The 57671-nt window shown below is 65.0% G+C and carries 54 protein-coding genes, 4 tRNA genes and 1 pseudogene (2 of these 59 cut by a window edge); 20 read left to right on the forward strand and 39 right to left on the reverse strand.

Annotation, left to right across the window (positions count from 1 at the left end; translation table 11 throughout):
- Positions 1–426, reverse strand: partial view of a TetR/AcrR family transcriptional regulator gene (locus AWC31_RS01165; RefSeq protein ID WP_067851311.1) — the 5' portion only. 165 nt of this gene lie to the left of the window's left edge; only the first 426 of its 591 coding nucleotides appear in the window; its start codon is at positions 424–426; its stop codon lies off the left edge, out of view.
- Between the two features lie 66 nt (positions 427–492).
- Between AWC31_RS01165 and AWC31_RS01170 the strand changes: the two genes are divergently transcribed.
- The 4 genes from AWC31_RS01170 (at position 493) to AWC31_RS37050 (ending at position 5475) form a co-directional block, all read left to right on the forward strand.
- Positions 493–1911, forward strand: a complete 1419-nt coding sequence (locus AWC31_RS01170) for an ABC1 kinase family protein (RefSeq protein ID WP_085142000.1) — start codon at positions 493–495, stop codon at positions 1909–1911.
- Entirely contained in the window at positions 1898–3079 is a 1182-nt protein-coding gene (locus AWC31_RS01175) for a cytochrome P450 (protein WP_085142002.1), read from the forward strand. Before AWC31_RS01170 ends, AWC31_RS01175 begins: the two co-directional genes overlap by 14 nt.
- A 483-nt stretch (positions 3080–3562) precedes the next feature.
- Positions 3563–4975 (forward strand): hypothetical protein, encoded by a 1413-nt coding sequence (locus AWC31_RS37710; protein ID WP_234816670.1) that lies wholly within the window; start codon positions 3563–3565, stop codon positions 4973–4975.
- Positions 4972–5475: a hypothetical protein gene (locus AWC31_RS37050; RefSeq protein ID WP_133060057.1), complete on the forward strand. Its 504-nt coding sequence runs from the start codon at positions 4972–4974 to the stop codon at positions 5473–5475. The genes AWC31_RS37710 and AWC31_RS37050 overlap by 4 nt, the downstream gene beginning before the upstream one ends.
- A 540-nt stretch (positions 5476–6015) precedes the next feature.
- Here the strand turns inward: AWC31_RS37050 and AWC31_RS37590 are convergent.
- Both AWC31_RS37590 and AWC31_RS37595 read right to left on the reverse strand, forming a co-directional pair.
- Complete coding sequence (locus tag AWC31_RS37590; RefSeq protein WP_207626269.1) at positions 6016–6750, reverse strand: hypothetical protein; 735 nt, start codon at positions 6748–6750, stop codon at positions 6016–6018.
- Positions 6751–6840: 90 nt separating this feature from the next.
- Complete coding sequence (locus AWC31_RS37595) at positions 6841–7236, reverse strand: type I restriction endonuclease (protein ID WP_207626270.1); 396 nt, start codon at positions 7234–7236, stop codon at positions 6841–6843.
- Positions 7237–7555: 319 nt separating this feature from the next.
- Between AWC31_RS37595 and AWC31_RS38100 the strand changes: the two genes are divergently transcribed.
- On the forward strand, positions 7556–7690 hold the full coding sequence (locus AWC31_RS38100; RefSeq protein WP_264051989.1) for a hypothetical protein: 135 nt from the start codon (positions 7556–7558) through the stop codon (positions 7688–7690).
- 236 nt (positions 7691–7926) lie between these two features.
- On the opposite strand, the gene AWC31_RS01200 is transcribed toward AWC31_RS38100, so the two are convergent.
- Complete coding sequence (locus AWC31_RS01200; RefSeq protein WP_085142008.1) at positions 7927–8331, reverse strand: hypothetical protein; 405 nt, start codon at positions 8329–8331, stop codon at positions 7927–7929.
- A complete protein-coding gene (locus tag AWC31_RS37055; protein ID WP_133060058.1) occupies positions 8328–8678 on the reverse strand; it encodes a hypothetical protein in 351 nt (116 codons plus the stop codon). The genes AWC31_RS01200 and AWC31_RS37055 overlap by 4 nt, the downstream gene beginning before the upstream one ends.
- An 80-nt stretch (positions 8679–8758) precedes the next feature.
- On the opposite strand from AWC31_RS37055, the gene AWC31_RS01205 reads away from it, so the two are divergent.
- The gene (locus AWC31_RS01205) at positions 8759–9628 is read left to right on the forward strand and encodes a hypothetical protein (protein WP_085142010.1); all 870 of its coding nucleotides are present in this window, start codon (positions 8759–8761) and stop codon (positions 9626–9628) included.
- Positions 9629–10535: 907 nt separating this feature from the next.
- On the forward strand, positions 10536–10730 hold the full coding sequence (locus AWC31_RS01210) for a hypothetical protein (protein WP_085142012.1): 195 nt from the start codon (positions 10536–10538) through the stop codon (positions 10728–10730).
- Positions 10731–10747: 17 nt separating this feature from the next.
- On the opposite strand, the gene AWC31_RS01215 is transcribed toward AWC31_RS01210, so the two are convergent.
- Positions 10748–11785, reverse strand: a complete 1038-nt coding sequence (locus AWC31_RS01215) for a hypothetical protein (RefSeq protein ID WP_133060059.1) — start codon at positions 11783–11785, stop codon at positions 10748–10750.
- 44 nt (positions 11786–11829) lie between these two features.
- On the opposite strand from AWC31_RS01215, the pseudogene AWC31_RS37715 reads away from it, so the two are divergent.
- Positions 11830–12052, forward strand: a pseudogene (locus AWC31_RS37715) (tyrosine-type recombinase/integrase); the annotation flags it as partial.
- Between the two features lie 84 nt (positions 12053–12136).
- On the opposite strand, the gene AWC31_RS01220 reads toward AWC31_RS37715, so the two are convergent.
- The 3 genes from AWC31_RS01220 to AWC31_RS01230 form a co-directional block, all read right to left on the reverse strand.
- Positions 12137–12211: transfer RNA gene (locus AWC31_RS01220), tRNA-Val, on the reverse strand.
- A 13-nt stretch (positions 12212–12224) separates the two neighbouring features.
- Positions 12225–12298 (reverse strand) — tRNA-Cys (locus tag AWC31_RS01225).
- 28 nt (positions 12299–12326) lie between these two features.
- Positions 12327–12399 (reverse strand) — tRNA-Gly (locus AWC31_RS01230).
- A gap of 555 nt (positions 12400–12954) precedes the next feature.
- Here AWC31_RS01230 and AWC31_RS01240 point away from each other — a divergent pair.
- Both AWC31_RS01240 and AWC31_RS01245 read left to right on the forward strand, forming a co-directional pair.
- Positions 12955–13026, forward strand: a tRNA-Val gene (locus AWC31_RS01240).
- 194 nt (positions 13027–13220) lie between these two features.
- The gene (locus AWC31_RS01245; protein WP_085142018.1) at positions 13221–15599 is read left to right on the forward strand and encodes a Tex family protein; all 2379 of its coding nucleotides are present in this window, start codon (positions 13221–13223) and stop codon (positions 15597–15599) included.
- A gap of 3 nt (positions 15600–15602) precedes the next feature.
- Here the strand turns inward: AWC31_RS01245 and AWC31_RS01250 are convergent, their stop codons facing one another.
- The 4 genes from AWC31_RS01250 to AWC31_RS01265 form a co-directional block, all read right to left on the reverse strand.
- Positions 15603–16307, reverse strand: a complete 705-nt coding sequence (locus AWC31_RS01250; RefSeq protein WP_085142020.1) for a TVP38/TMEM64 family protein — start codon at positions 16305–16307, stop codon at positions 15603–15605.
- A 31-nt stretch (positions 16308–16338) separates the two neighbouring features.
- Positions 16339–17685: an NtaA/DmoA family FMN-dependent monooxygenase gene (locus AWC31_RS01255; RefSeq protein WP_085142022.1), complete on the reverse strand. Its 1347-nt coding sequence runs from the start codon at positions 17683–17685 to the stop codon at positions 16339–16341.
- A gap of 8 nt (positions 17686–17693) precedes the next feature.
- Entirely contained in the window at positions 17694–18857 is a 1164-nt protein-coding gene (locus tag AWC31_RS01260) for an LLM class flavin-dependent oxidoreductase (RefSeq protein WP_085142024.1), read from the reverse strand.
- A 130-nt stretch (positions 18858–18987) separates the two neighbouring features.
- Complete coding sequence (locus AWC31_RS01265) at positions 18988–19362, reverse strand: MerR family transcriptional regulator (protein ID WP_067851338.1); 375 nt, start codon at positions 19360–19362, stop codon at positions 18988–18990.
- A gap of 59 nt (positions 19363–19421) precedes the next feature.
- Between AWC31_RS01265 and AWC31_RS01270 the strand changes: the two genes are divergently transcribed.
- Positions 19422–20282 (forward strand): polysaccharide deacetylase family protein, encoded by an 861-nt coding sequence (locus tag AWC31_RS01270; RefSeq protein ID WP_085142026.1) that lies wholly within the window; start codon positions 19422–19424, stop codon positions 20280–20282.
- Here AWC31_RS01270 and AWC31_RS01275 read toward each other — a convergent pair.
- The 8 genes from AWC31_RS01275 to AWC31_RS01310 all read right to left on the reverse strand — a co-directional run bounded on the left by AWC31_RS01275 (position 20266) and on the right by AWC31_RS01310 (position 30836).
- Complete coding sequence (locus AWC31_RS01275) at positions 20266–21669, reverse strand: LLM class flavin-dependent oxidoreductase (protein ID WP_085142217.1); 1404 nt, start codon at positions 21667–21669, stop codon at positions 20266–20268. The genes AWC31_RS01270 and AWC31_RS01275 overlap by 17 nt on opposite strands.
- 65 nt (positions 21670–21734) lie before the next feature.
- Positions 21735–22964 (reverse strand): acyl-CoA dehydrogenase family protein, encoded by a 1230-nt coding sequence (locus AWC31_RS01280; RefSeq protein WP_110774863.1) that lies wholly within the window; start codon positions 22962–22964, stop codon positions 21735–21737.
- 28 nt (positions 22965–22992) lie between these two features.
- On the reverse strand, positions 22993–24324 hold the full coding sequence (locus AWC31_RS01285; RefSeq protein ID WP_085142031.1) for an NtaA/DmoA family FMN-dependent monooxygenase: 1332 nt from the start codon (positions 24322–24324) through the stop codon (positions 22993–22995).
- On the reverse strand, positions 24321–26009 hold the full coding sequence (locus AWC31_RS01290; RefSeq protein WP_085142219.1) for a dipeptide ABC transporter ATP-binding protein: 1689 nt from the start codon (positions 26007–26009) through the stop codon (positions 24321–24323). Before AWC31_RS01290 ends, AWC31_RS01285 begins: the two co-directional genes overlap by 4 nt.
- A gap of 13 nt (positions 26010–26022) precedes the next feature.
- Positions 26023–26874 (reverse strand): ABC transporter permease, encoded by an 852-nt coding sequence (locus AWC31_RS01295; protein ID WP_085142033.1) that lies wholly within the window; start codon positions 26872–26874, stop codon positions 26023–26025.
- Positions 26871–27902 carry an ABC transporter permease gene (locus tag AWC31_RS01300; RefSeq protein ID WP_085142036.1) on the reverse strand — a complete coding sequence of 344 codons (1032 nt, stop codon included), beginning with the start codon at positions 27900–27902 and terminating at the stop codon, positions 26871–26873. The genes AWC31_RS01295 and AWC31_RS01300 overlap by 4 nt, the downstream gene beginning before the upstream one ends.
- Complete coding sequence (locus AWC31_RS01305; RefSeq protein WP_085142038.1) at positions 27899–29533, reverse strand: ABC transporter substrate-binding protein; 1635 nt, start codon at positions 29531–29533, stop codon at positions 27899–27901. The genes AWC31_RS01300 and AWC31_RS01305 overlap by 4 nt, the downstream gene beginning before the upstream one ends.
- 193 nt (positions 29534–29726) lie before the next feature.
- Entirely contained in the window at positions 29727–30836 is a 1110-nt protein-coding gene (locus tag AWC31_RS01310) for an acyl-CoA dehydrogenase family protein (protein WP_085142040.1), read from the reverse strand.
- Positions 30837–31152: 316 nt separating this feature from the next.
- Here AWC31_RS01310 and AWC31_RS01315 point away from each other — a divergent pair, with 316 nt between their 5' ends.
- The 5 genes from AWC31_RS01315 to AWC31_RS01335 all read left to right on the forward strand — a co-directional run bounded on the left by AWC31_RS01315 (position 31153) and on the right by AWC31_RS01335 (position 35304).
- On the forward strand, positions 31153–32184 hold the full coding sequence (locus AWC31_RS01315) for an aldo/keto reductase (RefSeq protein ID WP_085142041.1): 1032 nt from the start codon (positions 31153–31155) through the stop codon (positions 32182–32184).
- A gap of 2 nt (positions 32185–32186) precedes the next feature.
- Positions 32187–32408, forward strand: a complete 222-nt coding sequence (locus AWC31_RS01320) for a hypothetical protein (protein WP_133060060.1) — start codon at positions 32187–32189, stop codon at positions 32406–32408.
- Positions 32409–32490: 82 nt separating this feature from the next.
- Positions 32491–33567, forward strand: a complete 1077-nt coding sequence (locus AWC31_RS01325) for an ABC transporter substrate-binding protein (protein WP_207626271.1) — start codon at positions 32491–32493, stop codon at positions 33565–33567.
- Positions 33564–34430 (forward strand): ABC transporter ATP-binding protein, encoded by an 867-nt coding sequence (locus AWC31_RS01330; RefSeq protein WP_234816671.1) that lies wholly within the window; start codon positions 33564–33566, stop codon positions 34428–34430. Before AWC31_RS01325 ends, AWC31_RS01330 begins: the two co-directional genes overlap by 4 nt.
- A 37-nt stretch (positions 34431–34467) precedes the next feature.
- Entirely contained in the window at positions 34468–35304 is an 837-nt protein-coding gene (locus AWC31_RS01335) for an ABC transporter permease (protein ID WP_207626272.1), read from the forward strand.
- 17 nt (positions 35305–35321) lie between these two features.
- On the opposite strand, the gene AWC31_RS01340 is transcribed toward AWC31_RS01335, so the two are convergent.
- The 8 genes from AWC31_RS01340 to AWC31_RS01375 form a co-directional block, all read right to left on the reverse strand.
- A complete protein-coding gene (locus AWC31_RS01340) occupies positions 35322–36251 on the reverse strand; it encodes a 2-hydroxyacid dehydrogenase (RefSeq protein ID WP_207626273.1) in 930 nt (309 codons plus the stop codon).
- A gap of 20 nt (positions 36252–36271) precedes the next feature.
- On the reverse strand, positions 36272–36787 hold the full coding sequence (locus tag AWC31_RS01345) for a nitroreductase family protein (protein ID WP_085142049.1): 516 nt from the start codon (positions 36785–36787) through the stop codon (positions 36272–36274).
- Between the two features lie 21 nt (positions 36788–36808).
- On the reverse strand, positions 36809–37561 hold the full coding sequence (locus AWC31_RS01350; RefSeq protein WP_085142051.1) for a DUF1684 domain-containing protein: 753 nt from the start codon (positions 37559–37561) through the stop codon (positions 36809–36811).
- Positions 37558–38634, reverse strand: a complete 1077-nt coding sequence (locus tag AWC31_RS01355) for an LLM class flavin-dependent oxidoreductase (RefSeq protein WP_085142053.1) — start codon at positions 38632–38634, stop codon at positions 37558–37560. Before AWC31_RS01355 ends, AWC31_RS01350 begins: the two co-directional genes overlap by 4 nt.
- Before the next feature lie 104 nt (positions 38635–38738).
- A complete protein-coding gene (locus AWC31_RS01360; protein ID WP_234816672.1) occupies positions 38739–39578 on the reverse strand; it encodes an ABC transporter permease in 840 nt (279 codons plus the stop codon).
- On the reverse strand, positions 39562–40422 hold the full coding sequence (locus AWC31_RS01365; RefSeq protein WP_085142057.1) for an ABC transporter ATP-binding protein: 861 nt from the start codon (positions 40420–40422) through the stop codon (positions 39562–39564). Before AWC31_RS01365 ends, AWC31_RS01360 begins: the two co-directional genes overlap by 17 nt.
- Positions 40423–40446: 24 nt before the next feature.
- Positions 40447–41565 (reverse strand): ABC transporter substrate-binding protein, encoded by a 1119-nt coding sequence (locus tag AWC31_RS01370; RefSeq protein ID WP_234816673.1) that lies wholly within the window; start codon positions 41563–41565, stop codon positions 40447–40449.
- A gap of 147 nt (positions 41566–41712) precedes the next feature.
- Positions 41713–42435 carry a TetR/AcrR family transcriptional regulator gene (locus AWC31_RS01375; RefSeq protein ID WP_234816674.1) on the reverse strand — a complete coding sequence of 241 codons (723 nt, stop codon included), beginning with the start codon at positions 42433–42435 and terminating at the stop codon, positions 41713–41715.
- Between the two features lie 83 nt (positions 42436–42518).
- Here AWC31_RS01375 and AWC31_RS01380 point away from each other — a divergent pair, with 83 nt between their 5' ends.
- A complete protein-coding gene (locus AWC31_RS01380) occupies positions 42519–42938 on the forward strand; it encodes a Dabb family protein (protein WP_085142061.1) in 420 nt (139 codons plus the stop codon).
- Positions 42938–43234 carry a DUF1330 domain-containing protein gene (locus tag AWC31_RS01385; RefSeq protein WP_085142063.1) on the forward strand — a complete coding sequence of 99 codons (297 nt, stop codon included), beginning with the start codon at positions 42938–42940 and terminating at the stop codon, positions 43232–43234. Before AWC31_RS01380 ends, AWC31_RS01385 begins: the two co-directional genes overlap by 1 nt.
- 33 nt (positions 43235–43267) lie before the next feature.
- Here AWC31_RS01385 and AWC31_RS01390 read toward each other — a convergent pair whose 3' ends face one another.
- From AWC31_RS01390 to AWC31_RS01420, 7 genes are all read right to left on the reverse strand, one after another.
- Entirely contained in the window at positions 43268–44065 is a 798-nt protein-coding gene (locus AWC31_RS01390) for an SDR family NAD(P)-dependent oxidoreductase (protein ID WP_085142065.1), read from the reverse strand.
- Between the two features lie 53 nt (positions 44066–44118).
- Positions 44119–45036, reverse strand: a complete 918-nt coding sequence (locus tag AWC31_RS01395) for a MetQ/NlpA family ABC transporter substrate-binding protein (protein ID WP_085142226.1) — start codon at positions 45034–45036, stop codon at positions 44119–44121.
- Positions 45037–45048: 12 nt separating this feature from the next.
- A complete protein-coding gene (locus AWC31_RS01400; RefSeq protein WP_234816675.1) occupies positions 45049–46620 on the reverse strand; it encodes a copper resistance CopC/CopD family protein in 1572 nt (523 codons plus the stop codon).
- A 4-nt stretch (positions 46621–46624) separates the two neighbouring features.
- The gene (locus AWC31_RS01405; RefSeq protein WP_234816676.1) at positions 46625–47371 is read right to left on the reverse strand and encodes a YcnI family copper-binding membrane protein; all 747 of its coding nucleotides are present in this window, start codon (positions 47369–47371) and stop codon (positions 46625–46627) included.
- 19 nt (positions 47372–47390) lie between these two features.
- Entirely contained in the window at positions 47391–48482 is a 1092-nt protein-coding gene (locus tag AWC31_RS01410; protein ID WP_085142071.1) for an LLM class flavin-dependent oxidoreductase, read from the reverse strand.
- Positions 48482–49843, reverse strand: a complete 1362-nt coding sequence (locus AWC31_RS01415; RefSeq protein ID WP_085142073.1) for an NAD(P)-binding domain-containing protein — start codon at positions 49841–49843, stop codon at positions 48482–48484. Before AWC31_RS01415 ends, AWC31_RS01410 begins: the two co-directional genes overlap by 1 nt.
- A 302-nt stretch (positions 49844–50145) precedes the next feature.
- Entirely contained in the window at positions 50146–51078 is a 933-nt protein-coding gene (locus AWC31_RS01420) for a LysR family transcriptional regulator (protein ID WP_085142075.1), read from the reverse strand.
- Between the two features lie 528 nt (positions 51079–51606).
- Here AWC31_RS01420 and AWC31_RS01425 point away from each other — a divergent pair.
- Entirely contained in the window at positions 51607–52560 is a 954-nt protein-coding gene (locus AWC31_RS01425) for a TauD/TfdA dioxygenase family protein (protein ID WP_085142077.1), read from the forward strand.
- Between the two features lie 33 nt (positions 52561–52593).
- Positions 52594–53607 carry an aldo/keto reductase gene (locus tag AWC31_RS01430; protein WP_085142079.1) on the forward strand — a complete coding sequence of 338 codons (1014 nt, stop codon included), beginning with the start codon at positions 52594–52596 and terminating at the stop codon, positions 53605–53607.
- Between the two features lie 77 nt (positions 53608–53684).
- On the opposite strand, the gene AWC31_RS01435 is transcribed toward AWC31_RS01430, so the two are convergent.
- The 3 genes in view from AWC31_RS01435 to AWC31_RS01445 are tightly spaced (at most 3 nt apart) and all read right to left on the reverse strand, a layout consistent with a single transcriptional unit that may run on beyond the window.
- On the reverse strand, positions 53685–54845 hold the full coding sequence (locus AWC31_RS01435; RefSeq protein WP_085142080.1) for an acyl-CoA dehydrogenase family protein: 1161 nt from the start codon (positions 54843–54845) through the stop codon (positions 53685–53687).
- A 3-nt stretch (positions 54846–54848) separates the two neighbouring features.
- Positions 54849–56495, reverse strand: coding sequence for an ABC transporter substrate-binding protein (locus AWC31_RS01440; RefSeq protein ID WP_085142083.1), 1647 nt, complete (start codon positions 56493–56495; stop codon positions 54849–54851).
- Positions 56492–57671 carry the 3' portion of a dipeptide ABC transporter ATP-binding protein gene (locus tag AWC31_RS01445; RefSeq protein ID WP_085142085.1) on the reverse strand. The gene runs 422 nt beyond the window's last position, so only the last 1180 of its 1602 coding nucleotides appear in the window; its start codon lies off the right edge, out of view; the stop codon is at positions 56492–56494. Before AWC31_RS01445 ends, AWC31_RS01440 begins: the two co-directional genes overlap by 4 nt.

Genomic DNA, 57671 nt, shown 5'->3' on the forward strand with positions numbered 1-57671 from the left:
GGCGACCCACCCGTGGATCCAGTCGTCGAGTTCGGTGTAGAGCCCGTCGACGAGCGCGGCGTAGGCATCGTTGAGGCGCGACGAGCGATCCGACGGTGTGCGCGCGGCGATTTGCAGGAGCTGGCTCTCCTCGTCGATGACATTCAGCAGGTATCTGCCGAGCAGGGTCAGCTCGGTGCGCAGATCGCCGAGTCCGGCGAACATCGCCCGGATGTCATGCATCGCTCGCCTGCGGTCCAGCTGGCGGTCGATGCCCGCCTCAAGAAGGGATTCCTTGGATTTGAAGTGGTGGTAGAGCGCGCCCGACCCCGCCGCCAGGCCGGCGGCCGCTTCGATCTGCGCGACGCTGGTCGCCCGGTAACCCTGCTCGCTGAACAGCCGCATCGCCTCGGTCACCAGGCGGTCGCGGGTCGTCGTCTCCGTCATTGACCGCTCCAAAGTGTTCACTTAGTATCGTCAAGTAAACACTTTAGCAGGGTGAGGGAGGGCTCGATGGCGGATCCAGACCGCGCGGTTCCCCGGGGTAGGGTCCGTCGCACGATGCCGCTGGCGGGCTTCACCGCCCGCGCTGCCGGAGGGCGTGTGGTGGCGGCGCTGCGCAAGCAGGCCGGCGATGCCGGTGCCGTCGACCGCTTCCACGAACGCACGGCCGAGCGGTACGCCGAGTTGCTCGGGCATTCCAAGGGCGTCCTGATGAAGGCCGGTCAGATGGTGTCGATGGTCGACGCGACCGCGGTGGGTTTCGGCGAGCTGTCGCCCTATCAACGGGCGCTGACCCGGTTGCAGGGCGACGCCCCGCCGATGGATGCCCGGTTGGCTCGCGAGGTGGTCGAGGCCGATCTGGGCCGCGCTGTCGCCGACGTGTTCGCCGACTTCTCCGATGAGCCGATGGCCGCGGCGTCCATCGGCCAGGTGCACCGCGCGACGATGCGTGACGGGCGTGAGGTGGCCGTCAAGGTTCAGTATCCCGGTGTGGCAGAAGCGATTCGCGATGATCTTGCCAATGCCGAGTTGCTGACCACCTTCGTCCGCTTCATGAACTCGACGGTCCCGGGATCCATGCCCGATCTGCGCCGGGCGTCTCAGGAGCTCACCGAACGGATCTCCGAAGAACTCGACTATCGGCACGAGGCCGCCAACATCACGGCGTTCAGCGAGCTGTACCGCGATCACCCGTACATCCGGATCCCCGAGGTGGTCTCGGAGGCCTCGGGCGACCGGGTGCTGACCATGACGTACCTGGATGGCATGGACTGGGCGGAGGCGCTGACCGCGGACCAGGACCTGAAAAACTGCTGGGCCGAGGTCATCTCACGGATGCTGACCGGTTCCTATCGCCACTCGAACCTGTTCCATGCCGATCCGCATCCCGGCAACTACCGGTTCCGCACCGACGGCACCGTGGGGTTCGTCGACTTCGGCTGCGTGAAAGTGCTTCCATGGCAACGTCGCTGGCAGATGTTGCGGATGGCCCGCGCCGTCGTAGAGGGCCGCAAGGAAGATCTGCGCGATGTGATGGCCGAATCCGGCTTTCTCGCCGAGGATTCCACGTTGACTGCCGAAGAGGCATACCAGTGGTGGTCGACGCTGATGCACGAGTTGCTGATTCCTCAGCCCGTCACCTACACGCGGGAGGCGTCTGAACGTTCGGTCCGGTCGCTGCTCGATGTGCGCGCCACCGACCATCCCGTGCGCCGCATGTCGGTGCCGGCGGACTTCGTGTTCTTCTCCCGGCTCAACCTGTCCATGAATTCGATCTTCACCGCGTTGGGAGCGACGTTCTATGCCCGAGCATCGCTCGATGACATGGACGGCGTAATCGAACCCGTCTCGGACCTGGGCAAGCAACACATTGCCTGGGTCCGCCAGCGCGGCTTGCCGTTTGGGATGGATCACCATGACGAGCAGTGAGGTGGTCACGGCCCGGCTGCCGTGGGATGCCGCGGACCCGTACCCATTCTACGAGACCTGCCGCGCCCACGGTGACGTGGTGTGGGACGACGTCGCCCACGGCTGGCTCGTCCTTGGCTACGAGACCGCGCGGCGGGTGCTCGGTGGCAAGGAGTGGACCAGTGACCCGATGGCGAACCCGATCGCCCGCGCCAACATGGATCCGATCAGCCTGCAGTTCTCGGGCCGGTCCATGTTGATCGCCGACGGCGCGACCCACCGACGGCTGCGGGGATCGGTGCGTGACGTGTTCACGCGCACGTTCGTCACCGGGCTCGCCGAAGGGGTCGACGCGATCGCGTCCGCCGTCATCGACGAACCCGCGCCCGACACCGAATTCGACTTCATGTCCCGGATCGCGCTGCCGATCCCGATGGGAGTCGTCGCGGAATGGCTGGCCCTGGATCCCGGCACCGCGGACTTGCTCGCCGAGCTGTCACCGGCGATCATCCGGATGCTCGGCACCCTGGCCGACACCGACGAGACCCGGGCCGGAGCGGCCGCGGCCGCCGAACTGATGGGAGAGTTCCTGCCACTGGCCGCCGACCGCAGGCAACATCCCGGCGATGACCTCCTGAGCTTCATCGGGGGCGATCCCGATCTCGAACTTGAGGACGTCGTCATCACTGCGATCCTGATCGCCGTCGCCGGACATGAAACAACAGCAAATCTCTTGGGCGCCGGCCTGATTCGCTTGCTCACCGAACGCCCCGACGGAACCCGGCTGGTCGATCACATCGACGCTGCCGACCCGGCAGTCATGACCGAGCTACTACGCCTCGACAGCCCTGTCCAAGCGGCGCTACGGACTGCCACCGAAGACACGCGGATCGGTGACGTCGCCGTCGAGGCGGGGGCGACGGCGCTCGTCGTGGTGGCCGCCGCCAACCGCGATCCGCGGGTATTCGACGATCCCGGTGAACTTCGTATCGACCGAACCGGGCCCGCCCCACTGACTTTCGGCTACGGCGCGCACCACTGTCTCGGCGCCAGCTTGGCTCGGCTGGAAATCAGCACAGCGCTCCCGAAGATCCTCGCCCGTCGGCCCAGGCTCGTTGGCGCGCCGGTCTGGCGCGATACTCCGGCGATCCGCGGGGCACTGCGCATTCCGATGGTATTTGACGCGTAGGTTCGGTTCGCCGGATGAAATGGGCTATCAGCGCGGCTGCCGGTTTCGCGTGGGTCTCCAGCAAGGAGTAGCCGCCCGCGAGGGCACGAGCCTCCACGCACGGCAATGCCACCGAGGTCCGCATCGGCTCGGGCGTTGGCGATCGGCGCAACCAGGTGCAGCAACAGTACGGTAGGCTGCTGCCAGCAGGTTAGCCGGTTGGGGGATTGGCGTGGCAAACGAATTAGAAGTGAACGCTGATGGTCTCCGTGCGTCCGCTGCCAGTAGCGCCTCCCTAGCCTCGGCATTGAGTGGAGCGGCCTTGGGCGCAGCGATGAGTACGCGGGCGAGCAGTGCAGGTGTTGCGGCGTTCAACGCGGCGCTTACGTCCGCACGTGACCGTCAATCGAATCGCATCTCAGGCCAAGCCCGCGACTTATCGACGAGCAGCGCTGTCTACACCTCCACCGACGATAACGGTGCTGCCTCGATTTCAAGCACGATATGAACGCAATCAGTCCATCTCTCGGTCAACCGACCCGTTCGGAGATCGAGAACTGGGACACCTCAGACCTCGATAGTGCGGCTTCCTACTGGAAAACATCGGCTATCGAATCCGAAGACGCTTTTGAACAGCATCAGCGAAACGTCGCCGCACCTGGTGGTACGGACTGGGAGGGCGACGCCAAAGATGCTGCGGTCGATCGCGTCACCGCCGATGTCGCTGTGGTCCGCAGTCAAGCTGGTGTAGTGCGCGAGGCTGCCAGAATTGCCGAGAACGGCAGCGTGGACATAAAGGCAGCACAACGCAAAGCGCTTGAGGCGATCAGCGAAGCCGAGTCCGACGGTTTTAGGGTCGGTGAGGACCTATCAGTGACTGATGTTCGGAGAGTCGATATCGACACCATGGCTGCCCGTCAGACGGCTGCCAGGGAGCACGCCGAAAATATCCGTTGGACCGCCGAACAACTCAGCCAGACTGATCATCTTGTCGGACAGAGGCTCGAGTCAAAAGCGGGTGAGCTTGACGGGATTCAATTCGGCGGGCGATCAGACGACACTCAGGTAAGCATGTTCGGTCGCGACGACGAAACTGACGTCAAAGAAGACGTAGAGGGCGAGCCCAAAGCTTCGCCCGGAGCGCTACCGGGAGAACCGGGCGGTCCTGAGTTTGTGATCGCGCCGCCGACCAAGCCCAAACTCGAATGGGATGAAGGTTTCGAGTACGGTTCCGCCAAGCCGACGTGGCAAGACTATGTCAAGCGAATGGAATGGCTGGCAAAGCTAGCAGGGGGCCGAATGATTCGATCGGATCTTGACGACGCTACCCAGATGTACCGGCATTATTGGGATAACAACGGCGAACCCATTGAGTTTGATTACGAAGAAGCTTATCAGGAGGACCCTGGAATTAGAAAAAATGTCGACGGTCAAATTGCTCGCGCACAACAAGGTGCAGAGGAACTTATTCGTGCCGGCAACACATCATTTTCGATGACCGGTGACCCAGTACCCTCCGAAGCCTATCCAACCACTGAGAACTGGCAGAAAGCTATTGGCGGCTATCAACAGTGGAGCAGTGCGGACGTTCAGGTTGAGGGGAACAAAGTGACGATGACAGTCACTGTGCACGCTGAAGACCACTACAACTTCAATCGGGGACAAGCGGATATTGCCACGGGTGCAGCTGACAACGAAAATGGCCGCTTCACCGAACTCGGCTGGGCCAAACCCTTTGACTCACATGGAGAAATCACCAGGACGATCACTTGGGAGCTGGGCAGTGCACCAACACAAGCCGGCGAGGGATCACCGCAGTTCAACCCAGGGCGTGAAGACAGGGCAGACGGTAGAGGAAGTCCCGGCGGTGTCGAATGGCCCGACAACAATCGCAATACAGGAGTATCAGTGCCGTGACGCATCGGATCGCCAAAGCACTCGTACTGACCGCGACTCTGCCGTTGATTGTGTTCAACGCTGGATGTTCGCCCACGCCAGGCAATCCCCGCCCGACGGAGACCAGCATGAATGAGCCGGCAGGTAAAAGCACCTCCAACCCGGTACGCCACGAACTTGAGCCACTTACCAAGAGGTTCGCAGCGTTAGGAACCCCGGTGGCGGCGTCCTGGGTGAGCGGGGATATGGGCGATCCGCGCGTGGCCGGACCTTCCCTCTACTGGATCGACTCGGTGGTGGAGCTGACTCCCGGCACAGCGAGCGATCTGAAACAGCGGTACCAACCTGCTCCGTCGAACGAGGCGCCCGACGTGTGGAACACGTTGCGCGGGAGCCTGCCGACTGGAGGCTATCTTACGAGTCCCGAGCTGGACGCGGCGTTCACATCGACGAAGATCAAGACGAAGGCCTTTCTCGCAGAACATGATCCGATCATCGTTCTGACAGCTGTAGGGGAGTAGCTCGCCATGATGCCTGGCGGTCTACACACGCGCGTGGCGCTAGCTCGCGGGCATCGGTAGAGCTCGGTGATAGCTCGCCGTGCTCGCTGCGCGCCGTCACCATACGCAAGGCGCGCATCGCCGGGCCGGCTCGTTTGAGGCCAAACCGGCCGGAGGGGGCCGAAAATCGATCCGGGGCAAGGCCCATCATGCATCCGCTGGTAGTCGAGGCACGTCAGCAGCTGTTGGCCTCGGGGAGAGCTGATCGCCTCAGTTGGACTTCCGAATGACTTGGCCGACGTTACGGTTTGGCCACGAAACGGGAGATGTCGGTGCTGTATCGGTTGCCGATGCCGGCCGAGCTGCGCATTTACCACCTTGCGGATTGAGGGCAGCTATCGTGGGACGGCGATAGCTACGGCCCCAAGTGGAGGCCGTCATCGGGCGGCCTATCTGCGGTGGCTGCAGGCGCGGCATAATCGCTGGACCATTACAAGCATTTGCCTTTTGATCCGGCGACAGGCCGGCTGGCGATGTGGCGTGATGTGGCGTGTTCGAGGATCACGGTTGCGGTGGCATGGGCTTCTCAGGTACTGCGCGCAGCGGCTCGCTCGGCTGCCCGTTGAGTTCTGCACCGGCACCGCCGGTTTCGTAGCGTCGGATGGTCTGGCGGATCTCGTCGGTTGCGACCTTGTAGATATCCACCACCGACGTAATGTCGCGCCGAACGCCAGCGTCCTTGCCGTGCTCGAAGGTTGTCACGAACTTGACACTTTTACCGTTGAGGTTCAGCCGAATGATTGGCTTCCTGTTGTTGTCGTCGAGCAGAATCGCGAAGTAGGACTTGCTGTCCCGATAATGGACACGTTCCGGTGCAACCTCGGACACCGCGATCGCCCGAACGATGTTGAACCCTTCCAGTTCTTCATCTGTCGTCACTACGCCGGGGTCAGTCACTCCGTCGGCCGTGGCCACTACTGCTTCAGCGATTGCGGCCTGCCCGATCGGAGATTGCGGCGCAGCGTTCGATTGAACGATTTCTGTCGAGCGATTCGGGTCTGGCGCGTCGTCGCCGAGGGCAGTCTTCAGTCGGCTGTTGACCTGATCGCCCACGTACTGATTGAGCGCCTTCGCCACCAGCGGTCTGAACTGGTCGACAACTTTCTGCGTGGTACGGCCCTCATAGATGCGGTTTACGAAGAAACGCACCCATTCTTCGGATGGGTCTTTGACCTCGGCTGCGATGATCCGGCGAATACCGCCTATGTACTTGAGTTCTTCGGCGGCGTTTACCACCGAGTCGATGTCGAATGATTCCTTTGAGAACTTCTGGATCTCAGGGACCAGCGTTCTATCGATGTCTAGAAGATCGAAGATCAGAAATGGCTATTCGTCCATTCGGTTCGGCATGTCGCCGTCGGTGTAGACATGATATTGCTGTCCGTTCGTCAAGATGGCGATGCGGGCCGACGTGACAGCGAAGTAGCGGAACAGCTGGGATGCGTAACGGAGGTCTAGCGGGTCGCCGATCTTTTTGCATTCCATTAGTATCTGAACTTGCCCGTCCTTGAAGATCGCATAGTCGACCTTCTCGCCCTTTTTGACTCCGACATCGGCAATGAATTCCGGCACAACCTCGGACGGGTTGAACACATCGTAACCAAGCACATTCGAGATGAACGGCATGATGAACGCGTTCTTTGTTGCCTCCTCGGTCAGTACCGAGTGCCGCATGTCGCGGATCTTGTTGGCAATTGTCGCAAGTCCGTCAGAAAATGCCATGGCTGTCCCCTCTGTTGACCCTCGCGGCAGACTGTAGAGGATAAAGGCGACAACTTTCAGGTGTTCGCTGCAAGAACGGGTGGGTCTTACACCCCAACGATGCCCAGGCGATCGACGTCCTGCGCTTCCAGTAGGGCGGCGCGGACGCCGCCGACGCGGGGTTCCTGGTCGACGGCTACCAGAACGGCAACGCGGGCAGTGGCAACGTGTTCGGCCCCACCACCCCCCGCGTGGTGTCGCCGTCCGTCCCAGAGGGCACCGCCGTGTTGGGTGCTGGAACCAGCTCCGGCTGTACGTCCGTGAGGGCGTACGGATCGACGTGGACGCGGGCGGTGTGCTGGTCACCAAGAACCAGGCTGTCCTGCGCGCGGAAACCCGCGTCGGTGTCGGCGTGCTCAAGCCCAGCAGCTCGCCGTCGTGGATATGGCTGCCTGACGATGGCGTGGTGGGATGACGCGCTGAATGCTCACGTGACGGCCGACCAGCTGGAGGGGGTTCGTCACCGTTGAAGAGGCGGCCCACCAGATGGGCGTCACCCGCCAACGGGTTCACCAGCTGGTGGAACAGCGGGTGCTCCGGACAGCTGGATAAGGCGGGGCCATGGCTGGTCCAGCCCGCCGTCACCAACCGCACATGAGCGCGTTCGCGGTCCGGGGACTGGTCATTCCTGTCGTCCGCGCGGCCGCCGCTCTAGCGTCCGATAAGCCCCGCCCGGCGCTCGTATGTCGCCATGGCCTCCCTGACGAATAGACGGGCGGCATGAAGGGCCATATCGAACCCGCTGTCATCGAATAGATGGGAGTCCGGGCGTTGAGTGTCCGACCAGTGATAGCCGTGCGCGGTGGACGACCCGATGCGCCATAGGTGCAGCGCGGTGAACCCATCGGCAGACTTGGCAGCGATCAACGTATTCAACATCGATAAGGTGTCGGGGGGCTTCTTCAACTCGACGCCCAACGTGTCCGCGCGAGACTTGAGCGGCAATATCGCGTCGTCAAATCCAGCCAATATGGCGTCTGCCTGTTGCGCCAGATTGTGATTGGCGGCGGTGCCGGCCATCGTTTGGAAGGCCTTGCGTTGCTCGTCTATATTCACGAATTCGATTTGTAAGCAACGTATTGACGCTCGCGCGACTCGTCAGGCGCGAGCATCCACCGCGCCCGCGCAGATGCCAGGAGGGCTGTTCGTAGCGAGGTGAACGGCGCGTAGTGGCGCATCGGCTCGTCACGAACCATCGCGTCCACCACCGAGCCCAGATGATCCAACGCTGTGATGACGCAGTAGTGGGCAACTGGACCTGCTTCCGACCCTGCGTCCGCATCGGCCGCAAGATCGCTCCTTGGACGCGGACTTCGGTCTACCCGTCCCTTGATGGTCCAGGGGTCGCCGACCTCCTGGTACCAACTGACGACTCCGCGACGTGGTCCGCTGTCAAGGTTCATGCCCTCAGTGTGGCTGCGCGCACCGACACGTTCGGGCTGCTTACTACCGCCCGTCGGTATAGCCCGCTAGATTCCCGCCTATGGGGGCGTGGCGTAATTTCAAGCGGTGGTGGCGCGAATGGTGGGCCGACACCAAAGGGTCAATCGCAGTCATCTCAAGCGCCATTGCGCTGGCCATCTTGGTGATCGCCGTCCTTCAATCCATCGACTTGATGGAGAAGTATCCCCGGATCAACTGGGGCAACGTCTGGGAACCCTTCGCAGCCGTCGGCACTATCGGAGCCGTCGTGGTGGCGCTATGGCAGTCGGTCGTTATCCGCCGACAGGCCAAGGACGACGCCGCGGAAGCAGCCACGCGGTTTCAAGCCGAGATTGAGGCCGCTAACACGCGCACCGTCCAGGAGGTTGAAGCCGCCGAGCGGCGCTCAGCACGTGAACTGACACATTCCCGCGAACTGCACGAGGTAGAGATGGCGAACCAGCGTGAGCTGGCGCGCATACAGCGTGTCCAATTGCTGGAGCAGTCGCAGAAGCAACAGGTCGTGGTGCTCAACCGCGCGGTGGACGCCCTAGGTCACCAACTGGCCAAGTTGTGGAATGAAGGCACGAAGATCGCGCGGCTCGATAAGTATGAGGACCGAGTCAACGGGATGGATCAATTGAGCAAGGAATTGTCTTTGGCCGCAAAGAATATGGTTCAAGAAATCGCGGCCGCCCATCTGCTGGTCCAACGTCAAGAGATCCACGACGCCCTCGACAATCTCAACCTGGCCGGCCAGAACGCCATGTACGTCGAGATGCAACTCCGAGAGGCGTATGTCGCCGGTCGCCAGTTGAACCCCAGCCCAATCCCCGGCGCGATGGAACTCATACACCAGCGAATGCGGGTCGTTTGGACCCTCGCTGCCGACCTACTGCGTACCGGCTACGACGACGAGGTCTACACCTAACCGGGAGTCGAAACTCGGCGCGCCGGTCGCCGCCCCTGGCACTCGTCAGGGGTTGTACCCCAGGGCGTCAACCGAACGATTTTCGCGCTGCCGCAATGAGTCCGGGCCGACCTGATCGTGCCGCTGACCAGGGCGGACTCAGCTCGATGCTATCTCGTTGCTGCACCGTAGAATCGCACAATTTGCAGCGGGTAGATTGCGAGCGCCGGGACCGTCGAGTGGTGCAGCTGGTGTTGGCCGGTGCCAGCTACCGGGAGGCTGGGGCGGTGGTGGGGTTGAGGTCGCCCAGCACGGTCCACGCGATCATGCAGAAGGCGTTGGCAGGCGATGCCAGACACGATGTGCTGGCCTCTCAATCGGGGGCGATGTTCTTGGAGCGGTCGGAGTCGTTGATACGGGGCCAACTGGTCCGACGCGATGGCGGGGGACTATCAGGCGTCGGTGATGGTGCTTCGTCAGATGGATGAGCAGGCCCAGGTGCTGGGCGTGTATGCGCGCGCCGCCGCCCTACGTGGCTGAGAACCACTCTGCTCGTTGATCGCTGCACGCCAACGCGTTCGGCTGTTGGTGCGATATGCGGGCGGTGCCCTGACCGGGTTCCTTCTGACCCGAAGGGGTTCTTTGGGTGGGTCGATCGAAATACGGTGCCCAGTGGCCCGGCCCCGGTGATCGGGGGTCGGGCTGCCGTTTGTCTGGGGGTGTAGCGGCGGAGGTCCATCTGCGCGTCCCTGCGATGCCTCCGCGCTGACCGGCGCGTCGGCTACACCACCACGGTACCTCCGTTGCGAGTTTCTGGTGGTTGGTTCGCGCGCAACCGCTGGTGCACGCATATGCGTATCAGTCTGCAGTTTCGTAAACAGCTTGTGCCACTTGTAGATTCGGCGTAGTCAGAGTTACCGCCACCACCATGCCGACCAACACCTACACCGCGCCGACCAACCCCGCCGACCCCCACCATACGGCCATCACCGAGGACGATCCGGCGGAGGTGCCGCGTGACCGTGCCCGTGTGCTGCTGGCCGGCCGTGGGGCCGACTGGGACAACCCGCTCGGGGTGGCCCGTGCGTTGACGGTCGCGGCGACCCTCCTGGACCTGATGTGACAGCTGCTCGAACGCAATCACCGAAGCCGGACCTCAAACGTGTATCGAGCAAACCGTGTGACAGCGGAATGCATTGTCAATTCGTACAGACCGGGATTCTTGGCATCGAACACAAAACCGGCCGCAGCGCAACGTCGGTTGAGCATCCCCTTCGGCTCTGGCACCGCGACGTCGGCCGAACCTTGACCGCACTCGACGCCCGACTGATCGGTCACCGTGAAGTTGAACCCGAGCAGCGTGTTCGGCTCGATCGTTCCGAACTCGACCACGAACGCCACGTGGATGTTTGCGCGACAGGGGAACTCGGGAACCCAGTAGTACTCCCATCCACCGCCCACGAGATCCAGCAGACCATCGACGGACAACGCGATGCTGTTTGCAGGGAACAGGAGTCGGACGGCGAGACCGCGATCCACGTCCTCCGCAGTTGCTGGTCGGCCCTGAAACACCAGTACTCCGCCGCCCCCGCCGCCAGACCCGGGAAATTCACCGTTACCACCGGCAAGGTCGATCTTCATTTCGCGCTCGACGTCGGAGGGCAGGCTGGCGATTCCCACGATGGTCAAGACGCCGCCCGAGCCGCCACCGCCAGCCAGACTCCCGCCCTCTCCACCGACCTTGAACACGGCGTTGCGGAAGTCCATGTGCGTGGCCCCGGCCTCGTACACGGTGACGGTCCACAGCAGCGCCGTGATCACGTCGGGCGGGGCGGCGATCTCACCGGACTCGCGGGCCTTGTCCTCATGGGCACGCTTGGTGTCCAACAGCCACTTCACCGTATAGATGGCCAGGTTCGCGGTGGTGTCGATGACCTTGTGGTGGTTGCGGCACATCAGGATGAGGTTGTCGAACCCGTGCCGCTCCTCGTCGGTCTGCGACGCCAGGTACCGCGGCCCGCCGACGTTCTGCGCGTGGATGTGGCAGACCTCTCCGATGATGGTCCCGGTCTCAGCGGTCACCAGCTGCGTCGAGCAGTCGGGGAACGCGCACTGGTTCATCGACAGCGCGTAAAGCTGCCTGACGGTGGACTCGCGGGGGCGGTCTAGATTCACCATCCACACCACGGTAATGGCGTTTCGATAAGCGGATCGCTAGCGCGCTGCCAGACAGGTGGACGGGCCACGCGCTGCGTCACCGCTTCGCCACCACCGCCTACCGCGCCACCGGGGACTGCGGGCCGTCCAGGAACTGTTGGGCCACGCCAGCCCACCACTACGGCCGTCTACACCGCCGTTGACGACGACGCGATGCGCCGGGCCGCGCAGGGAGCGGCAATCACCGTGAAGTGGGGGAGCGGCGCGGAGCAAAAGCAGCTCAGCTAAAGCGCCCTCCGACGGCTGGGGGCACGTGTGGGGGCATGGGGTGTCTTGCAGGTCCCCAAAACACCGTCTGAACTGGTCAGATGGTGGTGCGCGATACTGGGATTGAACCAGTGACCTCTTCCGTGTCAGGGAAGCGCTCTCCCGCTGAGCTAATCGCGCTGGTCGAAACTTTTGGAGGTGGAGACGGGAATCGAACCCGTGTGCACGGCTTTGCAGGCCGTTGCCTCACCACTCGGCCACTCCACCGCGGGGGTTGATGCCTTTCGCACCTTCGAGCGGATGACGGGATTCGAACCCGCGACCCTCACCTTGGCAAGGTGATGCGCTACCAACTGCGCTACATCCGCGCGCCACGAGCGAGATCGTCGCCCGTCGCGAAGCAGAACACTAGTCCACTGAGGCGTGCAGACACAAATCCCCATTACGGGCGGGGAACGAGCGCCCAAAATCAGTGTTTCAGAACCGGTCGTACCCAACGCGGGAAATCGCAAAACCATGGCCCGTCACCGAGTCCCGGCCGGCGATCCCGCCATCGCAGGCTTTCGCGCCGCAGTGCTCCGGCCGTCCGTGGGTCGCCGTACGCGACGGCTCGCCGGCGCCGAGGATGCAACCCACGGGCGGCGGCGTGAAGGCCGGGAGTTCGTCGTTGTGGCGTTCGGCCGATGTCGGGCGCCGGGCCCTGACCGCCACTGGGAGCGCGGTCCGTCGGATCAGTCGAGCTGTGGCATCCCGACGTGAGCGGGGCAGCAACCCGTGAAAGGCGAGGCGAGTATGAGAAACGCCATTTCGGCGGGCCTTCGATGCGCGGTGGCGTTCATGCCTGGCAAACCGGGTGACATGACCGCGGGGATATCGATTCTGGCCGCGCCGGCCAAGCGTGCTAGTCTTCGACGTCGTTCCCCGGTCTCGTAGCTCAGTGGGAGAGCGTCCGCCTCACACGCGGAAGGTCGCTGGTTCGAACCCAGCCGGGACCACTCAGTTCGCCCCGATCACCTGCCACTCGGCAGGTGTGATCCCTCGTTTCAGACAGTGCGATATCGCATGTGATATCGCACTTCAAGGTCGTATGCCGCCTCGGAAATTCGCCTGAAGAAGCCGAAGCCAAGCCAACGACACACAGCGCTTCCTGACGGAGGGTTGTCGGCCGGATTCGGTAGGGTCCTCCGACGTGACTCAGAGCTTGCCTGTCGTCAGATCCGTTACCGCCCGCCTGGCCGAGGAACTCGCCGTGGGGGAGCGTCAGGTTGCGGCGGCCGTCCAGTTGCTCGACGAGGGCTCGACCGTGCCGTTCATCGCGCGGTACCGCAAGGAGGTCACGGGCAGCCTCGACGACGGTCAGCTGCGCACCCTGGAGGAGCGCCTGACCTACCTGCGGGAGCTCGATCAGCGGCGTGAGGCAGTGCTGGCGTCGATCGAGGAGCAGGGCAAGCTGACCGACGAGCTCAAGGCCGCGCTGCTGGCCGCCGACACCAAGGCCCGCGTAGAGGACATCTACCTGCCCTACAAGCCCAAGCGGCGCACCAAGGCTCAGATCGCCAAGGAGAACGGGCTTGAGCCGCTGGCCGAGCGCCTGCTGGCCGACCCGACGCTGGTACCCGACGAGGTCGCCGGCGAGTTTCTCAACGAGAACGTCGCCGATGCCGCCGCGGCGCTGGAGGGCGCACGTCACATCATCATCGAACGGGCCTCCGAGGACGCCGAACTCGTGGGCGCCACCCGCGAAAAGTTCTGGGCCGACGGTTCGCTACGCACGGCGCCGGCCTCCGATGAGGCCGCGAAAAGCCCTGCCGCCCAGAAGTTCCGCGACTACTTCGAATTCTCCGAGCCGCTCGAGAACATGCCGTCGCACCGCGTGCTGGCGGTCCTGCGCGGCGAAAAGGAAGAGGCGCTGTCGCTGACCTTCGACGGCGGCGACGACGAGACGTACCAGGCGATGATCGCCCAGTCGCTGGGCATCGACATGACCAAGAACGCCCCGGCGACGCCCTGGCTGGCCACCACCGTGCGGCTGGCGTGGCGCGCCAAGCTCATGATCTCGGCCTCCGTCGACGCGCGTATCCGCCTGCGGCAGCGCGCCGAGGAGGACGCCGTCGCTGTGTTCGCCCGCAACCTCAAAGACCTGTTGTTGGCCGCGCCTGCCGGAACCCGCACCACCCTCGGACTGGACCCGGGCTTCCGCACCGGGGTCAAGGTGGCCGTCGTCGACGCCACCGGCAAGGTCGTCGACACGTGCGCGATCTTCCCGCACCAGCCGCAGAAGCAGTGGGATCAGGCGAAGGCCACGCTGGCCGCGCTCATCGCCCGCCACAACGTCGAACTGATCGCGGTCGGCAACGGCACGGCCTCGCGTGAGACCGACGCCCTGGCCGCCGAACTCATCTCCGACATTCGGGCCGCCGGCGCCAATGCCCCGGTCAAGGCCATGGTCAGCGAGGCCGGTGCGTCGGTGTACTCGGCATCGGAGTACGCGGCCCGTGAGCTGCCGTCACTCGACGTCACGCTGCGCGGCGCGGTCTCGATCGCGCGACGCCTGCAGGATCCGCTGGCCGAGCTCGTGAAGATCGACCCGAAGTCGATCGGCGTCGGGCAGTACCAGCACGACGTGACCCCGGGCTCGCTCGCCCGCAGCCTCGACGCCGTCGTCGAGGACGCCGTGAACGCGGTGGGCGTCGATCTCAACACCGCCTCGGTGCCGCTGCTGTCGCGGGTGTCGGGCGTGACCGAGTCGCTCGCCGAAGCCATCGTCGCGTACCGCGAGAAGACCGGCGCGTTCCGCAGCCGCAAGGCGCTGCTCGACGTTCCACGCTTGGGCCCCAAGGCGTTCGAGCAGTGCGCAGGCTTCCTGCGGATCCGTGACGGCGAGGACCCGCTCGACGCTTCGGGTGTGCACCCGGAGTCCTACCCGGTGGTGCGGCGAATCCTGGATCGCTCGAACGTCAGCCTCGCCGAACTGATCGGCGACGAGCGCACCCTGCGTTCGCTCAAGCCTGCCGAATTCGCCGACGACCGGTTCGGCATCCCGACCGTCACCGACATCTTGGCCGAGCTCGAGAAGCCGGGACGTGACCCGCGTCCCGCGTTCTCGACCGCGACTTTCGCCGCGGGCGTGGAGAAGGTCGCCGACCTCAAGGTCGGCATGGTGCTCGAAGGTGTCGTGACCAACGTCGCGGCCTTCGGCGCCTTCGTCGACGTCGGTGTGCACCAGGACGGCCTCGTGCACGTCTCGGCGATGGCCGATCGCTTCGTGTCCGATCCGCACGAGATCGTGAAGTCCGGCCAGGTGGTCAAGGTCAAGGTCGTCGACGTCGATGTGGACCGCCAACGGATCGGGCTGAGCCTGCGGCTCAACGACACCCCGGAACGCGGCCAGGGCAAGCGCCCGGACCGCAATGACCGTGGCGGTCAGCCCCGGCGCGACGGCGGCGGCAATCAGGGCCGCGGGGATCGTCGTAGCCAGAACCGGGGCAACAACTCCGGGCGGCGGGATTCGAACAAGCCGATGGGCTCGATGGCCGAGGCGCTGCGCAACGCCGGTTTCGGCAAGTAGCTCCTACGGCGTGGGTTCCGGAGTGTGGTCGCGGTTGCGCCACGACCGGTAGCCACGGTGCGCGGCGAAGGCCCCGATGATCGCGGTGATACACCACACCCCGATGGCGGTGTACGCGAGCGGGGCTGACAGGTCGCCGATCGACGCTCCGAGTGCGGTGTAGACGAACGCCCGCGGCACGGACCCGATGAACGCGCCGACGGCCATCTGCCACAACGGAACTCCGAACGCGCCGAACGTGTAGGACGCCAGCGCATCGGAGATGCCCGGGACGAAGCGTTGCCCGACGACGGCCCACAGCCCGCCCCGTTCGATCTGGCGGTCGAGACGGTCGGCCCGCTCGGCCCCGAGCAGCGCCCGCGCGCTGTCACGGCCGGCCCGCCTGCCGATGAGCCTGGCGATCACCGCCGTACCCACCGTCGCGCCCAACGTCACAAACGTGCCGAGAACCGGTCCGAACAGCACACCGCTGCCCGCCGCCAAGATCGGGCCCGGCACGAACAGTGCGCCCAGGACGGCCGACACGAACACGTAGGTCAGCGGCGCGACCGGGCCGGTCGCGGCGGCCGTCGCGCGAATGTCGTCGACATCGACCACTCGCGCCACGGCGACCAGGTAGAACAGGCCGAGCAGAAACGCCGCGAACGCCGCCAGGCGCAGGATGTGGCGCCGTCGGCCGATGGGCGCGGATTCGTCGGTGTCAGACATGCTGCCGACGATTCTTCCGCATGCGGCCGAATCAGTGCGGTGTGGCCAAGCCCAGGTGGTCGCGCAGGGTCGTGCCCTCGTAGTCGGTGCGGAACACCCCGCGTTCCTGCAGCAGCGGCACCACCTTGTCCACGAACGGGTCGAGACCGCTGGGCGTGACGTGCGGCACCAGGATGAAGCCGTCGCTGGCGTCTTCCTGCACGAGCGTGTTGATCGTCTCGGCGACGGTAGCCGGTGACCCGATGAAGTTCTGCCGCCCGGTCACCTCGATGATCAGTTCGCGCGTGGTGAGCTTCTCGGCCTCGGCCTTGGCCCGCCACTCGTTGGCGACGGCGATCGGGTCGCGATGCATCCGCACGCTCGCCCGGCCCCGCGCGATCGTGTTCTCGCCGACGACCGGATCGACCGACGGCAGCGGACCGTCGGGGTCATGGTCGGACAGATCGCGGTTCCACAGCTGTTCGAGAAATTTGATCGCCGTGGCGGGTGACACCTGTGCCAGCCGCACCTCGTGCGCGATCTCGGCGGCCTCGGCGTCGGTGTCGCCGAGCACGAACGTCGCGGCGGGCAGGATCAGTAACTGGTCGTGGCGGCGGCCGTACTTGGCGAGCCGCCCCTTGACGTCGGTGTAGAACTGTTGACCGGCCTCGAGCGTGCCGTGCCGGGAGAAGATCGCATCGGCGGCACGGGCCGCGAAGTCCCGGCCGTGGTCGGAATCCCCGGCCTGGAAGATCACCGGCCGGCCCTGCGGACTGCGCGGAACGTTGAACTGCCCGGCGATGTCGAAATGCGCGTCGCGGTAGGAGAATTTCCCCGCACCCGGGTCAGAGAGGAAGACGCCGCGATCCTTGTCGGCGACGATCTCGTCGCCGTGCCACGAGTCGAACAACGTGTGCGCGGCGGCCAGGAAACTCTCGGCACGCTCGTAGCGCTGGTCCTCGGCGAGGAATCCGCCGCGGCGGAAGTTCTCTCCGGTGAACGCATCCCACGACGTGACGACGTTCCAGGCGGCCCGCCCGTCGGACAGGTGGTCGAGCGAGGCGAACTGCCGTGCCACCTCGTAGGGCTCGTTGAACGTCGAGTTGATCGTGCCGGTGAGTCCGAGCCGGTCGGTCACGGCGGCCAGCGCGGCGAGCACCGTGAACGTGTCGGGCCGGCCCACCACGTCGAGGTCGTAGATCAGGCCGTTCTGTTCGCGCAGCCGAAGCCCTTCGGCCAGGAACAGGAAGTCGAACTTGCCGCGTTCGGCGGTCTGCGCGAAGTGCACGAACGAGCCGAACTCGATGTGGCTGCCCGATGCCGGGTCGCTCCACACCGTGGTGTTGTTGACGCCGGGAAAGTGCGCGGCGAGGTGAATCTGCTTGATGGGCTTGCTCATCGGAGGTCCTAGGCGGTGGCGTAGCGGTTGGCGGGGCGAGGCAAGCCGAGCAGGCCGCGCAGGGTCGGGGCGCCGTAAGCGTCGCGGAAGACGTTGCGCCGCTGCAGTTCGGGCACCAGGGCCTCGGTGATCTGACGCAGATCGTGGGGGAGCGTGGCGGGGCGTAGCCGGAAGCCGGTCAGCCCGGCCGCATGCCATTCCTGCAGTAGATCGGCCAATTGTTGTGGAGTGCCCGCGAAGATCTCGGCGTCACTGCGGTATTCGGAACCAGCGAGCTCATCGAGCCGGGCTCGTCGCGCCGCCGCGTCCGCGGCGGTGGCGTCCAGGAACACCACCAGATCGGCGAACACCCGGACCGGATCGGAAGCCGTTCGCGCCGCGCTGATTTCGTCGACAAGAGTAGCCGTCTCGTCGGCGCTGTGCGGCGTGATGAAGCCGACGTCGGCGCTCGACGCGATGAGCCGGTAGGCGTGATCGACGTGACCGAGCGCGGCCACGATTGGCTGCCCCTGCGGCGGGCGCGGCGTGATCGAGGGACCCTTCACCGAGAACTTGGCACCTTCGAAATCGATGTAGTGCAGCTTGTTCCGGTCGATGAACCGGCCGGTGGCGACGTCGCGAATCTCGGCGTCGTCCTCCCAGCTGTCCCACAACCGGCGCAGCACCTCCACGTAGTCGGTGGCCTCGCCGAACAGTTCCTCGGACAGCTCGGGCGAGCGCTCGGGGATGTCGCGGCGGCCGAAATGGGCGGCCGCATCGCGGCGGGCCGATACCTGCACCCGGATGCCTGCCCGTCCCGTGCTCACGTAGTCGAGCGTCGCGATGGCCTTCGACAGATGGAACGGCTCGGTATGGGTGACGATGGCCGTCGGGATCAACCCGATGTGGCTGGTGCGGGGTGCCACCCGTGCCGCGATCAGCACGGCGTCCAACCGGCCGCGCACTCGGTCGGTGCGGTCGTCGGCTCGCCACGGGTGGTCGGACTGCAGCGTCAGACCGTCTTCGATCGTGACGAAGTCGAGCAGGCCACGTTCGGCCTCGGCGACCAGATCGGTCCAGTAGTCGTGCTTGAACAGGTCTGCGGGCCTGGCGTCGGGCTCGCGCCAGGAAGCTGGGTGCCAACCCGTGCCGTCGAGTGCGACGCCGAGGTGGACCGGAGGGGATTCTGACACAGCCGTTCCTCGCTTTCGTGCGTGGTTTCAGCGGCAACGTGTGTGGTGGCGGGCCCATTCCCGCGCCATGTGCCCGTCTGTTCAGTCTGGCGCGATGTGCTGGGCTTTCAAGAGATCAACGCATGGTGATTCAGTTCGAGCGCGGTGCGGCCGGGTCCGCCGCGGCGGCGATCACGCTGTCGAGCACCTCACGCGAGGTGATCAGCTCGCGGATGGACCGGTCGAGGCGGGTCCGCTCGGCAGAGAGTTCGGTGAGCAGGCGCGGGGTGGCTTGGGGTGCCGGGCCGCCATCGTCGCGCATACACGGCAGCAGCGATGCGATGGTGCGGCTGGTCAGGCCCGCGGCATACAGCTCCTGGATACGGATCACCCGGTCGACGGCCCGTTCGGAGTATTCGCGTTGCCCGCCGGGCGTCCGGTCGGAAGCCAGCAGGCCTTGCTGCTCGTAGTAGCGCAGAGACCGCTGGCTCACCCCGGTTCGACGCGCTAGTTCGCCGATACGCATACGCCAGTTATACCGCCGCGGCTTGACTCTGACATTGGTGTCACCTCGTACCGTGCGGCATGACCACACCGCCTTTCGACTACAGCCCCATCACCGAACGCGCGCCGATCACCTGGCCCGACGGCGCACGAGTCGCGGTCTACGTGGGCCTCAACATCGAGCACTTCCTCATCGACCGCCCCTCCACCAGCATCTGGCCCGGAACCGCCGACCTGCAGCCGGATGCGCTCAACTACGGCTGGCGTGATTATGGCGCCCGGGTGGGCATATGGCGCACGATCGAGAGTCTCGACCGGCACGGCGTGCGTCCCAGCGTGCTACTGAACTCAGCCGTCATCAAGCACCATCCGCAGATCGTGGCCGCCGGCCTGGAACGGAACTGGGCGTGGCTGGCGCATGGCCGCACCAACTCGATCCTGCACACCGATCTGGATGTCGACGAGGAACGCCGGGTCCTCGCCGAGATCGCCGGTGACATCGCGGATGCGACCGGCCAGCAGCCACGTGGCTGGATGGGGCCGGGCCTGACCGAGACGCATAACACACCGAAACTTCTGGCGGAGTTGGGTTTTCACTATGTGCTCGACTGGACCAACGATGACCAGCCCTATCCGCTCACCACGCCCGGCATGATCAGTGTGCCGTATTCAGTCGAGCTCAACGATCTGCTGATTTTCGGCAAGGGCACCACCGGACCCGAATTCGAGCAGATGGTGATCGACCAATACGAACAACTGCACGCCGATTCCGCCACCAGTGGCCGCGTGTTGGCGTTGGCACTGCACCCGTTCGTGATCGGCCAGCCGTTCCGGCACAAGTACCTCGACCGGGTGCTCAAATACCTTGCCGCGCAACCCGACGCCTGGCTGACGACGAGCGACGAGATCGCCGCACACGTCCGGCCTAGCCTGTTGAGTTGACTGCGTCCACACTCGGTGCGGAGAAGCGGCCGCGCCAGTAGCGGGCCGGATGCCGATCGGGCAGGGCAGGACCGGCGCCGAAGAGCTTGTCGCGCAGAGTTCCTGGCGCATACTCGGTCTGCGCCAGGCCACGTGCCTGCAGCTCGGGGACCACATGGTCGATGAAATCCTCGAAGCTGCCGGGTGTGGTGATGTAGCGGATGTTGACCCCGTCGACGCCGGCGTCCTGCCATTGCTCGAGGGTGTCGGCGATCTGCTCGGGCGTTCCGATGATCCTGGTCGATTCCTGCTGCTGGCGCACCAGGTCGGCGATGGTCGGATTGGTGCCGGGCGGCGCGGCGGCGATCAGCGCTTCGATGGTGCTGCGCGTGCCCTGGACAGTGGGGGCCAGGTCGCCGATCGGGGTGTGATGGTCCAGGCCGCCCAGGTCGACGCCGATACCGCCGCTGCGGTGCGCGATCAGTCCGTCGACGCTCAGGTATTCGTCGAGTTCGGCGGCGCGGGCCTTGGCTTCGGCTTCGGTCGATCCGACCACGAAGGACAGTCCTTGGAAGAACTTGATGTCATCGCGGCGCCGCCCCGCCGCGACCGCCCTGTCTCGGGTGTCCTCGATCACCACACGAGCCCCTTTCGGTGACACCGCATTGATGAACACGCCCTCGGCGTGCCGGGCCGCGAACGTGCGCCCGGCCGTCGAGGTTCCGGCCTGGAAGATCACCGGTGTGCGTTGCGGTGAAGGAAAACTCAGGTGCGGACCTTCGACTCGGTAGCGCTTGCCGGCATGATGGATCTTGTGCACCCTGTCGGGGTCGGCGTGGAGACCGCGTTCGCGGTCTCGGATGAGCGCACCGTCATCCCACGATCCTTCCCACAGTTTGTAGACGACTTCGGTGTACTCCTCGGCCCACTGGTAGCGCTCGTCGTGTTCCTCGCGCTCGAGCAATCCGAAGTTGCGCGCCGAATTCTGCAGCGCACTGGTGACGACGTTCCAGCCGATGCGTCCTTTCGAGGCGTGATCCAGCGTCGATATCTTGCGGGCGAATGAGAAAGGGTGGTCCTGCAGCACCGAGCTCGTGATCACCAGGCCGAGATGTTCGGTCGACAGCGCCAGCGCCGAGATGATCGCCGACGGATCGTGATTGGGGATCTGCAGACCTTCACGTACATAGGTTTCCCACCCGCCGCGATAGTCGTCATAGAGTCCGACGACATCGGCGAAGAACACCGAGTCGAACTTCCCGCGTTCCAGCAGTTTGACCAGATTCACCCAGACATCGAGCTGATCGAATTCGGTGCTGCGGTTCTCGGGGTTGCGCCACGAGCCGTAAGAGACGTGGGTGGCGGTGTTCATGGTGAAGGCATTGAGGATCAGCCGCGGGCGGGTCATGTTGTCCGACACTAGGAACCGGCATCCCATCCGGGAACGGTTTGTCTCAGCGGGCGTCAAACATGTCAGGGGGCGCCTGCGACGCTGTTCTCCCGCACGCGGTCATAGAAGGATTTCGGTGTGGTGCCGTTCAGGACGAAATCGCCGATGATCCTGGGCTTGTAGATCACCGGGTTGTGTGATGCCAGTGTGCGGGCGTTTCGCCAGTGCCGGTCGAGGCTGGTGCCCTCGCGGATGGCCGACGCGCCGCCCGCGTTGAAGATCTGGGCGCCCGCGGCGAGCACCGCCTCGATGATGGTCACCTGTGCCGCCGACACATCGATGAAATTCCGGGCGTAGTCCTCCTCGGCGTCCAGCCCGGCGGCCGCCACCTGGTTGGCGCGTTCCAGGCTGTTGGCGACCGACACCAGCAGGGCATCGGCCGTCTGCGCGTGGCGGTAGAGGTGGCCGAGCACGGCGAGCACCTCGGGGTCCTCGGTGGGTTGTTTCGACAGCGCATGCAGGTTGGTTCGGACCCGGGAGCGGATCAGCGCGGTGGCGTCGTCTACGACGTTGCGGGCGATGCCGGTCAGGTTGGCCAGATGCACGAGCTGCACGAACGCCTGAATCGAGCGCAGATTCTGTTTGGAGCGGCCGAGTTCGCCGTTCTCCTGCACCGGTACCGCATCGAAACGTGTTGTCCCGCTTCCGGTGAGTCGCTGTCCGATGCCGTCCCAGTCGTCATCGTGGGTGACCCCGGTCTCACGGGCGTCCACGACCGCGAAAGTGATCTTGCCTGCGTCGGCATCTTCGGGATCCTTGACGGCCGCTGCGACGCGGATGTAGTCGGCGTAGAGCGCACCGGTCGAGTAGTACTTCACGCCCGAGACGACCGGCCGTCCGGCGACGTGGTGCAGCCTGGTGGTCGGCAGGAAGTCCGGGCTGTCGGCGGCAGGCTCGGACTGTGCGTTGCCGAAGATCGCGCCGTTGGCGATGCGGCGCAGCCAGTGGGTGCGTTGTTCGGGGGACGGGGACTGTCGCAGAATCTCGACGGTGGTGAAATGGCCACGCAGGATCTGCGGCACATTCGAATCGGCCCGGCCGGCCTCGGCGAGCAGTTCGAACAGCGTGGGAAGGTCGACCCCGAAACCGCCGTGCTCGACCGGGACTCGCAACCGTCCGAATCCGGCTGCGGCAAGCGCTTGAATCTCCTCGTGTACCGGTTCGTGGGTGTGGCTGCGGGCGGCGGCCTTAGTGGCCAATTGGTCGAAGATGCGGCGGAACTGGGCGAGGCTGGATTGAAATGCTGCGGACAAGGGTGCTTCCTTCGGTTGGCGGCGTGAGTCAGGCCACGACCGAGGCGGCCGAAGCCGGTCGCGGATCCCGCAGCCCGAGGCGTTCGCGGATGGTGGACCCGTCGTAGGCGGTGGGAAAGGCTCCGGAATGTTGCAGCAGCGGCATGACCGTTCGGTTGAATTCGGCGATGCCGTCCGGCAGCACCGGGATGTGGATGTTGAAACCGTCTACGGCGCCCGCGCTCCACCAGTCCAGGATCGTGTCGGCCACGTCTTCGGGAGTACCGATGGCCAGGCGGTGCCCGCCCTCGACCCGGCGCACCAGCTGCCGGGGCGTGATCTCCTCTGCGGCAGTCAGTTCGGCGAATGATCGCACGAATCCCACGGGCCGAGACTGATCTTCTGTGTAGTCGAACAACTTCGGGTCGAGCGCGCGGTCGGGGTCGAGCGTGTCGTCGATGTCGAACAGGGCTGCTCGTTTGAAGAAGTCGGCGATCAACCCGTCCTCGCCGTGAAAGCCGTGCATCGCCTCGTGCTTGCGGTAGGCCTCTTCCCGGGTGTCACCGACGATCACCACCAGCCCCGGCATCAAACGGATGTCGTCGGCGTTCCTGCCATGGACGGCCGCCCGCTCCCGCAGCTGCGCTCGGTAATCGAACGCAGCCTGCTTGTGCAGCAGCGAGGCGTAGACGATGTCGGCGTGTTTGGCGGCGAGATCGACCCCGGCCTGCGACGCACCGGCCTGTGCGATCACCGGATGGCCCTGCGGCCCGATCGGGACGTTCAACGGCCCTGCCACGTCGAAGAATTCGCCGTGGTGGTCGATGCGGCGTGCGGTGGTCGAATCCCAGACGGTGTCTGATGGCGCCGCGCCCCCGGGAGTGTCCCAACTGAGCCACAGTTTTTTGACGACCTGGAGGAATTCATCGGCCCGGCGGTATCTTTCGGCCCGAGGCGGTAGCGGCGCGGCCGAGAAGTTCGCCGCGATGTCCGGATTGAAGCTCGACACCACATTCCAGATCACCCGGCCACCGGAGATGTGGTCAAGCGTCGCGAGGCGGCGCGCGAGGTTGTAGGGCGAGTTGTACGACGAGGACGCGGTGAGCAGGAATCCGATGTCGGGCACCGCTGCGGCGATCGCCGAGAGCAGCACTGTCGGATCGAAACTGTGCAGCGGCCGTGCCGAGTTGTCGCGTTGCAGCGCAGGATGATCAGACACGAACACGATGTCGAAGGCACCGTCGTGTGCCAGTTTCGCCGAGCGCAGGTAGTGGTCCCAGTCGCTGAACCGGCTCCACTTCGTCCCGGGCCATGCCCATGACCGCGCGGCCGACCCGGTGCTGTTGATGGCGACGCTGAGAAACAGCCGTCGGCGAGTCATGAGATTCTCCTGTCGGCCAGTGCGGCGAGTTTGCCGCGCAACCGGCGCCCGGGCGTGGCGTCGAGCAGTGCGCGGGTGTACTCCGAGCGCGGTTCGGCGAAGATCTGCTCGGTAAACCCGGTTTCGACGACCCGGCCGCGACGCATCACCGCCACGTGGCCGGCTATCGAGCGCACGAGATCGAGGTCGTGGGAGATGAACAGATAGGTCAGCTCGAGTTCGCGTTGCACCTCGTCCAGCAGATCGAGTATGCGGCGTTGCGTCACGACGTCGAGCGCCGATAACGCCTCGTCGAGCACCACGATGGGGGACCGCGGCGCCAGGGCACGCGCGATCGCCACGCGCTGCTGTTGCCCGCCGGAAAGCTCGCGCGGCTTGCGGGTGGCGAAGGAACCGGTCAGTCCCACCTGATCGAGCAATTCGGCGACTCGGCGTCGGCGGGCCGCACGGTCGCCGAGCCCGAACGAGCGCAGCGGCTCGTCCACAATCTGCTCGACAGTGAGCCGGGGGTCGAGCGCCACCTGCGGATTCTGTTGTATCAGCTGGACTTTGCGCCACACGTCACGTTTGGCATGCCTGCGCAGGCCGGTGACCTCGCGACCGTCGATGTAGACCTGGCCGGAGTCGGGCTGGGCCAGTCCGAGGATCAGCCGCGCCGTGGTCGACTTGCCCGATCCCGACTCGCCGACCAGTGCGAAGGTGCTGTTTCGGGCGAGGGCGAACGTGACGTCGTCGACGGCCTTGAAGTGTCCGCTCGGTCCGTGCGTAAACGTCTTGGTGAGACTTTTCACCTCGACGACGGGTGCGGCAGGGGTGACCGGCACGTTCGGAACCGGTGCGCCGGTGCCGCCGAGACCGAATGCGCTGCTGATGAGTTGTCGGGTGTAGTCGTGAATCGGGTTCAACACCAGGTCGTCGATCCGACCGCTGTCAAGCACCCGGCCGTTGCGCATCACGATCGCGTGGGTCGCGTGATCCGAGGCCACCGCCAGGTTGTGCGTCACGAACAGGACCGCCACACCGGTGTCCCCGGCGAGCCGGTCGAACACTTCGAGCACTTGCTTCTGCACGGTCACATCGAGGGCCGAGGTGGGTTCGTCGGCGATCAGGAGCGTGGGACGCAAACCGAAGGCGATCGCGATGAGGACCCGTTGTTTCATACCGCCGGACAGCTCGTGCGGGTACTGCCGCAGGCGCTGTTCGGGGTGATCGATTCCGACCAGGTCGAGTAGTTCGACGGCCTTGGCGCGCAATTGCCCGCGCGACAGCCGCTTTCCGCCGGGGTGCAGACGAAAGACCTCGGTGAGCTGGCGTCCGATCGGCTGAACCGGATCCAGCGATGTCGCCGGATCCTGAGGTACCAAGGCCACCACCTTGCCGCGGAGTTTGACCAGGTCCCGTTCGCGCAGGCCGGTGAGCTCGCGACCGGAGACCCGGATCGATCCGCTGTCGATACGGGCGCCGCCCGGCAGGAGGCCGATGGCCGCTTTGCTCAAAGTCGTTTTACCCGAGCCTGATTCGCCGATCACCGCGACCACTTCACCGGGCTGGATGCTCAGGTTGACTCCGCGTACTGCGGCCTGCGACGCACCGTGATACGAGATCGTCAGGTTCTCGATCTCGAGCACCGGTTGCGTGGCTGAGTCGCCGGTGTGTTCGGCAGCGACCGGCAAGGTGGTGGTCATGTTGTTCTCCTTGTCAGATCCGGAAGCGGCGCTGCAGGATTCGGCCGGCACGCGATACTGCCAGGACCGCGATCAACACGACGATCCCGGGCAGCGTGGTCAGCCACCAGGCGTTGGCCAGATAGTCACGCCCCTCCGACAGCAGAGTGCCCCACTCCGGTGTCGGCGGTGGTGCGCCGTATCCCAGAAAGCCCAGGCCGGCGATGTTGAGGATGGTCGAGCCCAGTTCCGTCGGGATCAGGGCAACGATGGGTCCGGCCGAGTTCGGCAGGACGTGGCGGAACAGCACAGTCGTCGGTTTCGCACCGGAAACCCGTGCGGCATCGACGTATTCGAGCTGAACGACGCGTAACGCCTCGCCGCGGCCGACGCGCGCGAACGGGGCAACCGCGGCGATGCCGACGCCGATGGCGACATGCGTCGTACCGGGGCCGAAGGCTGCGACAACGCACAGTGCCAGGAGAAATCCCGGCAGTGCCAACAGGACGTCTACAAGCCGCATGATCACCGCATCGACGGCGCCGCGCAGCACCCCGGCGGTCACACCCAAGACCGTGCCGAGGACCAGACCGATCGACGTCCCGATCACGGCGCCGTACACCGTGTTGCGGGTGCCGTGCACAACGCGGGTGAACGTATCCCGGCCGGCGCGGTCCGTCCCGAACCAATGCTCGGCCCCGGGTGGCAGGAATTTCTGGGCTCCCACACCGACAATGGGATCGTGGCTGGTGAACCACGACGGAAAAAACGTCCACAGCGCGACGGTCACCAGCACGAGCACTGCGAGCCCGGAGGCAATGTTGTTGGGACTGAGCCGAACTCGGTAACCCAGCGGTCGAATCGGTGAAGCCAGAGTCGTCGTCATGCGCGTGCCCCTCCCGTGGTCAGGAGAATCCGCCGGTCCAGCGCGGGGTAGAGCAAGTCGATCACCAGGTTCACCACCACATAAACGCCGGCGATGATCAGGATGAAACCTTGCACCAGCGAAACGTCCTGTTGCGACACCGCGGTCTGCAGCACTCGCCCGATACCGGCGCGCGCGAACACCGTTTCGGTGACGACTGCACCTCCCACCAGCGTGCCCAACACGGTTCCCGCCACCGTCAGGCCCGGCCCCGCCGCGTTGCGCACCACATGTCGCCAGAACACCCAGTGCTTGCCCGCGCCCTTGGCGCGGACCACGTCGACGAAGTCGCTGTCCAGCACGGTCTCCACGCTCTTGAGCAGCACCTGTGCCATCGCCGCGGACAGCGGTAGGCCCAGCACCAGTGCGGGCACCAGAATCGACAGGAACGTGCCGTCGGGAAACGCCGAGATCCAACCAAGCCGGAACGACAACACGTTCAGCACCACGATGCCGACCCAGAACACCGGTGCGGCCGCGAACAGTGGCGGCAGCATCACGGCCGACGAACGCAACCAGCGCCGGCTTGCCAGGACCGCGGTCGACACGATGGCGCCGGCGATCAGCACGGCGATGACGAATGCGGTTGCCGTCAATCGCAGCGTGGGCAACGCTGCATCACCGATCGCCTGCGAGACCGTTTGGCCGGTGCTCATCGAGTAACCGAGGCCGCCACGGACGACATGGCTCAACTCGATGAAGTACCGCTGAAACACCCAATGGTCGTAGCCGTAGTACAGCTTCATCTGCTCGACGGTCTGTGGGTCGATGACCCCGGTGTCGTCGGCGGCGAACATCTCGATCGGGTTGGACGGAAGCAGGGTGATGGCGATGAATGTCAGGGTGTACGCCAGCCACAACACCACCACCGCCTGCGTGAGACGGCCGAGGACGTAGCGGATGAACTGGCGCGAGCGGGGGGCACCCCGACCATCCGGTTGCGTCGGGGTGCTGCCGAGGACGGCTGGAACCTCCTGGACGGCTGTCATCTGGCTTTCCAGGCGTTGTAGAAGTCCGGATACGTCTGGGTCTGAAATGTCACGTGGACGTCCGGCGACGCTCCGAACGTCTGCGCCTCCTCGAAATAGGCGATCACATAGGACCCCTTGATCAGTGCCTTCTGCTGTTCGATCTGAACAGCCTTGAACTCGGCGTCGTCGCGGGCCTCCAGTTCGCGGGCATAGAGCGCGGTGAGCTCGGGTGAAGATCCGAGAAGCGCCGTATTGCCCTCACCGCCGAAGCTCTGGCCAAGGGAAATGATCGATGTCCGGCTGACCACGATCGGGACGGTGACGTCGTTGTTCGCGGCTGCCGCGAACGACGGGTCGTTGCGGACATCGAGCACGATGCCGAGTTCCTTGCGCCACTGCTGGGCGATGTACTCCCACGCCGGTCCGAGAGCCACCTGCTGGGCGCTCTGGGGCACCGTCAGATGCAGCTGCTTGCCGTCCTTCGTACGGATGCTGTCGGGTCCTTGGCGCCACCCCGCCTGCTCCAATAGATCACGCGCCTTGTCCGGGTTGTAGGCGAACTCGCCGGCGAGGTCGATGGCATTGGCGTTGTTGACATTGAGGATCGATATCGGCGGAGGATAGCTCGGGGTGAGCGCGTCACGACTCAGACCGTCACGATCAATACCAAGCACCAGCGCCTGTCGCACCAGCGGATCCTTGGTGAACTCGTTGTCCACGCGCAGGCCCGCGTAGTTCGATGTGCCGAGCGGGGGACGGTAGAGCAGCAACTGGAAGCCGGCCGCCTGGATCGCCGCCTCGTCGGACGGCTGGATCCCCCTGGCCACGTCTACCTGGCGGGACGTCAAAGCGCCGGTGCGCAAACCGCTTTCGGGAAGAACTTTCCAGACGATCTCGTCGAGGTAGGCCTCGCCTTGATTCGGTGAGCCCGCGGGTGCCCACCGGTAGCCGGGACGCCGCACGAGCACCGCCGACTGGTTGGGGACCTGTGACTTGAACACGAACGGCCCGGCACCGACGTGGTTTTCCGGCCGGCCTGCGTCTTCGAGTTCCAGGCCGATGGTCTTCGCGCCGAGGATCGGAGAGTTCAGCCGTGTGGTATCGATCAGGAACTGTTGATTGGGTTTGGACAGGACGACGGTGACCGTGTCGCCGTCGACCTCGACGTGGTCGTAGCCGCGAGAAATCTGCTGGTGCACCGGAATCCGCAACTTCTCGTTGCCCCGGCCGTAGAGCTCGTAGTTCTGGGCGACGATCTCCGGGGTGAGCTGGGTGCCGTCGCTGAATGTGATGCCCTTGCGGATCTTGAAGCTGAAGCGAGTGTTCTCGTCGTTCTTGGTCCACGATTCGGCGACCCATGGTTGCAACTGCTTCTTGTAGGGGTCGAAGTAGAGCAGGAACACATTGGTGTGGAATGTGAGGTTCCCCGCGCTGTACGTGCCCAGCTTCTGCGCCTGCCAGCTGGTCACCGCTTCGGTATCCGAAAAGGTCAGCGTCCCACCGCGAACCGGATCGCCCGAGGGGCCGGTGGGGCCTGCGCCCGACTGTGGGGTTCCCCCACGAGGTCCGCCGCACGCGGCAAGGAGGCCGGATCCGAGGACTGCGGCGCTCAAGCTGAGGAATCCGCGGCGGTCGAAGAGATCGGTCATCGGATCAGCGTTCCTAATCTGCGTTGCTGGCGGTCGGTTATGCGGCCACAACGGGCCACGCGAAGCGCGCACAACAACATTCACCGGTCACAGTGCACAGTCTTTCGGCGTGGCCGACCGCAATCAACCCACTCTCGCTACGCAATTGGTTGACCTCAACTTAATTGTGGTCGGGTGCATCATCCACGCCGGCTTACCGCGCGAGGTCGGTCAGTTGGGCGTTTCGGACATCGGCGCTCTGGCCTTGGACGAGCAGGAAAAGCGCTGAACGCGCGTACAACTGCGCGGTGTCGTCGAGCGCGATCGCGTGCCCGGACCTCGCCACGACGAGGGCGCGGGTGATGGTGGCGAGTGCCTCACCGACCGCGACCTTGGTCCCGACTCGCTCTGTGATGCGGTGCCGCTCGTCGCCGGCCGCCTTCGCCTCGTCGGCGAGCCCATAGGCGTCGGCGCGCAACGCGTCGACACGTGGACGCCAGACCTGGCCGATTCGCCGTACCTGGGGATCCGGTGCACCGTCGAGTTCGTCGAGCACGGTCGCCGCCAGGCCGAAGTACTGCGGACGGGTGTCACCTGAGTTGGCGAGATCCTCTGTGCGCCAGTCTGTGAGCGATTGCGTGAGGATCACTTCGGACGATGGGACGAAGACCTCGTCGAGCGTCACCCGCTCGGTGCGGCTCCCGGCGACCGCACCGAGTTCGAGACGGGTCGCTCGGACCCGGTCACTGATCGGGACGAGGGCGGTGACCACGGTCTCGGTCGACGCTTCGACGGCGGCGACCGCGAGCACCGTGTTCAGTCCCCAACCGCTGACCCACGAGATCGTGCCGGTGAACGTCCAGCCACCGTATGTGCGCGAGGCGGCGATGTAGGAGCGCGGGTACCGCCGGACGTCGCTGATCGCCGCGCCCAGCAAGACGCGTCCGGCGAGCGCGTCGCGCGACAGGTCGGACAGTTCGGCACCCTTCTGGTAGGCCAGGGTCAGGCGTCTGACCATGGGTGCGTGTTGTGCCCACACCAGCCAGGTGTTGAAGCATGATCCGGCGATGATCTCGTGAAGCCGGCGGTCGCCCGCCGTCCCGATTGCCGCACCGCCGAACTCCGTAGGCGCGGAATGGTTGAACAGACCCAGGCCGGCGAGGTGGGTGAGCTGCGCGGAGCTGACGCCGTCGCGGTCGGTTTGCAGCGCGGCGGGGCGAAGCACGGCATCGGCGTGCGCCTTGACTCGTGTGATGAACGGGTTCGCGTCGCTGGCGGTCACCGCGTCTGCCGATGACGTCACGGTGGATTCGACGGAAGTCACTCATGTCCTATCTGTGTGCGTCGGCGGATTCGGGTGGACGGTTCCCAGTGCAAGAAATCTACCGCGGACGAAATCTGTTGATGTGCTTGTGATCAGCGTGAACCGAATCGGTGTATCGCCGGAGGTGTTCTGCTTTACTACTCGAAGTATCGGGGTGGCCGGTGCGTGCTCACGTCTCGACGCCGCTGTAGGTCTCGGCAGAGGGGATGAAGCTTGGCCGACATCGGTCTGACCGTCGCGGTATCCGCGCGGCGATCCGCCACCCGCCGGCCTCTTCTGAGCGCTCGGTGCCCACACGGAAAGGCATCACGCACGCATGTCCCACGGAACCTTCGAAACCACATACGCCGCGACCGACGCGCGATATGAGAACATCCCGTATCGGCGGTCTGGGCGGTCGGGTCTCGACCTGCCTGCCTTCTCGTTCGGGTTGTGGCAGAAGTTCGGCACCGACTATCCGTTCGAGACGCAACGTGAAATCATCCTGCATGCTTTCGATCTCGGCATCACCCATTTCGACAACGCCGACCGCTACGGTCCGCCGCATCGCGCTGCACAGCAGAACTTCGGAAGGGTGCTCGCCAAGGATCTGTCGAGGTACCGCGACGAGCTCATCCTCTCCACGAAGGCCGGCAACGCCATCGGCCCGAGTCCGTACCTCAAAGGCGGGTCACGCAAGTCGTTGTTGACGTCGCTCGATCACAGTCTGCGCGACCTCGGCACCGATTACGTCGACATCTTCTACAGCCACAGCCCTGATCTCTCGACACCGATCGACGAGACTGTCGGAGCACTGGTATCGGCGGTCAACCAGGGCAAGGCCCTCTACGTCGGCATCTCGAACTACACGCCGGACCGGGCGCACGAGGTGGCTGTGCTGCTCGCCGACGCCGGTGTGCCGCTGCTGATCCACCAGCCGCGGTATTCGATCTTCGATCGTCGCATCGAACAGAACGGCCTGCTGCAATTGGCGGCTGACGATGGTTTCGGGCTGGTCGTGTATTCGCCGCTGGCGCAGGGTCTGTTGACGAACAAGTACCTGGAGTCCATTCCGGCGGGTGCACGCGCGGTCAACAGCACCTTCCTCAAACCCGACGTGATCACCGATACCTATCGGCAGCGCACGTCCGAACTCAACAAGATCGCCGAGTCGCGTGGCCAATCACTGGCCCAGCTCGCGCTGCAGTGGGTGTTGAGGAACCCGACTGTGACCTCGGCGCTGGTGGGCGCGAGCTCGACGTGGCAGCTCGATCACAATGTCAAGGCGCTCGACTTCCCGGAGTTCACCGAAGAGGAGCTGGCCCTCATCGACGAGCATGGCGTGCACGGAACCGGATTGAGCCTGTGACCATGCCGAAACTGGTGCTGAACTCAGTGATCCGGCCCATCGGATTCACCCAGGGCGGCTGGCGGCACCCGGACGCCACACCGCAGCGCGCGCTCGACCTGAGCTATTACCAGGAGTACGCGCGGATCTCGGCGGATGGGCGCGGGTGCACAGAAATTCGACCAGGCGCCGTGGAGCTGTTCGGCCAAGGTGTCGTATTCGATCACGGTGAATCGAAGCAGTGACGGCGTGCTTCCGACTGAATTGAATGAATCACGATGTGGTCGACCGCTGCGCGCGTGCGCTTCGAACTTGCCTAGGAATATTGTGAAAAAGACTGTAAGACAGGCATTGATGATGTTGGTCGGCGTCATTCTCGTCGCCGGCACCGCTGCCTGTAGTGAATCGACCGATGTAGCCGGGCCTCCGGGGGACGTTTCCGACCCGAACAATCCCGTTTACTTCAAGTACGCCGACAACCCCAGTTTCGACCTCGTATACCTCGCCGACAGGCTGGGGTACTTCGAGAAAGCGGGTATCAAACCGAAGTACGTAGGTGCGGTGGATGCCAATCAGTTGATCCCGCTTACCGATACCGGCGACCTCGACTTCTCGACTCGGATGGCGTCGCTCACCATCTCGGCGATCAACGGTGGCGCCGATCTGAAGATCATCGCGGCATCTAACCGAACCCTGCCCGACGCACCGCACATGAACTACTTCGTGCGCAAGGACTCCGGGATCACCCGCGACAGCTTGGACAAGCTCGAGGGCAAGACGATCGCGATGAACGGGTTCGGTGCCTGCGCAGAATACGTCACCAAGCAGTATCTGACGTCCAAAGGAGTGGATGTCAACGCGATCAACTGGGTGCCGACGCCGGATGCCCAGTCCGAGCAGGCGGTGGAGACGGGAGGCGCTGACCTGGCCATCATCCACGCACCGTTCTCCGGGCACGCGCTCAACAATCCCCGATTGGTAAGCCTGTTCAGCGATTTCGACCTCGATGGCGGCGCGAGCGGTAGCCAGCCCTACACCGGCAACGGCGAGTTCATTCGGAGATACCCGGCGCAAACCGAGGAGTTCGTCAAGATCCTGGGCAAGACCCAGAGTTGGGTGAACCGCAATCCGGACCAGGCGCGCCAGTTCATCGCCGACCGCGTCGGACAGGACGTCAAGGACATCACCCGCTACGCCTACGTCAACAACGCGATCATCGATCGACAGCAGATCCAGTACTGGATCGACACTCTGGAAAAGTTCGGCCAACTCCCAGAGGGCAAATTGACCGCCGACGACGTCGCCACCAACAAATACAACCCCTACAGCGACAGTGACGAGTTGATCGACACCCAGGCCGACAACCAGGTCGATCTGACCGAACTGGCTAAGGGTGAAAAGTGACCCTGTCAGAAGACGGGATCATCGCCACCACCGATACACCCGCCGGCTCAGTACCGTCCGGCAAGATCGTGGCACACCAGGTGCGAAAGACCTTCCCGCCTCGCAAAACCGGCCGGCTGCGGTCCGACGAACTCACCGTGCTGACGGATTTCGAGCTCGCCATCCCGGACGGCGAATTTCTCGCGCTGCTCGGGCCGAGCGGTTGTGGGAAGTCGACCTTCCTCAACATCCTTGCCGGACTCGAGACGCTGTCGGGCGGCGAGGTCCTCGTCAGCGGTGAGCCGCTGGCGGGGGTGAACAGAGACATCGGTGTGGTGTTCCAGGGATACGCGCTATATCCATGGCGCTCGGTCCTCGCCAACGTCGAGGCGGGACTTGAGATTCGCGGCGTGGCGAAGGTCGAACGGAGACGGACGGCCACGCAACTACTGGACAAGGTCGGTCTCGGTGAGTTCCTGCACAGCTATCCCCACCAGCTCTCCGGAGGCATGCGCCAGCGAGTGGCCATCGTCCGCGCGCTGGCCTATGACCCAAGCGTCCTGGTGATGGACGAACCGTTCGCCGCGCTCGATGCCAACACGCGGGAGCTGCTTCAACTGGAGTTGCTGCGGATCTGGGGGCTGAGTCAGGCGGACGGCGCCAAGCGCAAAACGGTCCTGTTCGTCACGCATTCGGTCGACGAGGCGATCTTCCTCGCCGATCGCGTCGCGATCATGACCGCACGCCCCGGTCGCGTCAAGGCCACCATCGACATCGATCTGCCCCGACCGCGCACTGAAGAGATCCGCAACTCGCCCGAATTCGTCGAGATCCGCCGCACCGTGTCGGAGATCCTGCGTGCGGAGGTGCGTGGTGTCGCTTGATTCATCTCCCGCCGCGGTGCGAGATCACCGTCCGCTCGTGGGCACGCAGGCCGATATCCCGTCACAAGGCGTCACGCCAGCGGGGCCACCACGACGCCGGTTCCGTTGGAGCTCGGGTCTTTTCGTCAGCTCCGCGGTGGGATGGGCCGGGTTCATCCTCCTGTGGTATGTCCTCATCTGGGCCGGAGTCGTCAAGGAGCACTACCTGCCGCCGCCTCATGAGGTGGTGAAGGCCTTGGTGGAGGGGCTTCTCCCCGGCGGGGACATGCGCAGGCACGTTCTACCCAGCCTGCGTCGTTCGCTGGTGGGATTCGGCCTCGGCATCGTCATCGGCGTGACACTCGGCATCGCCATCGGGTGGTTCAAACCGTTCGAGAGAATCATCGACTCGGTACTGCAGTTCTTCCGCCAGCTCTCGGCCCTGGCACTGTTCCCGGTTTTCCTGCTGTTCTTCGGCCTGGGCGAGCCGTCGAAATACGCGATCGTGACCTGGGCGGCACTCTGGCCGATCCTGCTGACCACCATCGCCGCGGTGAAAGGTGTGGAGAAGCTCCAGATCGACGCGGCCAAGAGCATGGGCGCAAACAGCTGGTTCATATTCACGAAAGTGGTTCTTCCGGCGTCGATTCCACGCATACTGCCAGGAATTCGGCTGGGCGGCGCCTACGCGATCACGGTACTGGTTGCAGCGGAGATGGTAGGAGCGCCGGCCGGCCTTGGCATCTTCACCCTCACGATGCAGCAGACCTTCCGGATTCCGCAGATGTACGCGGGCATCTTGCTCCTCGGCCTCCTCGGCCTCGCCGTGAATTATCTACTGGTGCTGGTGGAACGGCGACTGACCGGCTGGCAGGAGGGGATCACGAATGGCTGAGCAGCCCTACGTCGTGCCTACCGGAGGTTGCGGGCCGGCGTGCCCGGCCCGGCCACCAGATTCTCCGGGACCCCGCCGTCGGCATAGACGCTGATCTGCCGCAGCGCGATCGCCCACGCCCGGTCCCAGGCCCCGCTGGTGCTCCCGCCAACGTGCGGAGTCAGCAGCAAGCCCGGTGCCGACCACAGCGGATGATCCTTCGGCAACGGCTCGGGATCGGTGACATCGAGTGCCGCACGCAGGCGCCCGGCATTCAGTTCCGCCAGCAACGCCTCGGTGTCGACGGCGGCACCCCGGCCCACGTTGACGACCACCGCACCATCGCGCAGCGCGGCGAGGAATTCGGCGTCGATGATGTGATAGGTGGATGCGTCGGCGGGCAGCATGGACACCACGACGTCGGCGCGCGGTAAAAGGCGCTCGACGGCGTCGTACGCGTGCACGCCGGGTCTGGCGCGGCGGCCGACCAGCGCCACGTCGGCGTCGAACGGTGCCAGTCGGGATGCGAGATTCACCGCCAAGTCGCCGGCACCCAGCACGACAACCCGTTTGCCGATCAAGGTCTCGGTGACCTTTGGCTGCCAAATGCCCTTGGACTGTTGCTCTGAGAAGAACGGCAGGTCGCGGTAGATGGCCAGGAGCGCGGCGACCACCCATTCTGCCGACGACCCGCCGTGCGCCCCGCGCGCGTTGGACAGCATGACGCCGTCGGGCAGGTGCGGCAGCCACTGGTCATATCCGGCGTTGAGAGTCTGCACGAGCCGCAGGTCGGGCAACTCTACGAATCGGGCACCAACAGCGGCGGCCGATTCGTAGCCGACCACGACGACCGTGGCGTCCGCGTGCCCGGCCGGCCACGGTTGGCCGGGCTCGTAGCGGATCGCCTCGAGATCTGTCGCGGTCTCCAGCACCTTGACCCCGAGGTCGTCTGGAACAAGGACTTTCACGGTTCTTCCTGACGGAGCGGTCACCAGCGGCCTCGATGCACGACCTCGTCGAAAGGACGACGATCGGGTTTTTCGATGGGCTTGAACGGCCGGTCGGCCGGATACCCGACGCCGAGAAGATAGGAGACGACGTGGTCGTCGGGCACTCCGAGGATCGTCCGCGCCTTGTCCTGGTCACCCACCGAGCAGTGCCCGGTGCCGATGCCGAGATCGGTCGCGGCGATGGTCATCGCCAGTGTGGCCTGCCCGAGGTCGTACTGGTCGATGAGTTTGGTGCGTTCGTCAGGTGGTTGCGGGACCACCAACGCGATCGCCGCGGGTGCCGACGCGATGTGGCCCGCGCCGCGCCACACCGTCGAGAGTTCCTGGAGTTGGGCGCGATCCGTGACGATGACGAAGTCCCAATGCTGGCGATTGGATGCCGACGGTGCCCGCCAGGCCGCCTCGACGATCCGGTCCAGATCATGGTCGGCTATCGGGTCCGGCAGGTAGGTTCGTACATTTCGCCTGGCGCGTATCGCATCCCACGTTTCCATTGCGTCCTCCGTAGTGTGGTGTTATCGCGGATTCTTCTCGCCCGCCTCGACGGCGACCGTCAGCCGGTTCTCGGCGGGCGCCACCGGGCACGTCGCGTAGTCGGTGAACGCGCACGGCAGATTCGAAGCCCGGTTGAAGTCGAGTTCCACGGTCCCATATGCATCAGGCGGGGCGATCGACAGCGATCTGGCCGCGGGATACGTCGTCACCCCGCTGGTGGCATCGGTGAACAGAACTTGCAGGTCGCCAAATGGGCGACCGAACGCGACAACTCGGTGGGCCGCACCCTCCAGCTCGAAATCGATGACACCGACGGCGTTGTGATGATGCTCGAGCCCTTCCACCACGGCGCCGGTGGTGACCGTCTGCGACTGCGGATACGGCGTGAAGGTGCCGGTGGCCTGCCAGCGCGGGCTCGGCGGGTAAGTCGGAATGCCCCGGTAGGACTGCAGATGTGGCGACTTCGGGTCGTGGACCCGCAACGCGACCGATCCGGTGCGGCGGATCACCTCGATGCGGCGGTCGCCGGCCTCGACGAGAAGACCCGGGGCGCCCTCGACCGGCTCGAGTCGGTCGGTGCCCTCGAGCCCTTCGACGAACACCGCATCGGCGTCGGCGCGCCAGCGACCGGGGAGGTCGGCAACCTCGTCGAATTCATCGGTGAGCCAGTACAAACCGGTCAGGCTGACCCAACCGAGTGGATCGCCGTAATAGCGTTCGCGCTCGGCATGCCAGTCTTCCCAGGCGGTCTCGAATGTCGTTGCTGCTGTCATGATTGGTACGCACCTTCCTTCACGTGGTGTTGTGCGGCCAGGGGCCGGCTGGGGATCTTCTCGCGGAGCACCGGTGCGACGTCGGACTGAAACAACTCGAGACTGCGTCGTTTCTGGGCTGTGGTAACCCCGACGGTATCGGCGCTCAGATGGATCACCTCATGGCCCAGCTGTTCGTGGTAGCGCCCCACCTTGTCGATCACCTGCTGCGGACTGCCGACGAGCGCTGAGCTCCGGTCGATGAAGTCTTCGATCGATTCGAACACCACCGGAAGCCCGGCGCGCCGCGCGAAGGCCAACCGGGTCTCGAACACGGGCCGGTACTCGTCGGCGGCCTGCTGCGATGTCGGCGCGATGTGAAAGCCTGCGGTCCCTGCCCCGACGAGTGCGTCCTCGGGGTTGTGACCGTAGGACTCCCATCGCCTGCGGTAGTGACGTACGAGTTCGGCATAGGGCTCGATCGGGTAGGTGACGTTGGCCGAGAAGAGGGGATCACCGTGGCGCGCAGCGAGGTCGACCGAATCCCGGCTGGTGGCGCTGCCGTGCCAGATACGGATCTTGCGCTGCAGCGGCCTGGGAAGTGCCTTCGCGTCGGCAAGCGGGGGACGGAACCGGCCCGACCACGTCACGTGCTCGCTGTCCCACAACGCGCGGAACAACTCGTAGCCCTCACGGTTACGGTCCCACTGATCGGCGGTGGTCACCTGGAACAGTTCGGCTTGTGCTGCGCCGTTGCCTTTCCCGATGATCAGTTCGAGCCGCCCGCCGGACAAGTTGTCCAGCGTGGAGTAGTCCTCGAAAGCGCGCACCGGGTCGAGCAGGCTCAACGTCGTCACCGCGGTGAACAAGCCGATCGTCGATGTGCGCGCCGCGATATTGCTCAGCACGACCGGCGGAGAAGACGAGATGAACGGATCCTCATGACGCTCACCGACCGCGAACCCGTCGAAACCCAGTTCTTCGGCGAGCACCGCGGCGTCGACGACATCGCGTAGCCGTTCCGCCGGGCTCTTCTTTTCGCCGGTGACCGGGTCGGGGTGATGCGCAATCAAGGTGAGAAGCAGGAACTTCACGGATAACCTCCCGCTACCGGGAATCGCATGACCATGTGCGATTCAACGCCTGCGGCGGCGTCTTAGTCCCGCAGCGGCGAAGTGCCGAATGCGAACAGCGCTCGTCACTTGTTGGTCAATCCCCGCTGCCAGCCGGTGAGGCGCCATTCGATGCCGGTCATGACGGCATTGACGAGCACGCCGATCAACCCGAGGGCGAGGATACCTGCGTACATCTGCGGGGTCTGATAGCGAAGCGCCGCGTTGTTGATGTAGATACCGATGCCCTGGGCGCCGCCGACGAGCTCGGCGGCGACGAGGGCGGTGAAGGCGTTGGCCGAGGCCAGCCGGATGCCCGGGAAGATCGCGGGAATCGCGGCGGGCAGGATGACATGAACGAACGTGTACCAGCGGCCCGCGCCGAGCGCGCGGGCCGAGTTCAACAGTTGCCTTTCCACGCCACCGACCGCGCCGACGGCGTTGACGAAGATCGGCCAGAAGCACGCCCAGACGACGATGGCGACCTTGGATTCCTCGCCGATTCCCAGGAACACCACGAACACCGGCAGCAGCGCCAGCAGGGAGAGGTTGCGGAAGAACAACAGGACCGGTTCGGCGAGCGTTTGGAAGAATTTGAACGATCCCACGACGATGCCGAGCCCGATGCCCGCCACCAGTGCGATCGTGAATCCGATCAACGCCCGCTGCACGCTGGGCCAGATCTCCGAGCTCAAGGTGCCGTCCACAAGGCCGTCGAGGAAAGCCTTGAATGTGTCCTGCGGGGTGGCCAGATACATGTCGCTGACGTAGCCGGTCGCCACGACCAGCCACCAGATGACCAGGAACGCCGCCAACCCGATCGCCCCGCCGACAAACCTGCCGTACTTGGCCAGCCACGGACTGGGCGTCTCGATGGCGTCGTCTTGGTCCCGTGTGCTCACCGGCTCGTCATGAATCGTTGCCAATTCGCGCCTCCTTCTCCAAGATTCGCGACACTCGCGCCCGGATGTGGGCGAACTCCTCCGAATTGCGCACGTCGTTGTCGCGCGGCCGCGGCAGGTCGACGTCCACCAGGGTCTTCACCGTTCCCGGCGCCTGGGTCATGACGGCGATGCGGTCGGACAGGAAGATCGCCTCGTCGATCGAGTGGGTGACGAACAGGATCGTCTTCTTCCTCACGCCGGCCTCCCAGATCCGCAGCAACTCGCTTTGCAGGAACTCGCGGGTCTGGGCATCCAAGGCCGCGAACGGCTCGTCGAACACCAGGATCTCGGGGTCATAGGCGAGCACACGTGCGATCGCGACGCGCTGACGCATGCCGCCGGACAGTTGATGTGGGAGCCGGTTCGCGGCGGCTTCCAGACCCACGGTTCGCAGCACCGCGGCGGCCCGTTCACGTCGTTCGGCCTTCGGTACCCCGCGAATCCTCAGGCCGGCTTCGACGTTCTTCTGCGCTGTAAGCCAGGGGAATAACCCGTAACCCTGAAATACGACACCGACAGTCTTGTTGACGCCGTCGACTTTTCGGCCGTCGACGAGGACGGTGCCCTTGTTGTAGGTTTCCAGGCCCGCAAGGATGTTGAGGAATGTGGATTTGCCGCAACCACTCGGCCCGAGCAGCGAGACGAACTCACCGCTCTTGATCTTGAGGTCGAACCCCTCGAGAACAGTGGTGGATTCCATGGCCGATCGCGAACGAAGTTTCGGGTAGCGCTTGGTGATTCGCTTGGCTTCGATCTTCCAGGTCGAGTCGACCGGCTGCGGGACAGTCGGTTCGGTACCTGGTCCGGCGAGGACGTGCTGGGTCATGTCAGGTGACTTTCCTAGAAGGGATCACTTCTGGTCTTCGAGCCCCGAGATGTCGACCAGGTGCGTCTTGAAGACCCCGTTGTTCTGCTCCTGGTCGAGGATTGTGGTGTTGTGGTCCTGCGTCTCCAGAAGATCGGCGGACTTCGCATAGGGGTTGAAGGCGTTGGTCGCGATGTCTTCGGGCTTCAGCTTTTCCGATCCCGGCAGTGGTTCGCCCACTTCTTCGACGAGATCCCACCACAACTGCAGGCTGGCCTTGTCGAGAAGCGCGTTGGGCGCGTAGTGCCAGTTGGTGGTTTGTTCGACGGGGTATCCGGTTGTCTTGCCTGCGATCTCGGCGGATTCCTTGGGATGGGCGTTGGCCCAGTTCGCCGTCTTAGCGATGATGCCGACGAGCTCACGAGCGGCCTCGGGGTGCTTCTGCAGCCACGCGTTGCTCGCGACATATGGGGCCTGGCCGCCCAGCGGCCCCCAGTCATCAAAGGAGGTGAAAGCCTGGGTGAACTTGTCGGGCTGGCTCAGCAGAACTCCGACCAACGGTGGGTGGAACACACCGAGGTCGACTTCACCGCGTTCGATCGCCGGGGCGATGAGTTCATTCTTGAGTTGCAGGAATTTGACCTTGCCGAGGTCGACGCCGTTCTTCTTCAAGTAGCGCTTGATCACCAGGTCGGTGCAGCTGTTGAAGTCCGATAGGCCAATGGTCTTGCCCTCGATGGCTTTCAGATTACTTTTCGTGATGTCCGAGCCGGCTTTGGTGAAGTAGGCCATATGAGGCTCGTCGGGGAGATCGAGCATGCTCGATGCGATCGCGGTGAACTTGAAGCCCTTCACCTTGCCGTCGATGTCGTTGTTGAACATGCCGGTCGCGATATCGATGGCGTTCTGATCGAGCAATTGCACGGCGGGAACCGCGGTCGCCGGCCCGACGTATTCCGGGCGGACACCGGCGTTCTCGAAATACCCCAACTCGTCTGCTATTCGGACCAGCGACAGTTCGGTTGTCGATTTGGCGAATCGGAACTTCACCACGCCGTCGTCATTCTTACCGCTGCAGCCGGACAGCAGCACAGGGGTGACAAGGGCAGCTGCCCCCAGCGCGATCGCCGATTTGCTGAATAGGCGCTTGATTCCGGATATCACGCGCGCACCTCCGCTGTACTGTGACCGCCGATCGGGACTATGCGGCCAATGCAATTGCGACGCTAAACTTCCCGGCAATTGCCAGCTACGGATTTATTCAGCGTGAGCGCAGCTGTGCCGGCCGAACCGCCGGCGATGAGCCGGATATCAAGCGCTGCCAGGCGAACTGTTTCCGCGAAGGTCTCGGACAAGCTCGGCGAGGTCAGCGCGCTGGATGGCAGCCGGATCGTTGCACACCGCGCGCAAGTGCCCGTACACCTCGAGGGTGATCAGCCCGTGGATGCGGCCCCACACTCGCAAGGTGAGCGCGGCCAGCGCCGGCGAGGCGTCGGGTATCTCGGCGCGCACCTTCGCCACATAGTCGGGCGGGAACTGGGACCACCTCGCGGTCCTGGACAGGTCCGGGTGTGCGGGCGAAACCTCTTCTGCGACCAGACGGTTGAGCCCACCGCAGATGCGTCGAGCCGCTCGCACTCCTGGCCCGTCGAGTGGCGGTACGTAGCCGGGAACAGGGTCGCCGTAGATGAGTCGGAACTCGGCGGGATGGGTCGTTGCCCACTTACGCAGGGCAATACCCCAAGCAACGAGCCGCGAGCCGCCGCTCCGCTGACTGTCCCGGGCGCTCTCAAGCGTGTGCGCCAGGTCGGTGGTGATGTCATCGACCAGCGCGGTGATCAGGTCATCGCGGGTGGGGAAGTAGGTGTAGATGGCTCGGGCAGTCATGCCCATTTCGGCTGCGATCCCACGCAGTGAGATGCCACCGGCGCCGTATCCGGTCAGCTGTTGCAGGGCGATCGCCTTGATCTCCCCGGAGGTCTCGGCGCGGAGACGCTCGCGCCGTGTCACTGGTTTCGGTCGGCTGGTCGGCACCCGCTGATCCTAGCCGTGACATAAAGAAGCTGCGATGCAGAAGTACACGGCGTGTACTAGCGTGATGGGTGAAAGGAGCTCGTATGATCATCAGCGCCCAGCGTTTCAGCTTCAAACCCGGCGTCTGCGAGAACGACAAATCTCGGGCTTTGGCGGCGGTAGCCGCTCTGGCAGAGGCGGAGCCGGTCGAGTTCGCTTTCGTCGGAAGGGATCTTGGTGATCCCGCCGGCGGTTTCACCCACGGTTTCAGCATCGGGCTCGCCGATCTCGATGCGCTGGAACGCTACTTCGACCATCCACTCCACGCGGCCGCGGACCGGGCTTTGCTGCCGCTATTGCAGAAGACGGTCGGCACCGGACTCTCCGACGACGATGATGCCGATCTGAGAGCGAAGATTGTCGAACTGCATCAGCGCAGGGTGCAACGTGATCCGGAGTACGTCGCGCTCCTGAGTGCGATCCCCGAGATCGCACTACTTCACCAAACGCGGTCGGTGAAGTAGTGGCCTCCGCCTATCTCATTCACATCGATCCGATCGGTGGATACGGCAACCCGGACGGTATGGCGCAGTACGCCCAACGTGTCCGGGAGATCGTTGAAGCGTTTGGTGGCACCTACCGCCTCAGGCACCGGGAAATCCGTGTCCTGGAGGGCCCTTGGGACCGAGACTATATGACGCTCATCGAGTTTCCTTCGATGAGCCGCTTGATGGAGTTCTACGAGTCCGAGGAGTATCGGCCGTGGCTGGAGCTTCGGAAGAACGCGGGCGAAGGGGATCTCATCGCCGCCGAAGGCTGATACCCGGTCATGAAACCGTGGGCGGCCGCCCAATCAATAGTTGATCGCACCCAGCAAGCCACCGCCTGCGGCGACCGCGTCCCCGGTGATGCTCACGCTGCGCGGCGAGGCAAGGAAGGCAACGACGTCAGCCACCTCGGCCGCTTCGACCACCCGCCCGATCGCGTTGTTCGCGATGCGCTTCTCGTATTCACCGATCGCCAGGCCAGCCTTCTCCGCGGCCGCCAGATAGTCCAGTGACTTGCTCTCCGTGCGGGTCTGGCCCGGGTGTACGACGGTGACGTTGATCCCGTGCGGCCCAAGTTCGTCGGCAAGGTTCTTCGTCAGCGCAGCGACGCTGACGTTGCGAATGCTGCGTACGATCGAGTGCGTCTGTCGGTAGCCCAGGCCGCTGATGTTGATGATCCGTCCCCAGCCCTGATCGATCAGATGTGGGGCCACTGCCCGCGCGGTCCGCAGATAGCCGACGACTTTGACGTTGACGTCGCCCCAGAAAGCCTCGTCGGTCGTACCTGCCAGGCCGGGGAATGCCGAGCCGATCGCCTGGTTGGACGCGTTGTTCACCAGGATGTCCACGCCGCCGAGTTCGGCGACGGCATGAGCCACCAGCGCCTTGACCGATTCGTCGTCGCCGGCGTCGGCGACGACCGGAATGGCGCGCCTGCCGCTGCGTTCGGCGACTTCGGCAGCGGCTTTCTCCAATGGGTCCCGGGTGCGTGCGGCGAGTACGACGTCGACTCCCTCGGCCGCCAGTGCGTGGGCGATGGCAAGCCCGATTCCCTTGCTGCCGCCGGTGATGATCGCCCGCTTGTCGGTCAGTCGCAGATCCATCTCATGTCTCCTTGTGTGGTTGGGATATTTGGCGCGGGGCCACGGGTCGGATGTCAGGGTGCGAACGGCACATGCGCCGATATGAACTTGCCGTGGTATGTGGTCGCGAGATACTGAGCCACCTCCTTGCTCTCCAGCGCGTGCGCGAGTGCGGACACCCGCGGATCACCGGCCAGGCGGGACGCAGCGACGAGGACGCGGGCATACGGATTGCCGGGCCCCGGCTCGATCGCAAGCGCGTCGTTCGCCGGAACCAGGCCGATCGACGTCGCGGTGGTGGGGTCGAGCACCACCGCGTCGTAGTTGTGGTAGATGTCCTCGGCGTACTCGGCGAAGTCGAGTTGGCGAATGGCCAGATGCCGTTGCGATTCCAGCACATTCGCATCCGACACCGACAGATCGGCGACCGTAAGCCCACCGAACGGGCGGTCGAGTTTCACCAGCCCCGCTGTCTGTAACAGGTACAGACTCCGTGCGAACCCGGCTTTGGTCTGCGGCACCGCCACCTCGGCGCCGTGGGGAAGACTCTGTCCGGTGACCTTGTCCGAGACCAGGTTCGAGTTCACCCAGTCGTCGGTGGGTTCGAGATCCTTCCACTTCGAGGAGTAGAGAGCGTAAGGGGCGACGTCGACTTTGGAGACGATGCTGAGCGTGCCGTGCCCGTCGGTCTCCCGATTGCCGAGAAAAGCCGGCTGGGTCTGGTAGAACGCGAGATCGGCTCTGCCGTCTGCCACGTGGGCGTTCGCATCGGCCGGAGCGTCGACCAACTCGAGTTCCACATCGCCTGCCAGCTTGGCCTTCGACACGTACTCCAACACGTCGCGGTAGCCTTCACCGCCGACCTGGACGCGCAGGGCATCGCCGGGGGTGTTTTCGGAGTACGTCACCGACACGTCGTTCGAGCAACTCGCCGCCGTCGCGGCCACCCATACCGCCGCGATGACAGCCATGACATTGCGTACCAATCTCATTTGAAACCCCATCTACAGCACCTCGTAGAAGAATGACGCCAACTTCGGACCACGGCCCCTGTCGAATCGCACGGTCACCTTCCACCGGCCGGGTGCGGGCACGATGAGGCCGTCGCTGCGCCACACGACCGCGCCGTCCGCGCTGCGATCCCGCACGAGTTCCACCGGCAAACGTGCGACATTGGCTTGCGCCGAGGAAAATTCGACACCCACCTCGACGTCGGCCGAACCCGGGTCCCGATCGCGGACCGTCACCACCTGGGCGCCGCGGCGCACGGTGTCGATATCGACGTCGAGTGTGTCGGATCCACCGAAATCCAGCCGGGTGGCGATGTTGGTCGTGTAGGTCTCACGCGCGGGCGTCAAGGACGACAGCGAGGACGTCAGGCCCAGGATCAGCAGGGCCAATGTGGTCTCGACGAGCACGGCGTGCGTCCGATGCCTCGGACGCACGCGCAACGCGCGGAAGGCGGCATAGCCGGCACCGATCGCGGCCGCCACCAGGCCCGCTTTCACAAGCAGAGTGATTCCGTAGGACGTGCTGAACAGCGCGGCGAACGGTCGGATCTGGAGAACTGCCAGAACCACGCCGGCCCCGACCGCAAGGACGAGGTGACCGACGACCACCCGATGCCATCGCGCCAGATGCGGAACGGCCTTGTGCACCAAGGCGATCACCGTCACTCCGCCCAGCCAGACCGCGGTGGCGTAGACGTGGAGCAGGGTCGCGACAAACGGCAACGGCCACAGGTTGGTCGAGCCGCCATGGCCTCCGAGGGTGACCGCGACGATGGCTGCCGCGGCCTGGAAAAGCCCGATTACCTCGGCATCGCGGTGCCGGGCGGGTAGGCGGAGGAACGTCGCCATGCTAAGTACGGCGGCCATCGCCAGCGCGATGCCGAACGGCGTGCGTGCGATGGTCGTGATCGCCGACCACGATACGGCGGCGACCGCACCGGCCTGTTCGGCGACGAGCACGGTGAACCGGCCGAGCAGACCGGCGATCAGCAGACCGGCGCCCGCCCGGTAGACAGTGCGGAACCGGGGCGTTCCAACGGTTTCCGGCCAAGACCACCGGCTCGCGAGCAGCAGCCCGGCCGAGGCGACGGTTCCCAGATACACCAGGATCTTGATGGGCAGCAGCACTACCCGGTCGACCGCCGACTGGCCGCCGACGTCCGTCCACTGCCCCTGCTCGGTCACCGAGCCGACGGTGAACCGGATCGACAGGGATACGACATGAGTGTCGGCGGAGACCACCCGGGCGGTTGCCAGGTACGCGCCGTCGGGCAGGGTTTCGGCCAGCTGCAACACGATACGTTGTCGGCCGCCTTCCAGGCGCTGATCAGCCAGCGGGTAGTGCGTGCCGTCGACGTCGATGAGCTGTGTGGAACCGTCGACGAGGGATACGGGTTCATTCAGGTCGAACGCCAGCACGGTGGGGGACCCGTCAAGTCGTGCGCCGTCGGCGGGTGTGCTCGCCACCACGGTGGCATGTGCCGCCGCGGGCGTGGCCGCCCACAGCGAACCCGCGGTCAGGACGACCATGATCAGCCCCCACAGTGCCGCACGTGTTCGCGACACATTCCTAAGACCTGTTGCGCCGCAGCACAACACCGAGTGTGGCCGCGGTGCCCAGGGCGATCAGGAGACCGGCGACCGACGTGGCCCGCCACCACCACGAGTCCGCGGCGGGCGCGTGGGCGGCGACCAATGTGGGGTCCGTCGTTGCCGTCTCGGCGCCGGAATCGCCCGGCACGCCGTGCCCGTCGCCAGTGTGGCCCGATTCGGCGGCTGCCAGTGTCACCACCGGAGCGGGGTGCTCCGGCTCACTGTCCTTGTCGACGGCGATCTCGTTCCAGGAAACCACCGAGCCGTCGCTGTAGGCCTGATCGGACAGCAGCGACACGGAGTCCACGTTCTCGGGCCACGGTCCAGCGGAGAACGTGAACTCACCGAACTCCGAGGGCGTGAGACCACCGGCTTTCTCGATCGCCCGCCACGTAATTCGCGATACCCGCTGACCGTCGCCGGACGGCTCGGTCTCGATCGAGGCACTCCAGCCGGGAATAGGCAAGGTCCGAGCCGACGTCAGATCGACGTCGTCGGGGAGTGTCACGGTCAAAGCGACGGTGGCGGCTTGTTGTGATTCGTTCGGCACGATGAGCCGCACGATGCCGTACCCGCCCTTGGGCGGTTGGTGTCCTTCGTCCACCCGGACGTGAGCCGCCGCAGGCGCTGCGGTAAGGAGTGCGCCCGCGGCAAACACGGTGGAGACGACAAGCAGGTGAAGCGATCTCGGTGTCTTCGGCATGGCGGCCCGAAAGGGTGGCATGAAAGCTCGATTCTGATTCTCAGTACAGCGCGGAGGTGGTCTGTAGAAGCGGCAGCAACTCGTCACCGACCCTGCCGACCTCGGACTTGTACGGCGTATCGGACAACACGAAGTGAGTTACACCGAGTTCGGCGTAGCGCTGAAGTGCGGCACCGACATCAACGGCCGAACCGACGAGCCAGGTTGTCCCTGCACCACCGCCGCCATAGCGGCCGGGCGTGGTGTAGAGGCAGGTGTCGAGAACCTCGCCGCGTTCGGCGAGGTCGAGAAGACGTTGCTGACCCACAGCAGCACCCTGCCTGCGGCCGTGCAGATCAGGCCGCCCCGCGATCGAGGCGATCTTGGCTTCGGCGTCGCGCCAGGCCTGCTCGGTGGTGTCGCGGATCAGGGTGGTCACCCGTAATCCGAATTCGAGCGGAGCGTGTTCACGACCGAGCTTGTCCGACAGCGTCTTCAACCGGTCGATGCGCTCGGCGATCCCGTCGAGGGGTTCACCCCAGAACAACTGCACGTCCGCTTCGGCGACCGCGACGTGTTCAGCGGCTGTCGAGGCGCCACCGAAGTACAAACGGGGGTGGCGGCCCTGCTCGGCACCGAATACTCGGGGGGCCACCGTCGAATGTTCGACGCGGAAGAACTCGCCGTCGAAACTGACGTCTTCCTCGCGCCACAGGCGGCGAACCACCTGCAGGAACTCTCTGGTGCGGTCGTACCGACGAGACTTGTCGAATTCGCCGTCGCCGTATGCCGCCAGGTCGTCGGTGCCGCTGACGATGTTGATGAACAGCCGACCACGGCTGAGCTGATCGAGTGTTGCCGCCGCACTGGCGAAGTGGGCGGGATGCCAGTAGCCCGGCCGGATCGCCGCGAGTGGGGTGAAGGTGGAGGTGCGTGCCGCGATCGCGGTTGCGACGGTGAAGGTGTCGGGCCGACCCCACCCCGTGCCGATCAAGGCGCCCGCCCAGCCGTGCTGCTCGGCCCGGAGCGCGAGATCGACCGAGTAGTCCAGGGATCCCCAGCCATCGACCGTGTCGTCGCCGCGATGCCCGGGCTCGACGGTGTTCGGGATGTACCAGAGAAACTCGTGTCCGAGCCGGTCGGTAGTCGTCATCAGGCCCCCTTCGCGGCATGGAGATCGGCGAGAACGAGGTCTCTGGTGATGGCCTGAGCCAACCGCGGCACCCCGATCCGCAAGCTCGGAATGTCGCCTACGGGGCGGCCGAAACTGACGTTCGCGCCGATGCTGAACACATGGATGTCGGCGAGCCACGGCGCCGATCCGGGCTGCTTTTCGGTGAACTCGTATCCGGGTCCCAGATACGGTGCCACTGCGAGGATGTCGTTCTCGAGCCCTTCCGGTGGTGTGTAGACGTCCTTCCACAGCGCGATCTGCGGCGCGATGGTCGCGAGTTCGGGACGTGTGGACGGGTCCTGCTGGTAGCCCGTTCCGGCGATCACATAGTCGAACGTGCGCACACCGTCGGCCGCGTCCACCCGCACGCGGCCGCCCTGCTCGGTGGCCGACGACCACGCCGCCGACACGTGCAGGTGGTAGTTGTCGAAGACTGCGGCACGGGTGACCGAGTCCTCCGGGACGTTGGCGCCCTGCCGGGCCGCCGTGACGCGCTGTTCCCAGCGCTCCGCATCACTGAGGAGATGGAACACGTCCTGTGCCAACGGGTTGGGCCGGTTGGCGAGATTGGCGACGACGACAGCGGGACGGCGGGTGTACACGTGCACCTCGCCCGCACCCGCTTCCAACGCCGTGGCCGCGGTGTCATAGGCCGAGGCCGCGGCACCGAGGACGGCGACACTCTTGCCGCGCAGTGAGTCGAAGTCGATCGCGTCGGCGGTGTGCGCCCACAGCGCCGCGGGGAGATCACGAAGTTCGGCGGGGATGTAGGCACCGCCGGTGCCGGACACGCCACCGGCGAGGACCAGCTTGCGAGCGGTTTCGGTCCATCGATGGCCGTCTTGTTCCAGTGTCAGACGCAATCCCGTCTCGCCGGGCGCGATGTCGATGACGCGGATGCCGCGGCGAACCTCCACACCGACCTGCTCACGGAACCAGCTCAGGTAGTCCGCCCAGTCGGATGTGGCGATGCGGTCGATGTCATCGAAAGCCGCTGAACCGTAGATGCTTTCGAACCAAGCGCGAAACGTCAGTGCCGCGTTGCCCAGCTCGGGCCCCGAGATGGTCTTGCCCGTCCGCAGCGTGCGCATCCGTGCGCGGGACTGCCAGGCCAGATCGGACTCCTGTCGGCCCGCGTCGATGACGGTCACGTTCGCCACCCCTGCCCGCAGCAGGGCATGAGCCGTGGTGATGCCGGTCTGTCCACCGCCAATGATGGCCACATCGTGGTCGACGTCCTCGCGCGCCGCGATCCAGTTGTTGCCGTCGAGCCCGAGTAACCGTAACGATTCCTTCGCCGCGATATCCGCGCTCGCAATGCTCAGATCCTGTGTGGTCATCGGGACACCGCCTCGGCGAGTAGATGGGAATTGGCAGGCCGGCCCGCCAACACCGTCGACAGGGTCAGTGGTTCGAGCACGGGTCGCTCTCCGGCAGACGCCACGACGCCTCGTGGTGGCCCGTGCTCATGAGGAACGCGTTCAGGTGCAGCTGACGTCGACTCACCTGGGTGACCTCCAGACCGGATATGGTGAAATCTGTTGACTGGTCGCAACGTATCGACGAGGTGCGGAAAAAGCTCCGAACTTTCGCTACGGGAATGGTGTAGTGGAACTGCGTCTGTGCCGCGCCGCACCCGATTTCAAGAGGCGACGCTCAGCGCCTCATCGGACTGCACAGGCAGCGCTTCGTCCGCAATCGCCCGCAGTGTCCGCAGGATCAGCGAGATGTTCGGGTCGCGTTGCCGCCCGGCGCGGACGACGGCACTGATGGTCCGCCCGCCGAGATCCAGTCCCGGCACGATGAGACCTGCCAACTTCGCCGGGACCGACAGGCGGGGCACGATCGCCGACGCGACCTCGGTTGCCGCGAGGTCACAGATATTCTGCGCTCCGATCAGCCGGTGCTTGACTTGTGGTGTGAAACCGGCGCTTTCGCCTGCCCGTATGACCGCGGCGCCGAGGCCGGAATTCTGGGGGCCGGTCACCCATGGTCCGTCGGCCAGTGCGGCAAGGCCCTGTTTACGGATCCTCAGGTGGGTATGTGTCGGCGCCAACAGCACGAGCGGCTCGAACAGCAATGGCACGGTGTTCAAGCCCCCGGGGGAATCCTCGCCGACGAAGTCGTACTGGCAGGTGATCGCGACGTCGACCTCGCCTTGGCGCAGCAGGCGGATGGCAGCCGAACTTGACTCCTGCTGCACCTGCACCCGTAGATCCGGCGCCTCGCCACTGAGCCTTTGCATGAGCGGAACGGCCAGCGTCGGTATCCCCATGTTGAACGTGGCGATCGCGACCTGCCCGGCGACCCTGTCACTGGTTGCGGCGACGGCGCTCATGGCTTCGTCGACCGCGACCAGCACGCGACGCACGTGCTCGGCGAGCACCTGGCCGCTACGAGTCAGTCCCAGAGTTCGGCCGTCGCGCCGGAACAGGACCGCGCCCGCCTCTTCTTCGAGCACGCGAAGTTGTTGGGATACGGCAGAACTCGTGATGTTGCGCCGCTCCGCTACGGCGGTGACCGAACCCAGGTCGGCCAGGTCGGACAGCAGCATCATGCGGCGTAAGTCCAGCATCAGGTACTCCCTGCGCTGGCACGTGCCGGAAGGGTGGTGATCCACGTGATTGACATTGGGACCTCGTCAGCGTTGGTGCGATTGCGGCGGACACAACTGACGGGCAGTGTGTCGATTAGTGTTGTCGTTCGTGACCGGGCAGCCGAAGCAGGCTCAGCGACAACAGATCGCGCTACAGTCGCGCATGAGATCGACGTGCAGCATGGTGATGAGGTCCGTCGAGTTCACAAGACCAAATGATGGCAGACGAACGTCCGTGGGTGCCGGCGTTCTGCGCCGACCGCCGCGGTTGTGGGTGGTTTGAGCAGGCCTTATGTCGTCGAGCCCGCAGGAATCACGGCGGTTGTAATTCCAGCGTCGTCAAGGCACGTCGCGTCTCGACAACTGCGGAGTTGCGGGGGACATTAAGCCTTGCTGAAAGGTTCCGGTAGCAGAAGACGGTTGTTTGCGCCGACGGCCGAACCGACGCTGACCAGAGCGAGGCGGACCGCGCTCGCCAGACAACACCTCGATACAGGAGTCAGCCAGATGACCGACCTCTCCGAACGAGCTACCGCAAGCAGCCCCGTCACCGAAACCGGCCTGGACGTCGTTCCCCTCGCCGGCTACATCGGCGCAGAGATCCGCGGGGTCGATCTCCGTGGCGATCTGGAGCCCAGTGTGGTCGAGGAGATCCGGGGCGCGCTCCACACCCACAAGGTGATCTTCTTCCGCGACCAGGAGATCGGCCACGCCGAGCAGATCGCGTTCGCGCGGCGGTTCGGCCGCGTCACCCCGGCCCATCCGCATGAGGAGGAGCCGCCGGAGGGCTTTCCGGAAATCCTGCCGATCGACAGCCGTCGCTATGAGCGTCACCTCGGCCGCAAGCGCACGTCGTACGACAACAGCTGGCACACCGACGTGACGGCACTGGTGAACCCGCCCGCGGCCTCGATCCTGCGTGCCCACATCCTGCCCCCGTACGGCGGCGACACGGCATGGACCAATCTGGTCGCCGCATACGAGAACCTGCCGAAGGAATTGCGCGAGTTCGCCGACAAACTCGACATCAAGCATCAGTTCAACACCAGGGCGGTTGCGGGCAGCCAGCGCGACCGCAAAGTCCGGGAGGCCAACCTCGTCGCATACCACCCCGCCGTCAGGGTGCACCCCGTCACCGGTGAGCGGGCCCTGTTCGTCAGTCCCGGGTTCACGCGTGGTGCCCGGGAGATCCGTGGCTTCAGCCCATCTCAGAGCGAGGCGATTCTCAAGCTTTTCTGGGAGGAAGCCACCCGAACCGAATTCACCGTGCGTTTCCGTTGGGCGCCTGGCAGTGTCGCGTTCTGGGACAACCGGGCGACGGCACACCTGGCCATCCCGGACGCCGGCCATCTCGATTACGACCGCGTCCTCTACCGTGTGACACTCGAGGGGGACATACCCAAGGGCGTCGACGGCCGCGAATCCGAACTGGTGTCCGGCGAGCCGTTCCACGGCTCCTGAACCCACCTGCCCTGCAAAGAGAAACGGATCATAATGTCAGTCGCGCTACCCAGCACAGACCATCGACAACTAGGCGCGAACGGGCCGGTCGTCTCGCCAATCGGGCTCGGCTTCATGAGCTTTCGCACGGGCGCCGGGCCCGAAGACGAGAAGCAGGCCAAAGAACTCGTCGACACGGCCATCGATCTCGGTGTGACCCTGTTCGACACCGCCGACGTCTACGGTCCCGAGTTCAGCGAGATCCTGCTCGGCAAGGCGATCCGCGGAAGACGGGATTCCCTCGTCATCGCAACGAAGTTCGGTAACGCCCTCGACCGGGACACCAACCCGAATGCCCGTGCACTCGACGGCCGGCCGGAGTATGTCCGCACCGCGATCGACGGCTCGCTGCGCCGCCTCGGAATCGACCACGTCGACCTGTACTACCAGCATCGCGTTGACCCCGAAGTGCCGATCGAGGACACCGTCGGCGCCCTCAAGGAACTCGTCGAGGCGGGAAAGATCCGCTACATCGGATTGTCGGAGCCCGGCCCGCAGACGTTGCGACGCGCGCACGCCGTACATCCGATCGCCGCGATCCAGAACGAATGGTCATTGTTCACCAGGGATATCGAAAACGACACCGCGCCGATCGCGCGCGAACTCGGCATCGGGATCGTGCCGTACTCCCCGCTGGGGCGGGGCTGGCTGACCGGGCGGGTGCGTACCACCGCCGACGTCAAGGGCGTCCAGAGCCGCCACCCACGGTTCGGTGCCGACGTGTTCGACCGCAACCGTGCCCTGGCCGACAACGTCGCCGCCGTCGCGGCTGGGATCGGGGTACAACCCAGCCAGGTCGCCCTGGCGTGGGTGCTGTCGCGCGGGCATGACGTGGTGCCCATTCCCGGTACCCGGCATGCCGAGTACTTACGGGAGAACATCGGCGCCTTGAGCGTCGAGCTCGCTGACGAACATCTCGAACGGCTCGGCACCATTGCCGAGGGAGTGGGTGGCCACCGGTCCATCCGGCCCGAGCACCTGGGCACCGAGGCTCCGGCCGCGCCCTGACCTCGTGCCGAACGTGAAGAAGATGGCGAGATTTTCCGGAAATCTCGCCATCTTCTTCACACTGGGCGCCGACCGAATCAGAAGAATCCGCTGTCGGGAAGCGGCGCCCCGTTTACTGCGATATCTCCGAGGACGCGGGCCTTGTACACGGTCGGGTTGTGGGAGAACAAGGTCCGCAGATTGCGCCAGTGCCGGTCGAGGTGTGCCGTCGAGCGGGCTGAGGATGCCCCGCCGACGTCGAAGATCCGCGAGGCCGCGCGCAGCGCAGGTTCTTCGATCGCGACCTTGACCCGTGCGGCCGCGATCGAAGCCTTGGCCTCCAGCGCAGCGTCGATTCCGTTGACCCGGGCGGCGTCCAGCGCGGGTGCCAGTTCTGTTGCGGCGCGCAGAACCACCGCCTCGGCGGCGTACGCGGCCGCGTCGATCTCGCCGACGATCTCGAGCAGTTGCGGGTCGCGCGCGGGGGCGTCGGCGGTCGCGAATGTGTAGGTACGGTGCCGCTCTCGTACGAGTGTGGCCGCCTCGGACGCGACGCTGCGCAGGATCCCCGCCGCGATCGCGTGCAGGTACAACTGGACCAGGGCGCCACGCGCCCGGTCGACGCCCACGTTGGTGCCCAGCGTGAGCACCTCGTCGTCCGACACCGCGACATCCTCGAAGACGGTTGTCCCGCTACCGGTATGACGTTGGCCCACGCCATCCCAATCGTCGAGATGGACGACCCCGGTGCGGTCTGCGGGGACCACAGCCGCAACGGGCGCGCCGTCTTCGTTCTCGGCTGTCACCCGCAGGTAGTCCGAGAACTGGGCACCGGTGCTGTAGAACTTGCGGCCGCGCAACCGCAAACCGCCGGCTTCCCGAGTCAGTTTGGTGTCATAGCTCTGGCCACCGACGCTGCGCGTGGTCTGTTCGGAGCTCACCCCGCCGATCAGGCGGCCCTCGGCGATCACCGAGATCCACCGGTGCTTGGCCGCGGTGACCGGGACGCGCTGGAGCTCTTCGGCATTGGCGAAGTGCACGCGCAGAATGTGGGCCAGGTCGGGATCGGCCTCGGCCAGTGAGATCAGGAACTCGAAGAACTGCGGCACCGTGTAGTCACCGCCGCCGTATTCCGCGGCGAGGCGCACCGCACCCAGTCGGTTTTCACGCACGAGTTTCAGCCCGAGGCCGGGTGGTTCGTTGCCACCCTCATTCAGACGGCGGCGGTAGTCTGCAGCGATCTCGCCGAAAACAGTCATTTGTCAGTCCTTTCCGGGGCCGGCAGGCGCGGACCCGTCGATCCAGGTGTCGTAGAACCACGGCACCGAGTTGGCGGCGTTGGCGAATCCCCGCACCCGCGGCGCGACGGCGAAGATCTGGGTGTCCTCCAGCAGTGGAATGGAGTACGCGTTGTCGATCACGTAGTTGTTGTATTCCTGCAGCAACTTGAGCCGTTGCGCCGGATCGGTGGCGCTGATCTGGGCCCGCAGCAGGCGGTCGATCGTCGGGTCAGAACCCTCCAGCGCATACAGATCACCGCCCTCGCTGTCGTAGTTCTGCCACAGACGCACCGGGTCGGCGGTAGGCCATCCGTTGCGGCGCAAGCCCACTGAGTCCTCGATGCTGGCGGTCGGATAGTTGGCGAAATCGGTCTGGCGGATCACCAACCGGATGCCGATCCGTCGGAGCTGGCGTTGGATCAGCTCGTACATCGGTTTGGCCGTGTGGTCATAGACGTCGACGTAGATCTTCACTGCGAGCTCTTGGCCGTCCTTGGTCCGGTACCCGTCGTCGTTGACGTGCGTCCACCCGGAGGCCTCGAGCCGGCGAACGGCCTCGGCGGGGTCGTAGCGCACCGCGTCGCTGCGGTCGGTGTAGCCGGGGAAGTTCTTGGTGACGATGTTCTGCGCGGCCTTCCAGTTGTCGGTGTAGAGGGTGTGCAAAATCTCGTCACGGTCGATGCCGTAGCCGATCGCCTTGCGGACGTTGATGTCTTTCAGGTGCGGCGCTGTCTGGCGGACGTCTAGAGTGTTGGCCAATCCCGGTGTCCGCAGCCCGCGCACGTCGAAACCTTCCGCGGCCAGCAGGCGTTCGTCCGGCGGCTGGGAGTAGCGGATCGCATCGGCTTGACCGGCCCGCAGGGCGCCGACCCGCACACTGTCCTCGGTGACCGGGATGACGGTGATGGTGTCCAGGTACGCCTCGCCCTGGTGCGGTGCGGTGGCAGGCGCCCAGTTGTAGCCACGTCGTTTGGACAGGACGATCTGCTTGTCCGGGATCTCGGAGGTGGCATAGAACGGTCCGGATCCGATCAGGTTGGTGACGACCGACTGCTGCTCCTTGCTGGCGTCGATCGTGGCGTCGGCGACCAGCCCGGCGGTGTTGAGCGTCAGGACGGCGATGAACGGCGCGTACGGCTCGGCCAGCGTGACGCGGACGAGGCGGCGGCTGTTGTCGGCTGTGACCGATTTGACCTTGGGAAAGTAGGTATTTCGCGTGATGCCTTTGGCTTTGTCGCCGTTCGCTTGCCAGTCCAGGTTCCGCCGCACCGATTCGGCATCCAGGACCTGGCCGTCGCTGTAGGTGACGCCTTCGCGGATGGTGAACTCGTAGACCAGCTGGGAATCGTCGATGGTCCAGCGCTCGGCGATCCAGGGCACGAACTCGAAGGTCTTCGGATCCTGATACACGAGTCGATCCAGCATCTGGTCCTTGAGCAGGCTGTTCTGCCAGTAGCTGACCTGGATCTGAAGGGATGCCGGGGCTTCCGCGTCCAGATAGGTCAGGTGGCCGCCGCGGGTGCCCGCCGGGGCCGGACGTTGATCGGGGTCGGAGCCGCATGCGACCAACCCGGACGTGACGACCGACACCGCCGCCACGAGTGCGGCCACTCGTCGCCGCGTGCTCATGCCGCTCGCGCCGGAGCGCCGGGAATCGCGTCGAGCAACCGCCGGGTGTAGGCCGCGGCCGGGGTGCTGAAAACCTGTTCGACAGGCCCGGTTTCCACCAGCCGACCGTGCTCGAGCACGCTGACGGTGTCGGCGATCTGACGCACCAGGCTGAGGTCGTGCGAGATGAACAGGTAGGTGAGTACCAGTTCGCGCTGGAGTTCGACGAGCAGCTCCACGACCTGTGCCTGCACGGTGACGTCCAGCGCCGAGGTCGGCTCGTCGAGCACCAGGATCGGCGGATGAAGTATCAGGGCCCGAGCAAGAACAACGCGTTGGCGTTGGCCGCCGGAGATCTCGCGCGGCTTGCGGTCGGCAAGTGTCGCCGGGAGCCCGACCCGGTCGAGTGCCTCGGCCACCTCGCGGCGCCGTTCCGACCGTGACCCGATGCGGTTGATGCGCAATGGTTCTGCGACCGCTTCACCGATCGTGAACCGGGGGTCGAGTGCTGCCAGCGGATTCTGATGCACCATCTGCAGCGTGCGGGCCTGTGCCCGCTGCCGCACCGGATCCAGCGGGCTGCGCGGCTCCCGCACGACGCCGTCGACCCGGACCTCACCCGAGTCGAAATCGGTGAGGCCGGCCAACACCCGCGCGGCCGTGGTCTTACCGGAACCGGACTCTCCGACAAGCGCGTGGATCGAGCCGGTTTCGACGTCGAACGACACGGAGTCCAGGGCGCGAGTTTCGCCGAACTGTTTGACCAGTTCACGGACTCTCAATATGGGTTCGGCGGAAGGTTGTCGCGAGATGGAGGATCGGGCGTACTTGTCCGGGGACAGTGCCGGTGCGTCGGCGATGAGCTGACGGGTATAGCCATCCTGTGGCGCGACCAACACTGTTGCCGTCGGCCCGGTCTCGCGAACCTCACCGTCGCGGAGGACAACGACGTGATCGCTGTGATGCTCGGCGAGGGCCAAGTCATGCGTGATGAACAGAACTCCGAGCCGGCGTTCTCGCCGGAGCTCGTCGAGCAGCTCGAGGATGCGCTGTTGCACCGTGACATCGAGAGCGGAGGTCGGTTCGTCGGCGATCAGGAGACGGGGTTCGCCGGCGATCGCGATGGCGATGAGCACACGTTGCAGCTGCCCACCGGACAGCTGATGCGGGTAGTGCCTGGCCCGCCGCTGCGGCTGG

The organism is Mycolicibacterium wolinskyi, assembly GCF_002101965.1.
Taxonomy (GTDB): Bacteria; Actinomycetota; Actinomycetes; order Mycobacteriales; family Mycobacteriaceae; genus Mycobacterium; species Mycobacterium wolinskyi.

Coding starts and splice junctions, on each gene's coding strand:
- AWC31_RS37055 (WP_133060058.1), bottom strand. CDS start 8,678: ATGAACCTTGACAGCGGACCACGTCGCGGAGTCGTCAGTTGGTACCAG.
- AWC31_RS01420 (WP_085142075.1), bottom strand. CDS start 51,078: ATGCTGGACTTACGCCGCATGATGCTGCTGTCCGACCTGGCCGACCTG.
- AWC31_RS01250 (WP_085142020.1), bottom strand. CDS start 16,307: ATGTCTGACACCGACGAATCCGCGCCCATCGGCCGACGGCGCCACATC.
- AWC31_RS01430 (WP_085142079.1), top strand. CDS start 52,594: ATGTCAGTCGCGCTACCCAGCACAGACCATCGACAACTAGGCGCGAAC.
- AWC31_RS01425 (WP_085142077.1), top strand. CDS start 51,607: ATGACCGACCTCTCCGAACGAGCTACCGCAAGCAGCCCCGTCACCGAA.
- AWC31_RS01270 (WP_085142026.1), top strand. CDS start 19,422: ATGACCACACCGCCTTTCGACTACAGCCCCATCACCGAACGCGCGCCG.
- AWC31_RS01255 (WP_085142022.1), bottom strand. CDS start 17,685: ATGAGCAAGCCCATCAAGCAGATTCACCTCGCCGCGCACTTTCCCGGC.
- AWC31_RS01210 (WP_085142012.1), top strand. CDS start 10,536: ATGCCGACCAACACCTACACCGCGCCGACCAACCCCGCCGACCCCCAC.
- AWC31_RS01315 (WP_085142041.1), top strand. CDS start 31,153: ATGTCCCACGGAACCTTCGAAACCACATACGCCGCGACCGACGCGCGA.
- AWC31_RS01415 (WP_085142073.1), bottom strand. CDS start 49,843: ATGACCACACAGGATCTGAGCATTGCGAGCGCGGATATCGCGGCGAAG.
- AWC31_RS01440 (WP_085142083.1), bottom strand. CDS start 56,495: ATGAGCACGCGGCGACGAGTGGCCGCACTCGTGGCGGCGGTGTCGGTC.
- AWC31_RS01215 (WP_133060059.1), bottom strand. CDS start 11,785: ATGGTGAATCTAGACCGCCCCCGCGAGTCCACCGTCAGGCAGCTTTAC.
- AWC31_RS01435 (WP_085142080.1), bottom strand. CDS start 54,845: ATGACTGTTTTCGGCGAGATCGCTGCAGACTACCGCCGCCGTCTGAAT.
- AWC31_RS01350 (WP_085142051.1), bottom strand. CDS start 37,561: ATGACAGCAGCAACGACATTCGAGACCGCCTGGGAAGACTGGCATGCC.
- AWC31_RS37710 (WP_234816670.1), top strand. CDS start 3,563: ATGAACGCAATCAGTCCATCTCTCGGTCAACCGACCCGTTCGGAGATC.
- AWC31_RS01390 (WP_085142065.1), bottom strand. CDS start 44,065: ATGGATCTGCGACTGACCGACAAGCGGGCGATCATCACCGGCGGCAGC.
- AWC31_RS01365 (WP_085142057.1), bottom strand. CDS start 40,422: ATGACCCAGCACGTCCTCGCCGGACCAGGTACCGAACCGACTGTCCCG.
- AWC31_RS01295 (WP_085142033.1), bottom strand. CDS start 26,874: ATGACGACGACTCTGGCTTCACCGATTCGACCGCTGGGTTACCGAGTT.
- AWC31_RS01410 (WP_085142071.1), bottom strand. CDS start 48,482: ATGACGACTACCGACCGGCTCGGACACGAGTTTCTCTGGTACATCCCG.
- AWC31_RS01405 (WP_234816676.1), bottom strand. CDS start 47,371: ATGCCACCCTTTCGGGCCGCCATGCCGAAGACACCGAGATCGCTTCAC.
- AWC31_RS01170 (WP_085142000.1), top strand. CDS start 493: ATGGCGGATCCAGACCGCGCGGTTCCCCGGGGTAGGGTCCGTCGCACG.
- AWC31_RS01345 (WP_085142049.1), bottom strand. CDS start 36,787: ATGGAAACGTGGGATGCGATACGCGCCAGGCGAAATGTACGAACCTAC.
- AWC31_RS01290 (WP_085142219.1), bottom strand. CDS start 26,009: ATGACCACCACCTTGCCGGTCGCTGCCGAACACACCGGCGACTCAGCC.
- AWC31_RS01275 (WP_085142217.1), bottom strand. CDS start 21,669: ATGACCCGCCCGCGGCTGATCCTCAATGCCTTCACCATGAACACCGCC.
- AWC31_RS01205 (WP_085142010.1), top strand. CDS start 8,759: ATGGGGGCGTGGCGTAATTTCAAGCGGTGGTGGCGCGAATGGTGGGCC.
- AWC31_RS01265 (WP_067851338.1), bottom strand. CDS start 19,362: ATGCGTATCGGCGAACTAGCGCGTCGAACCGGGGTGAGCCAGCGGTCT.
- AWC31_RS01395 (WP_085142226.1), bottom strand. CDS start 45,036: ATGAGATTGGTACGCAATGTCATGGCTGTCATCGCGGCGGTATGGGTG.
- AWC31_RS01300 (WP_085142036.1), bottom strand. CDS start 27,902: ATGACAGCCGTCCAGGAGGTTCCAGCCGTCCTCGGCAGCACCCCGACG.
- AWC31_RS01175 (WP_085142002.1), top strand. CDS start 1,898: ATGACGAGCAGTGAGGTGGTCACGGCCCGGCTGCCGTGGGATGCCGCG.
- AWC31_RS01320 (WP_133060060.1), top strand. CDS start 32,187: ATGCCGAAACTGGTGCTGAACTCAGTGATCCGGCCCATCGGATTCACC.
- AWC31_RS01285 (WP_085142031.1), bottom strand. CDS start 24,324: ATGACTCGCCGACGGCTGTTTCTCAGCGTCGCCATCAACAGCACCGGG.
- AWC31_RS01305 (WP_085142038.1), bottom strand. CDS start 29,533: ATGACCGATCTCTTCGACCGCCGCGGATTCCTCAGCTTGAGCGCCGCA.
- AWC31_RS37595 (WP_207626270.1), bottom strand. CDS start 7,236: ATGGCATTTTCTGACGGACTTGCGACAATTGCCAACAAGATCCGCGAC.
- AWC31_RS01380 (WP_085142061.1), top strand. CDS start 42,519: ATGATCATCAGCGCCCAGCGTTTCAGCTTCAAACCCGGCGTCTGCGAG.